Raw genomic sequence first — 54,735 nt, 5'->3', positions numbered from 1 at the left:
GCCTCGCGGCCGAAACCGGGCCGCTCCACCCCATGCAGCAAGCCCTCGTCGAGTGCGACGGCTATCAGTCAGTGCGGCTACTGCACGCCGGGGCAGATCCTGTCGGCCATCGCCTGCGCCCAGGAGGGCCATGCGGGCTCCGAGGACGAGGTCCGCGAATACATGAGCGGTAACCTGTGCCGTTGCGCTGCCTATCCCAACATCGTCAAGGCCGTGCTTCGGGCCAAGCCGCAGATGGAGGCCTGAATGCGTGCCTTCTCCCTTGACCGCGCCGGGGACACCGACGAGGCGTTGAGGCTCGCCTCGGGTCAGCCGCCGGCCGATGCCCAGATCCGGGCCTCGACCCAGTACATCGCGGGCGGGACGACGCTCCTCGACTTCATGAAGCTCGATGTGATGCGGCCCGAGCGGCTCATCGACATCTCGGTCCTGCGGCAGGAGCATGGGCGGATCGAGCCGTACGGGTGAGGCCTCTGGCTCGGCGCTGCGGTGACGATGGTGCAGGCGACCGAGGACGCGGGCATCAGGCGCGACTATCCGATGATCGCCGACGCGCTCTGGTAGGCCGCGAGCCCGCAGTTGCGGAACATGGCGACGCTGGCGGGCAACGTGCTCCAGCGGACGCGGTGCCACTACTTCCGCGACCGGCAGTGCGCCGCCTGCAACAAGCGCGAGACCGGCAGCGGCTGCGCGGTGCTGGAGTGCCGCAACCGCCGGCTCGCCGTGCTGGGGACCAGCGAGCGCTGCATCGCCAACTATTCCGGCGACTTCGCCATCGCGCTGGTGACGCTCAGGGCGGAGGTTACGGTCCGGGGCACCGATGGATCGGAGCGGACCCTGCCCTTCGAGAATCTGCACCGCCCGTCCGGCGACGCGCCGCACATCGAGACCACGCTTGCCCCCGGCGACCTCATCACTGGGTGCCGGCCGGGCCGTGGACCCGCCGCTCGGCCTACGTGAAGGTGCGTGACCGGGCGTCCTATGACTTCGCGCTCGCCTCGGCGGCGGTGGCGCTGGAGATGGACGGCGACAATGTCGTGACAGCGCGCATCGGCCTGGGCGGGCTGCCCGCGAAGCCCTGGCGTTCGCACGAGGCCGAGGGGGCGCTGGCTGGACAGGTCCTCGACGAGGCCCGCGCGCGCGAGGCGGCCGAGGCGGCGCTGGCCGAAGCCGTCACGCATGGGGAGAACGCCTACAAGGTGGAGCTGGGCCGCCGCACGCTGGTTCGCGCCCTCCTGGAGGTGAAGGTCAAAGAGGTCGCGCCATGACCACGCGCATCGGCCAGCCCACCCCCCGCATCGACGGCCGCGCCAAGGTCACGGGCCGCGCGCTCTATCCCTCGGATGAGGACGTCAAGAACCCGACCTCGGCCTTTCTCCTTACCAGCGCCATCGCGAAGGGCCGGATCAAGGGCTTCGACTTGGAGGAGGCCCAGGCTCTGCCCGACGTGCTCGACATCCTCACGCACGAGAACGTGGGCGACGAGGCCAAGGTGCCCGAGCAGCAGTCGGGGGGCGAGACCACGACGACGATGCAGGACGACCGCGTCTGGCACGACGGCCGAATCATCGGGATCGTGCTCGCCGACAGCTACGAGGTCGCCCGCGACGCCGCCTTCCGCGTCCGCGTCCACTTCGAGCGGGAGGTGCATTCGGCCACCTTCGACTGCCCGGGCGTCGACGAGGAGCGGCGCGAGCCCGGCGAGCATGAGGACTACGACGTGGGCGACGTCGCCAGCGCCCTGGCCCGCGCCGAGGTCACGGTGGACGAGCGCTACGAGACGCCCACCAGCACCACAACCCCATCGAGCTCTTCACCACCACCGCCGAGTGGAACGGCGACCAGCTCACCATCTGGAAGCCGAGCCAGTTCGCCCATGGCCTGCCCGGCAACGTCGTGAACCAGATCGGGGTGGACCTGGCCGATGTCCGCGTGATCTCCCGCTTTGTCGGCGGGGCCTTCGGGTCCAAGGGCAACGCGACGGCGCGGACGGCCTGGATCGCGATGGCGGCCCGGCGGCTCGGTCAAGTTGGTGGCCACGCGCGACCAAGGCTTCACCATCGCGACCTACCGGCCCGAGATGCGCCACCATATCCAGCTTGGTGCGTCGCGGGACGGCAAGCTCACGGCGCTGCGGCACGAAGGGTGGGAGCTCACGGGTCGCCCGAGCCAGTACAATGTCTCGGGCACCGAGACGACGACGCGGGTCCATGCGGTCCCGAACATCCAGACGCGGGTCAACCTCGCCAATGCCGACCGCAATACGCCGGGCTTCATGCGGGCGCCGCCCGGCACGCCCTACCTGTTCGCGCTGGAAAGCGCGATGGGCGAGCTGGCCGTGAAGCTCGGGATCGACCCCATCGAGCTGCGGCGGATCAACGACACGCAGACGGACCCTGTGGACGGCACGCCGTCTCCAGCCGCCATCTGGTCGAGTGCCTCGACCAGGGCACCGCACGCTTCGGCTGGGCGGGGCGGCCAGCACAGCCCGGGACGATGCGGGACGGCGATTGGCTGGTCGGCTAGGGCTGCGCGACCGCAGCCTATCCGTCCAACATCGCCTCGACCGCCGCGCGGGTCTCGCTCCGCGCGGACGGGCATGCGACCGTGTCGCTCGCCGGACACGACATCGTGACCGGGGCCTACACCGTGGTCGCCATCACCGCCGCCGACCGGCTGGGTCTGTCGATCCACCGGGTCGAGGTGCGAATGGACGACAGCACGCCGCCCCCGGCCTCGCTCGCGGCGGGGTCGCGCCACACGGCCACCATCACCCATGCCGTGACCTGGGCCTGCAACGCCGTGATCCGTCGCCTTGCCGACGCGGCGGTCGCGAGCAATGGGCCGCTCGCCGGGCAGAAGGCCGAGGCGCTCCGCCTGACCAATGGTCGTCTCGGGGCGCTCTTCGGTCCGAACGAGCCGCTGGAGGATGCTGTCCGCCGCGTCACGGGGGGCGCCGTCGAGATCCACGCCGAGCACGTCCCGGAGGGGCTGCCGCCCGAGAGCGTGGACAAGCTCTACTCCGGCAAGCTCGCCATGCTGCGCGGCCACCAGCGCCAGGACATCCACGCCTACGCCTATGGGGCGCAGTTCGTCGAGGTGCGCGTCCACCGCCTGACCTGCGAGATCCGGGTGCTCCGCATGGCCGGCGCCTTCGCGGCAGGGACCATCGTCAACCCGCTGACCGCGCTCAGCCAGTACATGGGCGGCATGATCTGGGGCCTCGGCGCCGCGCTGGAGGAGAGGACCGAGATCGACCTCGCCCACGCCCGCTATGTCAACGACAACCTGTCCGAGTATCCCGTCCCGGTGAACGCCGACGTGTAAGGTCGAGGTCGTCATGGTCCCCGAGACGGACGATCGGGTGAACCCGCTGGGCATCCAGGGCGTCGGCGAGATCGGCATCGTCGGCATGAACGCCGCCATCGCCAATGCGGTTTGGCACGCCACCAGCCGTCGCATCCGCAGGCTCCCCATCCGCATCGAGGAACTGCTCTGAGCGGGCCGTCGGAACCGATGCGTCCGGGCGGGATTCAAGGGCGACCCAGGCCCCGGACAGCGTCATGCCCCAATATGGAACGAGACCCCTGCCCGTCGTCACCGGCGGCTCGAACGGCATCGGCTATTCGCTGGCCCAGCAGTTCGCCAGCAACGGCTACGACATCCTGATCGCCGCCGAGGACGCCCACCACCTCGAGCAGGCCGCCGCCTGCCTTGCGGCGGGGGGCGCGAAGTTGGAGACCCATGCGGGCGACCTCGCGACCGAGGAAGGCGTGAACAGCCTCTACGGCGCGCTTCGGGGCCGCCCAGTGGACGTGCTTTGCGTCAATGCCGGGGTGGGCCTGGGCAACGCCTTCGTCGAGACCGACCTGCAGCGCGAGCTGCGCATGGTCGACCTGAACGTCCGGGGCGCAGTGCAGCTCATCAAGCTGGTGCTGAAGGGCATGGTGGCGCGCAACGAGGGCAAGCTCCTCTTCACGTCGTCCATCGCCGCGACGATGCCCGACCCCTTCGGGGCGGTCTATGGCGGCACCAAGGTGTTCCTGCGCTGGTTCGGCGAGGCGCCGCGGAACGAGCTCAAGGACACCGACGTCGCCGTCATGGTGCTGATGCCGGGCGTCACCGACACGGGCTTCTTCCACCGCGCCGACATGGACGACACCCGGGCGGGTGCCACGCAGAGCAAGGACGACCCCGACGTGGTGGCCAAGGCGGCCTACGAGGCGCTGATGGCCGACACGCACAAGGTGGTGCCGACGCTCAGGAACAAGGTCATGGCCGGCGTGGCGGACGTGACGCCCGCGCCCCTGGCCGCGCAGATCCACCGGGGGCTCTCGGAGCCCGGGTCCGGCAAGACGTAATCCAGACCCGCGTCAGCCGGCTTGGGTCTCCCCTTGGGGCTTGCCATCCGGATAGAGCCAGCGGCGGAACAGGTGCGTGGCCGCCGGCATGGCGACCCAGGTCATCAGCGGCACGGTGATGAGCGTGCTCACCCCCAACCGCGCCCACTGGGGCCAGTCGTCGACCAGCGGCTTGAGCGCGTAGGACACGGCCAGGAGCACCGGCAGGATCGTGATCCAGGTCACGGCCGCCATGCGCCACTTGGGCGGGGCGCGGCCGCCGGACTGGCCGGGCAGGTCGAACCAGCCCTCGATGCCCTGCGCGAGCCGGACCTCGGCAGGGGCGCCCGTGCGGGCCGCTTTCCTCTCCAGGAGTTGCTGGTGGTGGGGGCCGGCCTGCCAGCGGGTCCAGGCCGCCTCGTCGGTGAAGCGCAGCACCGCGTTGAGCTGCGGCTTGTCGCCCTCGCGCCCGCGCAGGACCACGGAGCCCAGGTGCCCCGGCTCGTCGCGGGCGGTGTCGAGGATGGTCTCCACCTCGCGCTCGAGTGCCTCCTGCTGGCCTTCCGGCACGGCCCGGGTCACCAGGACCGAGATCGAGCGGTCCTGGGGCGTCTCCGGCTCCGGTCGCGAGGGGGATGTTGATCCGTCCATGGCTCCTCCTGGGGCTGGGATCGGCCTGACCTAGGCCCTGCCGCTCGGGAATCGAGCTAGGGAAGAGAGCCGGAATGACCGGGTCCAGCCGCCGTGCCACGGGCTGCCCTTGGCGATGGGAGGGGTGCCGCTTGGGCCACCGGTCTCCGGATCGGGTCTCCGGAGCCGGGCTCCGTCTGGCGCGCGCTCTCGGGCTCGTACCGGTCCATGGCCGCGACGCCAGAGGTGGTGACTCGGACGCGGACGTCCTCGAAGACGGTCACGCCGGCGACTTGGCGTCAAGAGCCGCAGCAGGTTTGAGGGCCGGCCCGGTCGGGGCAGGGTCCGCGCTCCCGCGTCTGGGGCGACCTGGGACTGGGCAGGAGCGCCCGGACGGCGGGAATGGCGAGAGTCCTGACTGCGAGGGGGCCCAGGCGAGGGGACCGGTCTCCCTGACCTAGGCCCGCGTGCTGACCTGGAGCTCAGATGCAAACGAGCCGTTCTGCTGGGATCGCGACGGAAGCGTGGACGCGCCGATCCGCGGACCGGCGCCTGCGGGCTCAGGCGATGAGCTTGTCGATGGTGATGGGCAGGCTGCGATGGCGCTGGCCCGTCGCGTGCCAGATGGCGTTGGCGACGGCGGCAGCGGTGCTGACGATGCCGATCTCGCCCAGGCCCTTGACGCCTAGGGGGGTCACGACCGGGTCGACCTCGTCCACGAAGATCACCTCGATGTCCGCGACGTCGGCATGGGCCGGCACGTGGTATTCGGCGAGGTTGTGGTTCATCCAGCGGCCGAGCCGGAGGTCGGCGAAGGTCTCCTCGTGGAGCGCCATGCCGATCCCCATGACCACGCCGCCCAGGATCTGGCTGCGCGCGGTCTTGGGGTTGATGATCCGTCCCGCCGCGACCGCGTTGACCACCCGCGTGACCCGGACGACGCCCAACTCCTCGTCCACCCGGACCTCGGCGAAGACGGCCGAGTGCGTGGCGCGCGATGTGCGCATCTGGCTGACCGAGCCGCCGAGGCTCGGCCCTGCCGTCTCCTCCGCCACAACCTCGTCGAGACCGGCGGCCTGCATCGCCTGCGTGAAGCCGACCGACTTGGACCGGTCCTCCTTGAGGACGATGCAGCCGTCCCTCAGCTCCACGTCGTCCAGGCCCGCGCGCCCCAGCGGGTCGCCCTCGACCTTGCGCGCGGCCTTGAGGAGTTGCTTCGCCAGGGCGCGGCAGGCGAGGTCCACGGCCGCCCCAACCGAGGCCGCCGCCGTGGAGCCGCCCTCGACCGGTGCCTTGGGCAGGTTGGAGTCTCCGAGCTTCGCGGTGATCCGGGCCGGGTCCATCCCCAGGGCGTCGGCGGCCACGAGGACCATGGTCGTGTAGGTGCCGGTGCCGATGTCGGCGGTGGCCGAGGCCACTTCGAGTCGGCCATCGGAGGTCAAGCGGGCTCGGGCCGAGGTCTTCTGGAAGCCGGCTTCCCACATCCCGGTCGCCATGCCCTGGCCAACGAGGTCGTGCCCGTCCTTCATGGACCGGGGCGCAAAGGGCCGTCCTTCCCAGCCGAAGGCCTCGGCGCCCGCACGGTAGGCCTCGCGCAAGGCCTTGGAGGTGTAGGGCAGGCCGCTCATCGCATCCACCTTGGAGTAGTTGAGGAGGCGAAAGGCGAGGGGGTCGAGCCCGGCCGTCTCGGCCATCTCGTCCATCGCCATCTCGAAGAGGGTCATGCCGGTGGCCGCGCCCGGCGCGCGCATGTCGCCGCTGGTGTAGGTGTCGCGTTGGGCCACCTTGTAGTCGCCGTCGGCATTGGGGCAGGCGTAGGCCATGAGGCCCCAGTTGACGACGTTCTCCTGGTTGTCCTCGAAGCGCGAGGTCGCGGTCACGGCCTCGTTGCGGATGGCCCGAAGCTGTCCCACGTCGTCGGTGGCCAGGCGCACCCGTTGCCAGGCCTCGGGTCGGTGGACATGGGTGAACATCTGCTGGCGCGTCATCACCACGCGCACGGACCGCTCGAGCTTCAGGGCGGCCATGACGGCGACCTGGACCTGCCATTGGGGGCGGAGGCCCGAGCCGAAGCCGCCGCCCACGTATTCGCTGACCACGCGGACCTTGTCGCTGGACAGGCCGAAGACCGAGCAGAGATAGCTCTGGACGTTGGGCGCGCCCTGCGTCTTGTCGTGGACGGTGAGGCTGCCGTCCTGCCCATGGATCACGGTGGTCGCGTGCATCTCCATGGGGTTGTGATGCTCGGTCGCGAGGTGGAACTCGGCGTCGACCTTGAACGGCGCGGCCTCCCAGGCCTCGGCCGCGTCGCCCCGGGCCTTGATCGCTTGATGGCCCGAGCGCTTCTTCGGCGGATCGTAGGCTTCGACGCGGGCCGTGTTGAAGTCCATCTCGTGCGGCTCCTCCTCGCAGCGGACCCGGAGGAGGGAGGCGGCGAAGCGCGCGGCCTCGAAGGTGGTGGCGACCACGACAGCGACGGGCTGGCCCGCGAAGTGGATCGTCGCATCATCGAGAGCGCGAAAAGGATGGCCCGGAGGCGCCGTCTCGTCGCTGAAGTTGCGGTCGCGCCAGGCCGTGCCCGGGCGGTTCTCATGGGTCAGGATCTCGACGACCCCAGGCACGGCGCGGGCGGCGGTCTCGTCGAAGCCGATGATCCTGCCCCGCGCGATGGGCGCCAAGACTGCGACCCCGTGGAGGAGCCCGGCCGCCGGACGTTCGGCGGCGTAGCGGGCCTCGCCCGTGACCTTGGCAACCCCGTCCACGCGCGAGAGCGGCGTGCCGATGCCGGCCCGAATGGGCTCGTGGCGAGTGTCCGGCATGGTCGTCCTCCTCTCAGGCGATACGTTTGTCGGTCTGCGACTGGGGCGTGCCAGCAGCCGCCTGGGCCAGGGCGCGCCCGATGGCCTTGCGGGCCAGCGGGACCTTGAAGTCGTTCCCGCCCTGGCCCTGCGCCCCGTCCAGGAGCAGATCGGCAGCGCGCGAGAAGGCGTCGGCGTCTGCAACCGATCCGCGAAGGGCTTCCTCGGCGTCCCCGCGTCGCCAGGGCTTGTGCGCGACGCCGCCAAGGGCGATGCGGGCCTCTGCGATGCGGCCGCCGTCGAGCCGCAGCGCGACGGCGACGGAGACCAGCGCGAAGGCATAGGACAGGCGGTCACGCAGCTTCAGGTAGGTGTAGTTCGCGGAGAAGTCCTCGAACGGGAGGTCGATGGCGGTCACCAGCTCGCCCGGCCGGAGGGTGTTGTCCTGTTCCGGCTGGTCGCCCGGCAGCCGGTGGTAGTCGGCGAAGGGAATGACCCGCTCGCCCCCCGGGTCCCGTCACCCGCACCTCTGCCTTCAGCGCCGCGAGCGCCACGCACATGTCGGACGGGTGGGTGGCAATGCAGCTCTCGCTCGCGCCCAGGATCGCATGGATGCGGTTCACGCCGCCGATGGCGCCGCAACCCGTGCCGGGCTCGCGCTTGTTGCAGGGGGCCGCCACGTCGTAGAAGTAGTAGCACCGTGTCCGCTGGTTGAGGTTGCCGCCGTTCGTGGCGGCGTTGCGGAGCTGCGGGCTCGCCCCCGCCAGGATCGCCGAGCTGAGCAGCGGATAGCGCCTCCGCACCCGTTCGTCGTAGGCCGTCTCGCTGTTGGTGGCGAGGGCGCCCAGCCGCAGGCCGCCGGCCTCGGTCTCGCTGATCCCGCCCAGGGACAGGCGGTTGATGTCCACGATCCGCAGGGGCCGCGCGACGTTCTCCTTGAGGAGGTCCACAAGGTTCGTGCCGCCGGCGAGGTAGGCGGTCCGTTCGCCCGATCCGTCCTGGAGGGCGGCCTCCAGGTCCTCGGGCCGGTGATAGTCGAAGCGGATCATTCGTCGCCTCCCATGACGTCGAGGATGGCGTCCGCGATGTTGGTGTAGGCGCCGCAGCGGCAGAGATTGCCGCTCATCATCTCGCGGACCTCCTCGCGCGTGGTGGCGTGTCCTTCCGCGAGCAGGCCCACGGCCGAGCAGATCTGGCCTGGCGTGCAGTAGCCGCACTGGAAGGCATCGTGCTCGATGAAGGCGGCTTGGAGCGGGTGGAGCGCGTCGGGCCGGCCCAGGCCCTCGATGGTCGTGACCTCCGCGCCGTCGAGCGTGATGGCGAGCTTGAGGCAGGCGTTGATCCGCTGGCCGTCGATCAGCACGGTGCAGGCGCCGCACTGGCCGTGGTCGCAGCCCTTCTTGGTCCCGGACAGGTCGAGGTGATCGCGCAGGAGGTCGAGGAGCGTGACCCAGGGCTCGACGGACAGGCGTCGCTCCACCCCGTTGACGGTGATCGCGAGGGGGAGCTGCGCGATGGGACGGGCCGCGACCGTGGGGCCAGGATCGTCGGCCATGGAACGGGTGGCCTGGCTCATGTCGGCGCCTCCAGGGCAGGGGTGAGGAGCGGGGCGATCCCGGGCCCGGCCATCGCAGGCCGATCCGGGAGGATCAGGACATCGGCGCGAACCATTCTGTCGTCCGGGCTCTGGCCGTGCTCCATGGTCTCTTCCTTGAGGCGGCGATCCCGGACTGACGGGGCCCCGAGTGAGTTTTCGAAACTGATGCCGCGGATCGAAGGTTCCCAACTCTTGGGCGGGTTGGGAACCGATGCCGCCACTCCCGCCATGGTTCCCCTGGGTCAGGGGCCGGTTCGATGAGGAACTTGGCCGCCAACGGCCCGTTATCTCCCAAGGAGATTCGATATGGCGCTGGGGCGGACTCTCGGAATCCTCGTTCCGGCTCTGATCGTGGTCGGAGCCGCCGGCGCCTATGCCCTGACGTGGCGCTCGTCCTTCGATCCCGTCCCGCGGCCTGACCCGGCCAGCTTCGACGCGGATCTGGTGGCGAGGGGCACTCAACTCGCCGCAGTGGGCAACTGCATCGCCTGTCACACCGTCCCGGGCGGCGATGCCTTTGCCGGCGGGCTGGCCGTGCCCACGCCGTTCGGCACCGTCTACTCGACCAACATCACGCCGGACGAAAAGACCGGGATCGGAACTTGGAGCCTCGCCGCCTTCAGACGTTCGCTGCACGACGGGCTCGATCGCGACGGGCACCACCTCTACCCGGCCTTTCCCTACGACCAGTTCACGCTGCTGTCGGACAATGACGTCGAGGCGCTCTACGCCTATCTGATGACCCGGCGCGCCGTGGAGAACCAGCCGCCCCCGAACGAGCTTCCCTTTCCACTCAACATCCGGGCGACCGTGGCGGGGTGGAAGCTTCTCTTCTTCGACAGTGGCCGCTTCGCTCCCGATCCCGGGAAGAGCGATCAGTGGAACCGGGGGGCCTACCTGGCCGAGGGGCTCGGGCACTGCGGCGGCTGTCATACCCCACGCAACGCCCTGGGCGCGCGCGAGAAGGATGAGGCCTGGAACGGCGGCATGGCCGAGGGCTGGACCGCCTATCCGATCAACGAGAACTCGCCCGCCCCGATCCCCTGGTCGGCGGATGCCCTGGCCTTCTACCTGCGGAATGGCTGGCACCAGGACCACGGCGTCTCGCGCGGGCCGATGGCCGAGGTGACGGGGAACCTGGGGCGGCTTTCGGACGAGGGCGTGGAGGCGATCGCGGTCTACACCGCCTCGCGGATGGGCGCCCCGGAGGTGCCGGACGCGGGTCCGGCCTTGGCCGCCTCGGTCATCGAGGCGCCCGGGGAAGGGCAGACCTCCGATACCCAGACCCAGCCTGAGGACACGGACGAAGCCCAAGGGCAAGCGTCCGGTACTCAGGCGCAATCGGAGGACGCCGGGTTTGCGCGCGGCGCCGAAATCTATGCGGCCGCCTGCGCCTCCTGCCACGAGGGCGACCGGCCGCAGCCCTATGGCGGGCTCGACTTCCACCTCAGCACGGCCGTTAATGCCTCGAACCCGCAGAACATCGTCATCGTCACTTTCTGGGGCCTGCCTCCGGCCGATGGTATGGCCAGCGCGGTCATGCCGGGCTTCGAGGGCGTCCTGTCCGACTTGGACACGATCAACCTCCTGACCTACCTGCGCCGGGAGTTCACCGACAAGCCCGACTGGGAGGGGGTGGGCGAGCTCGTCACCGCCACCCGGACCGGCGAGCATCCCGTGAGCGTCCGCCCCGCCGACATGATCGAGCGGGCGCCCCGCAACCTGGGCGCCAAGGAGGAGCCATGACGACGAGGCTAACGGTCAATGGCGCGGTCGTGGACGCCGAATCCGATCCCGACACGCCTCTCCTCTACGTCCTGCGCGACGAGCTGGGGCTCCACGGCGCCAAGTACGGCTGCGGACTCGGCCAATGCGGGGCCTGCACGGTCATGGTGGACGGCACCGCCGTCCTGTCCTGCCTGATGCCGCTCCTAACCGTGGAAGGGCGCAAGGTCCTGACGGTCGAGGGGCTGGGCACGGCCGACGCGCCGGGTCCCATGCAGGCCGCCTTCATCGCCGAGCAGGCGGCGCAATGCGGCTACTGCATCCCCGGGATGATGATGCGGGCGCAGGCGACGCTCACGGCCAATCCCGGAGCCTCGGAGCAGGAGATCCGGGAGGCGCTTGAGTTCAATCTCTGCCGCTGCGGAACCCACATCCGCATCCTCCGCGCGATCCTCCGCGCCCAGGGTGAGATGCAGCAAGCGGCGGCCTCACGCCCGGTCGGGGAGGACGTGCTATGACCCTGTCCCTGTCGCGGCGCGGATTCCTGGGTGCGGCAGCCGGCGGCCTCGTCGTCGCCTTCTCCCTGGCCGGCCCCCTGCGGGCTCAGGAGCAGGCAGAGGGCCCGGAGTTGCCCGGCGATCTCGCTGACACTCCGAACCTCGACGCCTGGATCCGCATCTCGCCGGAGGGTGACATCACCGTCTTCACCGGCAAGGCCGAGCTGGGACAGGGCATTAAGACCGCCCTGCGGATGGTCGCCGCCGAGGAGCTGTCGGTGGTCCCGGGCGAGATCGAACTCATCACGGCCGACACCGGGCTCACCCCGGACGAGGGCTTCACCGCCGGCAGTCAGTCGATGTCGAACAGCGGCATGGCGATCCGGCACGCCGCCGCGAACGTGCGTGTCCTCCTGCTGGAGGAGGCGGCGCGGCAACTCGGGGTGGAGGCGGCCTCACTGACGGTGGGGACAAGGCTGTGCAGGGCGGTGGCCGGTCGCTGGGCTACGGCGACCTCGCGGCCTCGCTCGACCTCACGGTCCCGGTGCGGATGGAGGTGCCCTATCGCCAGCCGGGCGACTACAGCGTCTTCGGCACCGACGTGCAGCGCGTCGACATTCCGGGCAAGGTCACGGGCGGCGCGGCCTACGTTCAGGACATGCGGCCCGAGGGCATGGTCCATGCCCGCGTCGTCCGACCGCCGAGCCCCCGCGCGACCCTCGCCTCCGTCGATGCGTCGGGCGTCGAGGCCATCGCCGGGTCCTGGGCGTCGTCCAGGACGGGAACTTCCTGGCCGTCGTGGCCGAGCGTGAGTGGCAGGCGATCCGAGCCATGCGCGCCCTCTCCGAGGGGACGCAGTGGACCGAGAGCGAGACCCTTCCCGACCAGGCCAAACTGCCGGACGCGCTCCGCAGCCTGGAGAGCGAGGTGGGCACGGTGTCCGAGGCGGGGCAGCACGGCGTCCCGGAGGGCGACCACAGCCTGCGGATGACCTTCAGCCGGCCCTACATGATGCACGGCTCCATTGGCCCGTCCTGCGCGCTCGCGCACATGGACGGCGACCAGCTGACCGTCTGGACCCACACCCAAGGCGTCTATCCTGACCGCAAGGCCATCGCCGAGATGCTGGGCATGGACGAGGCCAAGGTTCGCGCTGTCCACGTCGAGGGTTCAGGCTGCTACGGCCACAACGGCGCCGATGACGCCGCCGCCGACGCAGCGCTGATCGCGACCAAGTTCCCGGGCCGCCCGGTGCGGGTCCAGTGGATGCGCGAGCAGGAGAACGGCTGGGAGCCCTACGGGCCCGCCATGGTGATGGACATCGCTGGCCGCGTGGACGAGCAGGGGCGCATCAGCCACTGGACCTACGACCTCTGGAGCAACACGCACTCGACCCGGCCCGGCCCGGCGGGGGCTCTGATCGCTGGCCGCCTCATGGCCAAGGCGTTCCAGCCGGAGGAGCCAAAGCTCCAGATCTCGCCGAATGGCAGTGGCGACCGCAACGCCGACCCGTACTACACGATCCCGAACAAGCTCGTGCAGTGGCACTTCCTCAAGGAGATGCCGCTCCGCGTCTCGGCCCTTCGCGCGCTCGGCGCCTACGCCAACGTCTTCGCCCTGGAAAGCTTCATGGACGAGCTGGCGATCCTGGCCGGGACCGATCCCGTGGAGTTCCGCCTGCGTCACCTGGAGGACCCTCGCGCCCGCGACGTGGTCGAGCGGGCCGCCCAGGAGGCGAACTGGTCCTCGGATCCTCTGCCCCCAGGCCGGGGGCGCGGCTTCGCCTTCGCGCGCTATAAGAACCACGCGGCCTACCTCGCACTGGCCCTCACGCTGGAGGTGGAACCCGAGACGGGGCGGGTCCGCGTCCGCAACGTCATCGCCGCCATCGACAGCGGCGAGGCGGTGAGCCTCGACGGCATCCGCAACCAGACCCAGGGCGGCATCATGCAATCGCTGAGCTGGACGCTCTACGAGCAGGTGACCTTCGACCGGACTCGCGTGACCAGCATCGACTGGGCGAGCTACCCGATGCTCCGTTTCACCAGCGTGCCCGACAGCATCGAAGTCCATGTCATGGACCGCCCCGGCGAGCCCTTCCTGGGAACAGGCGAAGCTGCCCAAGGCCCGACCCCGGCGGCTGTGGGGAACGCGATCCGCAACGCCACGGGCGTGCGAATGGTGAACCTGCCGCTGTCGCCCGACCGCCTACAGGCAGCGCTGAATGCCTGAGACCGGCAGGATCGCCTTGCAGGACACCTCGCTGCTCGGGGAGGCGCAGGCTGACGTCGTGGTGGGTCCACCTCTGGGCATCGAGAAACCCGAGGCCGTCCCGACCGCGCCCGACTGGCCGATGGAGGGACTGGCCGAGGACATGCGCCCCCTCATGGCCGACTGCGTGGCCCTGGGCGAGCCCTTCGTGCTGGTCACCCTCCATGCCGCCGAAGGCGGTCCACGCCCTGTTGGCACCCAGATGCTGGTCACCAGGGATCACGCCTGGGGCTTCGTGTCGGGCGGCTGCGTGGAAGGCGATGTGGTGCTCCACGCCAGGGAGGCGCTTCGGGACGGACGTCCCCGCATCCTGACCTATGGGCGGGGCAGTCGGTTCGTGGACATCCGCCTCCCGTGCGGTGGCCGTATCGAACTCCTCCTTGAGCCGATCCGTCCCGGCGACCCAGCCATTGCCGCGCTGCTCGCCGCCTGGCGCGCCCGACGCTCCGTCCGTTATCTGAGCGACGGGCGGCGCCGGCGCAGTGCTCCGCTGGGCGAGGAGGCCGGGCCTGCGTGGCTGGTGAATCGCCTCCATGTTCCCTCGCAGCGGCTTCTTGTGATAGGGGGCGACCCCTTCGCCCTCGCCATCGCGATGGCAGGTTGGCAACAGGGCTGGGACGTGACGATCATCCGTCCGAACGGGCCCAGGACGCCGCCGCCCATCCCCGTCGCCTACCGGCGGGACCACGCTGACGCGGCCCTGGCGGCTCTCGCTCCGGACGAGTGGACCGCCATTGCCGTCGCGACCCATGACGTGGAGCTCGATGCGGCCGCCCTCGTCGCGGCGCTGAGATCGAAGGCCAGCTATGTCGGCGTGCTGGGCTCGCGTCGGCGCCTGGCCGAGCGGCTTGACCGTCTCCGCAAGGCCGGCCTGTCGGAGCCGGAGCTGTCTCGTCTGCGGGGGCCCATCGGGCTCCCCCGTCGCCGGTTGCTCCCCGCGCGACATCGCCGTCGGCGTGGTCGCCGAGATCATCGGCCCTGCGCCCTGATATCATGGCGGGGTATCACGCGCTCCTCCTGGCCGCCGGCGCGGGATCGCGGTTCGGAGGCGGCAAGCTCCTTGCGCCGTGGCGGGGCGAGCCCCTGGTGCGAGCGGCCGCCCGAACGGCCCTCGCCTCGCCGGTCGAGGCCTGCATTGCCGTCACCGGCTGCGATGCGGACGCCGTCGAGGCCGCCTTGAGCGCGCTAGGATCGTCCCGCATGGTCTCTGTTCGCGCGCCAGACTGGCGGGAGGGCTTGGCGGCTTCGCTGCGGGCCGGCGTCAATGCCCTTCCTGGCGGCAGCCGGGGCGTGGTCGTCTTCCTCGGAGACATGCCGCTGGTGCCGCCCAGCGCCGCCGGACTGCTGATCGCTGCCCTGGAGAATGGAGCCATCGGCGCGGAGATGCGCTTCAGCGGGAGGCCCGCGCATCCCGTCGCCTTCGGACGCGCGCTGTTCGATGACCTCCGCTCGCTCAAGGGAGACCGCGGCGGTCGGCACCTGCTGTCTGACCACGACAAGACGGTTCGCGTCGAGACGCTGGACGCAGGAGCGGTTTTCGACATTGATCATGTGGAGGATATGGCGCGACTCGAGCCGTGGCCCTGATTTCGGTCGGCAATTGCACCTGACCTGGTCTTCGGGCGTTCTGCATCGGATGAAGCGCTCAGTCCGGGATGATGCGGTTTGGACGTCCGCCATGTCGGGCCTCCTCGATCATGCGGTTGACCAGCGCCCGCGGAATGGAACTCCATTCTCCGAGCAGCATGCTCGCCGACAAGTGCGTGGATGCCTCGGTCAGACCGATGGAATGGCTCATAGAGTGGATGGCACAAGCTGTCCCCGACCGCCAAAGACTGGGGCTTCCAACCGTTGAGGCGGTGTCGAGTTCAACCGAATCGACACAGGAGGTCGTTCGAAATAACCTTTCCGATCTGGTTGCAGACGGACTAGAAGTCAGCCGGATGCAAGCGCGGCGTCGGCAAACGCCAGGAACCGCCCGGACGCGACCCGAGGCCGGCCTCAGCGCCTCGGACGCCTGCCCGGCGCGGACACCCCAAGCCTCTGAGTTGGCGAGCGACGTTCGCCTCCATCATGGCATGTGCTTGGCCGATCGGCATCCCTCCGGGCCCCTCTTGCGATAGGACTTTCCTAAACGACAATCTTGAGCAGGCGGATTGTCGGGGAATGACCAGAACGCTCCTCCGCTACCACTCCGAAGCCGTGAGCAAGCTGGGACGTCATGGGTCGTAACCGGCCGGGTGGCCGTTTGCGCTCACGGCTTTGGGCTGCACCTGGGCTCCGGGATGCGTCGGCTCCGGCGCGGTGGTGCGTCCGGGGCTCCGGCCTCGGGGCCGTCCTGCGATCCCGGGGGCTGCCGCCCGACGCGCCTCGGGCGAGGGGGATCTGAGTGCTGTCGGATCACTGGGCACCTGGATGGGAGCTGGCGATCGGCTCGGGGACCGGCCGTGGGGTAGGGGGGCGTCCCTTTCGGCGGGGCGGGGCCGGGCGAATGGCGGCGTCGGGGCGAAGGCCATGCCGCCGAGGTCGATCCGGGCCATGGGTCAAGGAAGCCGTTTTCGGATCGCCTCCACGGCGCCATCGTGATCCTTGCCGTCGCCCTCAACGAGCGGCTGAAGCAGGCGCGCCGACCTCGGCAGGCCTGCTCCGGAGGCGGTGCTCCTGGAACGTCGCGCCTTGCGGTGCATGGAGCACCGGGCCCTTTCCCTGTCCAGGGCCGCCCCCCGCCATGCTTGCGCCCGAGGCGCGGACGAGGCTCAGCGGCCAGTGCTGCTGGCTCAAGGCCCTGGGCCGGACCGTCGCCTTCGACACCCACTGTCGCCCGCGCCGCTTTCGCGATGATGGGGGACGCGACCACCACCGCGCCAGGGCCGGGTCCAGAGATGGGTTCGGTCGGCCTTCGACGCGCGACGGCGCTCAGAACCCTTCATGCCGACGCATCTGGGCCAACAGGCGCTTCATCCGGACGAGGCGTTCGTTATGCGCCTTCCCAAGTCGTCGCGCGACCAGGGTCGAGAGTATGTCGGCCACGACCAGCGCGGCGATCCGGCTCGTCGTGGGCGTGAACACGTCGGTATTGTCGAGCGTCTCCACGTTGATGACCACGTCGGCGTAGTTGAGGAGGGCCGACTCCATGGATCCGGTCACGGCGATGACCTTGGCCCCCTGCTCCCGCGCGAGGCGGGCCAGCTCCACGACGGTGCGGGTGGCCCCGGTGTTGGAGATCGCCACCGCGACCCCGCCGGGCCGCATCATGGAGGCCGCCATGATCTGCTGGTGGCTGTCCATGGTGGCGCTGCACGGAATGCCGAAGAGCGGGAACTTCTGCTGGAGGTCCTGCGCGACGATGGCCGAGGCGCCGAAGCCGAAGAACTCGAGGTGGTCCGCCCCGAGGATGAGGTCCACCGCGGCGTTCACGGCGACCATGTCCAGCCGGTGCCTCGCCCAGTCGAGCGAAGTCATCGTGTAGTCGAAGATCTTGGAGGCCACCTCCTCGGGGGAGTCCTCCTCGGCGATGGCCGAGTGGGTCGCGGACGTCCCCAGGGCGAGGCTCTGGGCCAGCCGGATCTTGAAGTCCTGGTAGCCGTCGCAGCGGATGGCCGTGCAGAAGCGGATCACCGTGGGCTGGCTCACGCCGGCCATCTCGGCCGTCTCGGATATGGTGGAGCCGAGGACCCGCTGCGGGTCCGCGAGCACGACCTCGGCCACCCGACGCTCGGACTTGCGCAGGTCGGCCTGCACCGCGCGGATGACCTCCAGCACGTTGCGGGCGCCGGCCAGATCGAGTTCGCCGACGTTCATCGCCCGTCCTCCTCCAGCCGATAGATGACGCCGGTTCGGGCCGGCGCAAGCCGGATGTCGGTCGTGCGGGCCGCCACGGCCTCGACCTCCGCCCTCGGGACGGTGTTGAAGTCGAAGAGGTCGAAGTGATGCGCCACGACTGCGGGAATGCCGGCCCGGCGCGCCAAGCCCAGCGCCTCCGCCACGGTCAGGTTCCCGGGGACGCCATTGGCCCGGCGCTCCGCGTCGCGACCGTTGACCGGCAGGAGGGCGAGGTCGGCGCCGAGCGCGCGCACCTCCTCGACCTGCCCCTCGAAGGGGATCGTGTCGCCGGAATGGAACAGGGTCGCCCCCCCGCAGCGGATCGCGAGGCCCAGGAAGCGGTGGCGTCCCTGGTCGTCCGTCTCCAGCGATTCGTGCGCGGCCCGCGTGGCGGCGACGATCAGGTCCGGATTCAGGTGCAGAGTCCCTCCCGCGTCGATGGACCGCAGGCGGCCGGGCGCGATCCCGGAGCGGGCAAGGGCCGTCTCGGCCACTGACGCGGGGGCGACCAGCACCGCATCCGGGTTCGCGGCGAGGAGAGCGGGCAGGGTCCCGGGGTCGAGGTGGTCCGTGTGCGCATGGGTCGCCAGCACCGCCGTGACATGGGCGATGCCGCCGGGGGCGACGGGGGCCGGCATCATGCGGCGGTGTGGGAACCGGGTGCCGCGATACTTCTCGGCCAGGCTGTCGGAGAGATAGGGGTCGATGACCACTCGGTGCCCGCCTCCGTCGATCACGAACCCCGCCTGCCCGAGCCAGACGAGGCTCGGGGCCCGCCCCGGCGGCTCGGCGAGGTGGGCCGCCAGAGGACCGGGCAGCGGCGCCTCAGCCAGGCGCATGGGCGGGGGCGCGAAGCGCCAGGAGGAGGTTCTCCACCGCCGCCTCGGTGGCACGGGTGACGCTGCCCTCGGTCAGCGCGCCGATGTGGCTGGTCGCCAGGACGCGTGGGTGGGCGGCTAGCGGATCGCCAGCGGGCGGCTCGGTCGCGAACACGTCGGTCGCGTAGGCCTCGATCCGGCCGCCGTCCAGCGCGGCGAGGAGACCCGGCGCGTCCACGAAGCCGGCGCGGGCCGTGTTCACGACGATGGCGCCCCGGGGCAGCCGCGCCAGGACCCGCGCGACGCGCCGCCCGATGGCGCCCAGGCCCACGATCCCCACGGTCGTCCCCTCGACCTCGCGGCCCACGAGGCGCGGCCAGCCGCCCGCGCGGATGCCTGTCGAGGTCTCGGGGATGTGGCGGCAGGCCGAGAGGATCAGGCCGACCGTCAGCTCCGCGATGCCGGTGGCGTTCGCTCCCATGGCGCGGGCGACCCGGATGCCGCGCGCCCGGAGGGCCGATGCCGGAAGGTTGTCCGCCCCGCTGCCGTTGCGGCTGATGATCCTGAGCCGGTCGGCTGCGGCGACGACGGACTCGCTCACGGGTTCCACCCCCGCGAGCCACCCTACGCAGCCGGGGACGAGGCGGAGGAGCTCCGCTTCCGTGGGGGTCGCGCCGGGGGTTGAGAAGACCAGATCGAACCCGGCGTCGCGCAGGCGGTCCAGCGCGGGCGGCGGGGACGAGGTCAGGGAGCGCGGCGTGACGAGGATCCTGTCCATGGCGGTCACGGCGCCTTGGCCGCTGCGTTCGCGATGCGCGTCAGCTCCGCGATGCTCTCGGCCCCGGTGTCGATGGCGACGCCGAAGACCTCGGCGATGACCTGGGTCCAGCCGTGGATGAAGTAGGTCCAGCCATCCTCGACCTGGAGGCCCTGGTCGGCCGCCTGCGCCCGGGCCTGCCGCAGGAAGACGAGATCGCCCCGGTAGTTCAGGTCCCAGGCCACGCCGCCCTCGGGGAACCGCCCGGCGTCCGTCAGCGGCGAGCCCGGCGCGTCCTTGCCCAGTCCCGTCGCGTTGATGACCAGGGACCCGGGACGCAGCCCCTCAAGCACCCGGTCGTTCGCCTCCGGCTCGGGCGCGAGGACGTAGCCGACCGGGATGTCGCTGCCGATCCGCTCGTGGATGTGCCGGATCTCGTCCAGCCGGGGCTGCGAGCGGTTCGTCACAAGGATGCGTGAGGGCCGGTCCCGGCGCGCCTGCATCAGGTGCCAGGTCAGGGCGATGGTCGATCCTCCGGCCCCCATGGACAGCACCTCGCCGCCGGTCCGCGCGAAGTGATCGGGCGCGAGGAAGCCGTCGATGGCCAGCCCCGAGCTGATCGGGTCCTTGGCGTGGCAGGCCAGCCTGCCGCCCCGCTTGAAGAGGCAGGAGGTCTCGCCCATCAGGTCGGCGAAGTGGTCGACCTCGTCGAACATGTCCCGGCATGCATGGAAGAGGTCGATCTTGTGGGTGGTGACGAGCGCGCCCTGGGACATGGGATCGTCCCGGATGAAGGCCACGGCCTCGCGGTAGGCGGCCGGGTCCGAATGGGGGGCGAAGTCGATGCCCCGGATCGCGGCGTCGCCCAGCCCAAGGGCCTCGGCCCAGGCCGGAAAGACCTTCATGATGCTGCTCTTGGACGTCGTCACGCCGATGAAGTGCAGCGTGGGACGGTCGCAGGGGACGTAGGTCATGAGCGGAGCTCCCTGGCGCGGGCGAGGGCGACGCGGTCTACGGACTCGCGCCCGGCTTCGACCCGGCCGTGGCGGAGGCCGCCGGCCCCAAGGAGGAGCTCGGGCCTGCGGTCCCGCAGCCGGGCCAGCACCTCGGCCGCGGCTGCGGTCCGGAACGTGATCTCGGCGGTGGGGAGGCCGCCCTCCAGCAGGGCGTCGGCCAGCGGCACCTCATGGTCGACGCTCTCGATGGCGATGACCGGGACGACCGCGATCCCGGCCAGGGCATCGAAGGGCGCGCTCATGCCGCGCCTCCCAGGATGGCCGCGATCTCGGAGGCCGAGCGGGGCTGCCAGGCCGGATTCTCGACCTGCTTCCAGCCCCCTTGCCCGTCGTCGAGGATGCGGACCCGCATCCCGCCGGAACGCTCGATGATGCCGTAGTCCTGCCCGGAATCAGCTGGATAGGCGAACATCATCACGAGGTCGGTCGGGCCGAGGTTGACGCTGCGATGGATCCAGAAGGGCGGCACGTAGCAGATGCTCTGCGGGCCGATCCCGAGGATGCGGACCTCGCCGTCCGGGCTCTCCATCTGCATCAGCCCATGCCCCGCCTGGCCGTAATAGATCTCGGGACGGTCTCCCCGGGCATGGATGTGACCCCGGGTCAGGAAGTATTCGTCGCCCACCTTGCCGGGCTCCATGCGCGTGACGCCGAGGATGAGGTCGCTGACGCGGGAGCCGGGGGTGTAGGACGTCACCTCGTAGGCCACCTCCTGGCCCCTCTCCTCGAGCAGGCGCCCGAAGGCGGCCGAATCGGCATAGAGCCCGCGGAGGTCGGAGAATCGCTTCTGGTAATGGCCGTCCGCGTTGCCCAGGAGACCAGCGCCCACCGACACCTGGCAGAGTCGGGGTTCCTGAAGGGTCATGTGATCCTCACCTGACATTTTTGTAGTATTACTACATATAGCTGCCGGTATGCCCCAAGAGCAGGCCCTCCATCAAGGACCATTATGGCGACATGGTCGGACGGATGACTGCAATCAGAGTTGACGGGTAGATTTCCTGTATTTAGCCTACAAAGATGTCGGCCGGCAACGAACCGGCCGTCGCTCCCATGGCGGGGCGCGGGGAGGTGTGTTGGTGGGCCGAGGGGACGTTGATGCACCCGGAGCGCGGTGCCTTTGCCCGATCCCGGTCGCCGGGCGGTTCGGGAGCCGGGGAACGATTTCCTCGGTTCGGGACGCCCGCCGCGGTGGCGGACGGGCATGATGGACTGCACCGTCGCCCTCGATGTCGGCACGGGATCGACCCGCGCGGCCGCGATGTCCCCTGACGGCCGTGTGCTGACGGTTGCCGCACGTGCCTACGATCAGATCGTGCCCGCCTACGGCTGGTCCGAGCAACGTCCGGCCGACTGGTGGGCCGCCGCCTGCGGTGCTCTCCGTGACGTGACCGCCGAGGCCCGCGCGAAGGGCTGGCGCATCCAGGCGGTCGCCGCCTGCGGGCAGATGCACGGCACCGTGCTCGTGGATGCGGAGGGGCGCCCAACGCGCGAGGCCGTTCCGCTCTGGAACGACAAGCGCACGCTCGACTACGTGCGCCGTTTCGAATCCGAGGAGAGCCTCGACGACTGGCTCTCCATGACGGCCAATCCGCCCACGCCGGCCTGGCCCGCCTTCAAGCTGCAGTGGCTCCGCGACCACGACCCCGAGGCCTGGGAACGGACGACCCACGTCCTGATGCCCAAGGATTACGTGAACCTCTGCCTGACCGGCGAGCGGGCCATGGACTGGACCGACGCGGCCTGCTCCTTCCTGATGGACGCCGCGACGGGTCGGTGGTCCGCCAGGATGCTCGACCGGCTGGGGCTCGATGGCTCCAAGCTCCCGCCGATCCGCCTGCCGACTGAGATCCTGGGGTCCGTCACCGCGGGCGCGGCACGGGCCACGGGCCTTCCTCGGGGCACGCCGGTGCTCGTGGGCGGGGCGGACTACCCGGTGGCGCTGCTGGGCTCGGGCGTGTGCCGGCCCGGCATGGCGTCCGAGGTGGCGGGGACCTCCTGCATCGTGACGCTGATCGCGGAGCGGCCGATCCTCGACCCCGAGATAAGCAATGTCGGCACGCCCGAGGGCAACTGGGGGGCCTTCGTCCTCCTGGAGTCCGGCGGCGACGCGGCCCGTTGGGCGCGCCGGGCCTTCCACGCCAACGACCTCGACTATGCCGAGATCGTGGCGCTGGCCGAATCCGCTCCGCCGGGGTCCGACGCGCTCTTCTTCCTGCCCTACCTGACGGGCGAGAGGCTCGGCGCGCATCGCAACAGCCGGGCGCAGTTCTTCGGCCTCGCGGCCGGGCATGGCCTGTCCCACCTTCACCGGGCGGTGCTGGAGGGCGTGGGCTTCGCCGTGAACCGGCACCTGCGCGTCATGGAGGAGGCGACCGGCACCCGGCCCGAGGCGCTGGTCGCCAGCGGCGGCGGCGCCAAGGCCGACCTGTGGCTCCGCATCAAGGCCGCGATCTACGGCCGTCCCATCCTCATCCCGGAGGAGCCGGAATGCGGCCTCGTCGGCTGCGCGACGCTCTGCGAGGTGACGCTGGGGCGGGCCCGGGACCTGCCCGAGGCCGCCGCCCGCACCGTGCGCCACGCCCGCGAGGTCCGGCCCGACCCGGCCTGGGCCGACCGCTACGCCGACATGCAGCCCGTCTTCGACAGGATCCACCAGCATTCCCAGGACCTCTACGACGACCTCGATCGCCTGGCTGGGGGACCGCGATGACGCCTTGGCCCCTGAGCCCCGGACATCGTTGCGGCCGCGTTCGCGGGGCTTCGGCGTGAGAGTGGTCGGCATGACCTGGACCGGATGGCCTTGGCGCTTGAACGGGCGACGTCGCTGGCGCATCGTCGACCGGGGGGAGATCGCATGACAGCCGCAGCCGCGCGTCGTGACCGGATCAAGCACGCCTTCCTGTGGCCGGCGTTCCTCCTGGTCCTGCTGATCTCACTGTTCCCGCTGATCTACGCGCTCACCGTCAGCTTCCAGACGATGCGCATCGTGCCTCCGACGCCGCCGCGCTTCGTAGGGGTCCAGAACTACGCCGAGATCCTGCAGTCGGCCCGCTTCTGGGGCTCGATGTGGACCACGGCCGTCATCACCGTCCTGTCGGTGATCCTCCAGTACGTCCTGGGGTTCGCGCTGGCGCTGGCGCTGCACCACAACGTGCCGGGGTCGTCGCTGTACCGCGTGACCTTCCTCCTGCCGATGTTCCTCGCCCCCGTGGGCGTGGCGCTGATCGCGCGGATGATCTTTCACCCCTACCTGGGTCCGGTGAACGACCTCATGCGCGCGATCGGGGTCGGCAACGTGCCCTTCCTGACCGAGCCCAACCTTGCGATGGCGGTGCTCATCATCGTCGAGGTCTGGCAGTGGACGCCCTTCGTCACGCTGCTGATGCTCGCCGGGCTCCAGAGCCTGCCACAGGAAGTGTTCGAGGCCGCGCGGGTGGACAACATCTCGGCCTGGCGCCGCTTCCGCGACATCACGTTCCCGATGCTGCTGCCGATCTCGGTCGCCGTGGTGTTCATCCGGCTGATCGAGGGGTTCAAGGTCATCGACACGGTCTTCGTGCTGACCGGCGGCGGGCCCGGCATCTCGACCGAGACGCTGACGCTCTTCGCCTACAACGAGGGCTTCAAGAAGTTCAACATCGGGATGACCTCTGCGCTGAGCTTCACCTTCCTCGTGGTCGTCGTCGTGTTCGGGACGATCTACCTCGCGCTCGCGCAGCGCCTCACCCGGAGATACGCGTGATGGAGGGGCGGGGCTATCGCCGCACGGGGCTCGTCCTGGCGCTCCTGTGGTTCTTCCTCTCGATCTTTCCGCTCTATTTCGTGCTGGTCACGGCCTTCAAGCCGCCCCTCGCAGTGAGCCAGGGGCCGACCTATATCCCCTGGGTGGACTTCCAGCCGACGCTCCAGGCCTTCCGCGACGCCTTCGCGGGCCTCCGGGGCGACTTCTGGGCGCCGATCGTCAGCTCGGTGCTCGTGTCGATCACCGCGACCGCGCTCGCCGTGCTCCTCGGCGCCATGGCCGCCTATGCCCTGGTGCGGTTCGAGTTCCGAATCCGCCTCCTGGCAGGCGTGATCTTCGCGATCATCGCGATCGGGGGCTTCCTGCTTCTGCACGGCCTCTGGGGAATGCGGGTGCCCTATGCGCTGGGGATCGTGCTGGTCGTGGCGCTCGTCGTCTCGGTGCTGGCCAACCGGCTGCCGCTCCCGGGGCCGGTGATGGGCAACGACGACGTCACGTTCTGGTTCGTCTCGCAGCGCATCTTCCCGCCCATCGTCTCGGCCTTCGCGCTCTACTTGCTCTACACCGAGGTCAACAAGCTCGGGTTGCGGCTCACCGACAGCTTCCCGGGCCTCGTGCTGGCCTACACCGCCTTCGGGCTGCCCTTCGCGGTCTGGCTCATGCGCGATTTCCTGGCGACGGTGCCGGTCGAGGTCGAGGAGGCCGCCCTCGTCGACAACATCGGGCGCTTCCGCATCTTCTTCGGGGTCGTGCTGCCGATGGCCCGGCCGGGCCTCGTGGCGACCTCGATGATCGTGCTCGCCTTCATCTGGAACGAGTTCCTGTTCGCGCTGCTCCTGACCTCGGGCAAATGGCAGACCCTTCCGATCCTGCTGGCCGGCCAGAACTCGAGCCGGGGGGACGAATGGTGGGCCATCGCGGTCGCGGCCCTGTTCTCCATCGCGCCCATGGTCGTGGTGGCGACGATCCTCGGCCGCATGATGCGGTCGGGGCTTCTTACCGGTTCGATAAAATAAACAAGGGAGGACGAACATGACGAGACTTCACCTGTCCACGGCCTTGGCCGTGGCCATCGCTGGGCCCGCGCTCGCCTGCGAGCCCGATTTCACCGGCGTGACGCTGACCGTGTCCACGCAGAACGGCCCGGCCATCGCCTCGGCGCTCGCCTCCGCCGCCGAGAGCTGGGAGGCCCGGACCTGCGGCACCGTCAACGTCGTGGAGTTCCCCTTCGGCGAGCTCTATCCCAAGTTCCTGACGGCCATGTCGCAGCAGACCGGCGACTTCGACGTGATCGGCTTCGTGCCGGCCTGGCTGCCCGACTTCGCGCCCTTCCTCAGCACGATGCCGGCCGAGCTCCAGGCCGGCTCCGACTGGGAGGACATCCACCCCGTCTACCGCGAGCGGCTGATGACCTGGAACGGGGAGATCAAGTCGGCCACGATGGATGGCGACATGCACCTCCTCAACCTGCGTGCCGACCTCCTCGACAACCCCGAGGAGCAGGCCGCCTTCCAGGAGAAGTACGGCTACCCCCTCGCCGCGCCCGAGACCTGGCAGCAGTATCTCGACCAGGCCGAGTTCTTCACACGGCCCGACCAGAACCTCTACGGCACCGCCGAGGCCTACAAGCGCGGCGGCCAGCAGTTCTGGTACTTCTTCAGCCACGCGGCGGCCTACACCAACAACCCGAACTATCCGGGCTCCATGTTCTTCGACCCCGAGACGATGGATGCCCAGATCAACAACCCGGGCTGGCTGCGCGCCCTGGAGGAGTACAAGAAGGCCCTCGACTTCAACCCGCCCGGCGCGCTCAACAACGGCTCGGGTGACGTGCGTCCGCTCTATGCGGGCGGCACGGTGGCGATGAACGTCGACTGGGCGGATTCGGGCGTGCTGCGCGCGACCGAGGGCGGCGACGCGGCCGAGAACACCGTCCGCACGGCGATGCTGCCCGGCTCGACCGAGATCTGGAACGCCAAGACCCAGGCCTGGGACACCTTCCCCGAGGTGGTCCACTCGCCCTTCCTGGCCTTCGGCGGCTGGCAGCTCGGCGTTCCCGCCGACAGCGCGAACCAGGAGGCGGCCTGGGACTTCGTCAAGGAGGTGACCAGCCCCGCGGTCTCGGGCAAGGCCATCGTCACGGCGAACTCGGGCGTGAACCCCTACCGCTTCTCCCACTACGAGAACCTCGACGCCTGGTCGTCGATCTTCACGCCGGAGGAGGCCCAGAGCTACCTCGGGGCCCAGCGCGCCTCGCTCGACGCCCCGAACGTGGCACTCGACCTCCGGCTGCCCGGGTTCTTCAGCTACACTGAGGTGCTCGAGATCGAGCTGTCCAAGGCCCTCGCGGGCGAGGAGGAGCCGCAGGCGGCGCTCGACAACATCGCGGCGGAGTGGAACCGGCTGACCGACGAGTTCGGCCGGGACACCCAGCTCGCCGCCTATCGCGCCTCGGTCGGCCTGCCGCCGCTCGAGAACTGACCTGAACCGCCTCCGGGCCGGCCCATCCGGCCCGGAGGTCCTGAACGGAGACCTTCATGGCGCACGTGGAGATGAGGCAGGTCACCAAGTCCTTCGGGACGGCGACCGTCATCCCGCCTCTCGACCTCGACATCGCCAAGGGCGAGTTCCTCGTCCTCGTCGGCCCGTCGGGCTGCGGCAAGACGACGACGCTGCGGATGCTCGCGGGGCTCGAGGCGGTGAGCTCGGGCCGCGTCTCGATCGACGGCCGCGACGTCACGCACGCCGCGCCGGGCGAGCGCGACATCGCCATGGTGTTCCAGAACTACGCGCTCTACCCCCACATGAGCGTGCGCGAGAACATCAGCTACGCCATGCGGGTCCACGGCACCGACAAGGCGGTGATCGCCGAACGGGTGGGCGAGGCCTCGCGCCTCCTGGGCCTCGATCCCTACCTCGACCGCAAGCCCCGGAACCTGTCGGGCGGGCAGCGCCAGCGGGTCGCCATCGGGCGCGCCCTCGTGCGCCATCCGCAGGTCTTCCTCTTCGACGAGCCGCTGTCGAACCTCGACGCCAAGCTCCGCGTCGAGATGCGGACCGAGATCAAGCTCCTCCAGCGCCGGCTCGGCACCACGGCCGTCTACGTGACCCACGACCAGGTCGAGGCCATGACCATGGCCGACCGCGTGGTGGTCATGCGGGCGGGGGTCATCGAGCAGGCCGCCGACCCGATCACGCTCTATGAGCGGCCTGCGAACCGCTTCGTCGCGAACTTCATCGGCTCGCCCGCGATGAACTTCCTGCCGGCCCGGGTCGAAGGCGGCGCGGTCCGTGTCGGGGGGCAGGTCCTGCCCCTCCCGCCGGAGGAGGCGACCCGCCTGGGGCCGAGGGGACAGGTCCTTTTCGGCATCCGGCCCGAGCACATGCGCCCCTCGGGACACCAGGCGTCGCTCACCCTCGAGCCGCAGGCCATCGAGCCCCTGGGCCCGCACACGCTGGTCCTGGGCCATGTCGGCGGCGAGCGGGTCACCGCTCAGGTGGACCCCCGCTTCCCCGTGCGCGCCGGCGAGCCCTGCGTCGTGCCGGTGGACATGACGCAGGCCCATTTCTTCGACCCCGTGACGGAAGGGCGCCTCTAGGTCCGTCACGCCCCATCGACAGGCAAGGATAGCACCATGCAAGGCTTTGGCGTCCACACCTCGATGTGGACCATGAACTGGGACCGGGCGGGCGCGGAGCGGACGATTCCGGCGGCGAGCGCCTACGGGATGGACTTCATCGAGATCGCGCTCCTCAACGCCCCCGCCGTGGACGCGCCGCATACCCGCGCGCTGCTGGAGAAGCACGGGATGCGCGCCGTCTGCTCGCTCGGCCTGCCCGAGCGCAACTGGGCCAGCGTCAACCCGGAGGGCGCCATCGAGCATCTCAGGCAGGCGCTGGAGGTGACCGCCGCCTTGGGCGCCGAGGCGCTCTCGGGCGTGACCTACGGCGGGATCGGCCAGCGCACCGGCGTGCCGCCCACCGCTGGGGAGTACGACAACATCGCGCGTGCGCTGGAGGCGGCGGCGCGCTACGCCAGGGAGCTCGGGATCGCCTTCGGCATCGAGCCGGTGAACCGCTACGAGAACCACCTCGTCAACACGGCCGCGCAGGCCAAGTGGATGATCGAGAAGGTAGGGGCCGACAACATCTTCATCCACCTCGACACCTACCACATGAACATCGAGGAGAAGGGCGTCGGCAACGGCATCCTGGATGCGCGCGAGCACCTCCGCTACATCCACCTGAGCGAGTCCGACCGCGGCACGCCGGGCGAGGGGACCTGCGACTGGGACGAAGTCTTCGCCACACTCGCCGCCATCGGCTTCAAGGGCGGCCTCGCGATGGAGAGCTTCATCAACATGCCGCCCGAGATCGGCTACGGCCTCGCCGTCTGGCGCCCCGTGGCCGAGAGCTTCGAGGAGGTCATGGACAGGGGCCTGCCCTTCCTGCGCAACAAGGCTAAGCAGTACAGGTTGGTCTGACTGCATGGGGTGCGGGTCACCAGGGGTGGAGCCAACGTCCTTCGGCCACCAGCTAGAGCGGTCGAATGATCCGCGCCCTCGCGGGCGCGCCTCGCGGCGTTCGGGTCACCGGGCGCGGTCCTCCAAATCGATTCGGCCCGTCGCCGCGACGATCTGATGCGGGAGGGCGCGATCGGGGCCTAGGGGCGTCGTTCAGGCGAATCGGCTCGAAGCGGACAGCGCTCGCCCGGGCTGCCATCAGTCCGGCAGCGTGAGAGTCCCTGCCGCTTCTGGCAGGCCGTGGCGACGGGGCGACCTCTCGTCGGGTGGTGGCCGCGGCCTTGTCGAATGGCCGGCCCGAGCGGGTGCGTGGCCTGTTCCCGCACAGTGACGGACGTGACCTCCAGCGCGGGGGCGGCACGAGCGAGCACCTCTTCCTCGGGCAGAGGGAGACTGGGCCCGCATCCATATGTCGCGCCGGAGCGCGTGCCAGTCGTTGGCGAGGGCTCTTTCAGGCCGCGAGGCGCTGAAGGCTCGACCCCACCACCATCGCCAGCCCGCTCCAGGGAACGCTGCGGGCCTGATTGAGATAGGGTCCGAGGTCCAGTCGGGACACGAAGAGCTGCGCCGAGGCCAAGCTGGCGCAGGCCAAGGCCGTCGCCGCGTGAAGCCTGGAGGGATTGCCGTGGATCATCCGTGCCCGCTTCATCTGCCAGGGCCTGTCGCTGCTCGTCATCGGGGCCGCTTCGGCCTTGTGTCGCCCGTATGCCAGGGACCCGAGGGCGGCCACATTCGGAACGCCGTGGAGAGCGATTGCCTCAGAAGATGCGGCCGTCGAGCAACAGCCCCAAGAGCATCGGCAGCGCGACGGCCACGGCCGGAATGAGGCCATCCCAAAGGTGCCGCTCCCTTCGGAGCGGCATACGGTTCTTCGTCGAGGTCATCCTGCGCCTTCCCGCCTTGCTCCCCGCAGGATGCCTGCGGGGGACAGGGCCTCAACGGACCAGGAGCCTGAGTCCGTCGCGCGTCGGAGCGGCGATGTCACGGGTTCGGGGAAAAGGCGTGGTCCCCGGCCGGTCAGTCGCCGAGGCGCAGGTTGACGGCCGAGGTCTTGCCGGTGCGGCCCTGCTCGAGGTCGTAGCTGACGACCGTGCCTTCGGGCAGGTCGCGGAGACCCGCGCGCTCCACGGCGGAGATGTGGACGAAGACGTCCTCGCTGCCGTCCTCGGGCTGGATGAAGCCGAAGCCCTTGGCGGAGTTGAACCACTTGACCGTGCCCCGGCCGCTGCCCCCGGCCGAGCGGGCGCCCGAGGTACGGGGGGCGGAGGAGCGCTGGAAGCCGCCTTGGCCGCGGGAGCCGTCGTCCCACGACCGCGAGCCCGACCGGCCCGAGGACGCCCCGCCGGATCCCGTCACCCGCAGGTCGGTTGCCGCGAGCTTCCCGGAGCGGCGATCCTCCTCGACATCGAAGGTGACCTGATCCCCGTCGTTGAGCGACCGGATGCCCGACCGTTCCAGGGCCGAGGCATGGACGAAGACGTCCGGGCTGCCATCCTCGGGCGAGATGAAACCAAAGCCTTTGCTCGAGTTGAAGAACTTGACCGTGCCGCGCGCCATATTGAGTCTCCAGGAATCACCCGCCGCCATTAGCACAAGGGCGACGCAGGACAAGTCAGGTCGGCGGCTCGGCCGCACGGCATGCGATTCTCCGCCCTCGTGGACGAGTCCCCGGCCTCGCCACGTCCTTCTGGCCCCAGGATGCCGGCGCCGGCTCGAGTCGCGCCGTGGCGGCTTCGGGCGATGGCAATGAAGCGCTTGGCGTGGCGGAAGCTGGTGTCGGGGAGGCCCGTCGCGGTGGCGCGCGCCGCTCGGACGACGGTGCGCGGTTCCTGATCGGGGCCGTGCCGGCCTGCCTCGCCGGCGCCGCGCTCGGTCTCGCGACGGCGCGGCTCCGGCGGCGCGGACGACCCCTCATCCCGGTCCTCTCCACCGGCAACTGGGCGAACGTCCTGACCTCGGCCACCATCGGCGACCGATCGGCCTGCTCCGCCGCATGCCTCGGCTCCATCCCCGAGCTGATCCCCGGGGGCTAGCGAGCCGCCGGAAACAGCAGGTCGAAGGCGAGATCCGTGGCGCCGCGAACGGCGGCTCGGTCGTGGTCCTGGGTCGCCACGATCCGGATCTGGGACGAGATGGGGGGCGGGGTCTTCTGGGCGAGGGTCTCCCGGATGCCGGTGATCACGTGGTCCCCGATCTCCGCGATGTGCCCGCCGACGGCGATCAGCTCGGGCGCCGCGCCCACGACCAGGCCCACGATCGCCTCGCCGATGTGCCGGCCGGCCTGTCGCAGGGCCATGATCGCGTCGATGTCGCCCGACTGCACGAGACGCTTGAGGTCCGCGACCGTGTTGACGGGACGGGCGGGCGTGGAGATCGCGCGCATCAGGGCCGGGTTCGCCGCGACCAGGGCCAGGCATCCCCGGTTGCCGCAACTGCAGGGCCTGTCCTTCGCGGCCTCGACCGGGATGTGCCCGACCTCCCCGGCCCAGCCCGACAGGCCTCGGTGCAGCCGGCCTGACAGGACGAGTCCCGCCCCGATCCCGGTCTGGACCAGGAGGAAGAGCAGGGAGTCCACGTCGAGGTGCTCGTGACGGGCGCCCAACGCCATGAGGTTGGCGTCGTTCTCGACCGCCACTGCCATCCCGAACCGCTCCGCGAGGTCGGCCGGCAGGACTCCGACCTTGGACCACGGCACGGTCCGCCGCCGGCCCGAGACCGGGCCCGGCACGCCCACGACCATGGCCCGGATCCGGCGCCGGTCGAGACCGGGCCGCGTGGCCATCGCGTCGAGCAACTGGGCGAGCTGATCCACGGCCCTCTCCGGCTCGAGATCGGCGCCCAAGTCGTGCCGCTCGGCCGCGACGAGGTCTCCGGCAAGGGTGCAGACCGCCGCGTCGATCCCCTCGGCGTCGAAGCGCGCCAGGAAGACCAGGGCGGCCGCGGAGTTGAGGGCGTAGCGGACGAAGGGACGCCCCCGGTCGCCACGGCCGTCGCCGGTCTCGACGACCCAGCCCTCGTCCATGAGGCGGCCCACCTTGGCTGCCACCGTGTTCCGGGACCAGCCGGTCTCCTGGGCCAGCTCGCCCCGACTCTTCGGCTGCCGCTGCAGCGCCCGTGCCAGGAGCACGTCCGCCTCGTCGAGGGAGGACGGCGGCCGGAGGGCCCTGACGTTCGCTCCGCCCGATCCCATCGCCGACTCTCCATTGTAAGTGTCAATACTGACATAATTAACGTCATTGTTGGCAGAGTAAAGTCACTTCCTGATCCTTAGGCCCCAGTGAAGCGGCTCGCAGACGCCGCCACGTCGAAGGCCAATCGGGAGGAGCCCCTCGTGCCGACCATCACCGCATTTGGAAGACTGACCTGCAGCGCCACCGTCCTGGCCTGCTCGCGGGCGCAGCCGCTGCCCAGGACAGCAGCGACCCCCTCTATCAGGCAGCCGTCGCAGAGGCGCAGCGCATCGCCGAAGGCAAGGACCTCTCGGGCTACGCCGAGATGATCGGCCAGAACAGCGGCGTCGAGGGCCAGACCCTTGAGCAGGTCTATGCCGCCTTCGAGGAAGGCGCCGGCGTCGAGGTCCGCTACACCGGCACGCCCGACCAGACCGCCATCGTCCAGTCGCGCATCCAGGCCGGCAACCCGCCCGACGTGGCGGACCTCCAGCTCGGCATGGCGCAGGACTTCGCGGAGCAGGGCCTCCTCGACGACCTGTCGGCGGCCTTCGGCGACGAGCTGACGGCGAACTTCAGCGAGATGCTGCTCGGCACCGCGACCCATGACGGCAAGGTCATCGGCGTCTACCAGGGCATGAATCCCTTCATGGTCTGGTACAACCCGAAGTCCTACACCGGACCCGAGGCGCCGCAGGACTGGAAGGCCCTCGCCGACTGGACGGGCCAGGAGGCCGCCGCCGGCCGCACCGCCTGGTGCGCCGCGCAGGGCGCCGGCGCCTCGAGCGGCTTCCCGGGCGCGCAGATGATCGAGAACATTTTCCTCAAGAAGTACGGCCCCGACCTCTACCGCCAGTGGGGCGCGGGCGAGCTGCCCTGGACGAGCGACCAGGTTCGCGACGCCTTCGAGGAGTTCGGCCGGGTCATTGCCGCCGATGGGCACGTCCAGGGCGGCGCCATCGGGGCGATCTCGACGCCGATCTCGACGGGCTACAACGGCCTGACCTCGGATCCCGCCGGGTGCTCGCTGGTGATGTGGGGCGCCTGGGTGCCGGGGCTGATCGGCGACACCGCGAAGTCCGGCGAGAACATCGACTTCTTCCGCGTGCCGGCCGCAACCCCGGAGGACTACGGCTACGAGCTCTTCCAGTCGGCGCTCGCCGTGGGCTTCACCGACCGGCCCGAGACCAAGGCATTCCTGGAGTTCATGGCCTCGACGCCCGCGCAGACCTACTTCGCCTCGCTCAACCGCTGGCCGGTCGCCAACAAGAACGTGCCCGTGGACACCTATCCGAGCCCGCTCCTCCAGAAGATCGCGACCGAGTTCCTCGGGAGCGGCGACGTGCAGTTCGCGGCCGGGCCGAACCTGATGGCCTCGGCGGCGACCGGCACCGCCTTCTACCGGGGCGTCGTCGGCTACATGCAGGACCCGTCGAGCCTCAACCGGGTGCTCGAGACCATCCAGGCCACGGTCCAGTGAGGCGACCGGCCGCATCCGGAGGGCGCGCATGATGGATATGCTGGGCCTCGTCCCCATCCTCATCGTCGCGGGCGCGATCGGCATCCCGATCCTCGTCTACGCGGTCCTCGGGCTGGGGGGAGGGCATCCTCGCGATGCTCCCCCTCGGCCTGGGCCGGACGGCGCGCCCCTGGGTGTGGCTGCTGCTGCCCATCCTCCTCGTCGTCCTGATCCTGATCTATCCGGTAATCGCCACCTTCGCGACCTCGCTGAAGGACGCCCGCGCCGAGGCCTGGGTCGGGTCCGAGAACTACAGGTGGGCCTTCTCGGGCGCGATGCTCGACGTCGTCGGCAACAACGTCCTGTGGCTGATCGCCTTCCCTCTCATCACCCTCGTCCTCGCGCTCTTCACCGCGACGCTCTTCGACAAGGTCCGCTACGAGCCGCTGGCCATCATGGTCGTGATCCTGCCGACGGCGATCTCCTTCACCGAGGGCTCGGTCATCTGGACGCAGATGTACTCCTTCCAGCCGGCAGGCTCGCCGCAGATCGGCACGCTCAACGCGGTGCTGGGCCTCTTCGGCGTGGGTCCGGTGCCGTGGCTGATCCAGCCGGTCGTCAACAACCTGGCGCTCATCTTCATCGCCGTCTGGCTGCAGCTCGGCATCGCCACGCTGATCCTGTCCTCGGCGATCAAGAACGTGGGCGCGGAGATGATCGAGGCCGCGCGCCTCGACGGGGCGGGCGAGTGGCGGATCTTCCGCTCGATGATCCTGCCCAACATCCTGCCCTCGGTGCTGGTGGTGCTGACGACCATGATCATCGTGGCGCTCAAGGTCTTCGACATCGTCTACGTCATGACCAACGGGAACTTCGGCACCGACGTGATCGCGAATCGGCTCTATTACGAGCTCTTCGCCGTGAGCAACCTGGGCCACGCGAGCGCGATCGCCGTGATCCTGCTCTTCTCGGCGCTGCCCATCGCGCTCGTCAACATCTTCCAGTTCCGCGCGGAGGCCCGGCCGTGAGCGAGACGATCCCCCAGGGCGTCCCCGCGCCCCGCCCCGTCGCCTTCGCGAGGACGGTGCCCAGCAGCGGTGGCCGGACCGGGGCGCTGCGCTGGCTGGTCCATGCCGTCGTCGCCTTCATCGTGCTCTGGTTCCTGCCGATCCTGGCGCTGCTCCTGTCCTCGCTCCGGCCGCAGGCCGACACGGCGACCTCGGGGTGGTGGATGGCGCTGGTGCGACCGAGCTACACGGCCGAGAACTACTTGCTGGCGCTCGACCAGCTCCGCATTGCGGGGAGCCTCGGCACCTCGCTCGCCATCGCGATCCCGACGACGGTGCTGGTGGTCCTGCTGTCGGTCATCGGCGCCTATGCGCTGGTGCGGATGAACTTCGCCGGGCGCACGGCGCTGTCGCTCCTCCTGGTCGCGCTCCTCGTCACGCCGCCGCAGATCACGCTGGTGCCGCTCCTGCGGCTCTACAACCTGATGGGTCTATCGGGCACGATCCCAGGGATCTGGCTCTACCAGGTCGGCTTCACGCTCCCCTTCGGGGTGTTCCTGCTGCGCGGCTTCATCGCCTTGATCCCGCAGGAGCTCTTCGAGCGCGCCCACCTCGACGGTGCCTCGGAGCTTCGCACCTTCCGGTCCATCGTGCTGCCGCTGTCCCGTCCCATCATGGCGTCGCTCGGCATCATGGCCTTCCTCTGGTCCTGGAACGACCTGCTGATCCCGCTCCTCTTCATGGGCGGCTCGTCGATGTCGCTGCCCATCACCGTGAACCTCGCCGGTATGGTGGCCCAGACCACGCAGGGGCAGGGGCCCCTGATGGCTGCCACCTTCCTGTCGGTCGCGATCCCGCTCGTCCTTGTCATCTCGCTCCAGCGCTACTTCGTGCGGGGCATCCTCGGCGGCGCGGTCAAGGGATGACCCGCGCCCTCCCTCCCTCAGCGATAGGAGCCACCCCATGACGGCAGTGGCCATCCGCGACGTCCGCAAGGCCTATGGCAACACCCCGGTCATCACGGCGTGAGCCTCGACATCCCGGACGGGCAGTTCGTGGTCCTCGTCGGCCCCTCGGGCTGCGGCAAGTCCACGCTGCTGCGCATGATCGCGGGGCTCGAGGGGATCACCGGCGGCACGATCCGCATCGGCGAGCGGGTGGTGAACAACCTGCCCCCGTCGGAGCGGGACATCGCCATGGTGTTCCAGAACTACGCGCTCTACCCGCACAAGACGGTGGCCGCGAACATGGGCTTCGCGCTGCGCATGGCCAGGATGCCGCGCGAGGAGATCGCCAACCGGGTCGCCCGCGCCGCCGACATCCTCGGGCTCAAGCCCTACCTCGACCGCTACCCCCGCGCGCTTTCGGGCGGGCAGCGGCAGCGGGTCGCCATGGGCCGCGCCATCGTGCGGAACCCCAAGGTCTTCCTCTTCGACGAGCCGCTCTCGAACCTCGACGCCAAGCTGCGCGTGCAGATGCGGACCGAGATCCGGTCGCTCCACCTGCGCCTCAAGACCACGACCGTCTACGTCACCCACGACCAGATCGAGGCCATGACCATGGCCGACCGCATCGTCGTCATGCGCGACGGCCACATCGCCCAGGCGGGCGCGCCGCTCGACCTCTACGACCGGCCGGCGAACACCTTCGTCGCGGGCTTCATCGGCTCGCCCTCGATGAACTTCCTGCCCGGACGCATCGAGGTCCGGGCCTCGGGCCCCGTCTTCGTCGCCGACGGCGGGATCGAGCTGCCGCTGCGCCCCGGCGGTCCCGTGCCGCAGGGCCGCCGCGTGACCTACGGCCTCCGGCCCGAGCACCTCGTGCTCGGCGGCGAGGGCAGCCTGCCGGCCCAGGTCCGCCTCGTCGAGCCGACCGGCTCGGAGACGATGGCCGTCATGAAGCTGGGCAGGAGCGACGTCGTGGGCGTCTTCCGCGAGCGGGTCTCGGTGCGCGACGGCGAGACGATCCTGGTGCGGCCCGATCCGGCGCACGTCCACCTCTTCGACCCCGAGAGCGGGGCGAGGCTGACCTGATCACGGCCGGTCCGACCGATCCAAGTTCCTGCGGCAGCACCGGCCGCCGCATCCCCCGTCTCACGGAGCAGACCCATGATTCCGAACGATGACCTCTCCTTCCAGATGTTCTCCTCGCGCACGGTCGAGACCCTCGACGAGCACCTCCGGCTGCTGTCCGAGCTCGGCTACACCGACGTCCAGCCCTTCTTCTTTGGCGCGCCCGAGGACATGGCGGCGCTCGACGACTACGTGGCGCTCCTGAAGCGGTACGGCTTGACCTCGAAGTCCGGCCACTTCACGCTGGACGTGTTCGAGCAGTCCCCCGACCTCGTGGCCGACATCGCGCGCAAGTTCGGGATGTGGCTCGTCGTCTGCCCCTGGATCAATCCTGAGGACCGGCCCGGCACCGCCGAGGGCTGGCAGGCGCTCGGTGCCCGGATGGCCCGGCTGACCGAGGAGATGAGGGCGCGCGGCCTGACCTTCGCCTATCACAACCACGAGTTCGAGATGGTGCCGCTGCCGGATGACAGCTATCCCATCGACCACCACCTGGGCGATACCGTGCCCTTCGAGCCCGACCTCGCCTGGATGGTGGTGGGCAAGGCCGATCCGCTGGTCTGGCTGAGGAAATACGCAGGCCGCGTCCCGGCGGTCCACGTCAAGGACCTCGCCCCCGAGGGGACGGCGCTGGACGAGAAGGGCTTCGCCGACCTCGGTCATGGGACGCTGGACTGGCAGGCGCTCTGGGACGCCTCGGTGGCCGCTGCGTCGCAACTGATGATCGTGGAGCACGACCAGCCCGCCGACTGGCGCCGGTTCGCCCGCCGCTCGGTCGAGACGATGAAGGCCATCGGCCGGAAGACGGCGGCCTGAGGCCGCTCTGGCTGCCGTTCGGAACAAGGACAGAATGATGACGGGTATCGTCCACGACGCGGTGATCGTCGGGTCCGGCGCCGCCGGGAGCTTCGCCGCCGAGGATCTGACCGACCAGGGACTCTCGGTGCTGCTCCTGGAGGCGGGGCCAGAGATCGGGCCGCAGCACTTCGACCCGTCGAGGAAGCCGAAGAAGCCCCGGCCGATCCACATCGCCGAACGGGCCGCGGCCACGCTCGGGGGCCAGCCGGTGCAATCACGCGCGGCGTTCTTTCGGGGCGTGCTGAGCCACCTCTACGTCAATGATCGCGACAATCCCTACACCACGCCTCGGGACGCGCCCTTCGTCTGGATCCGGGGCCGTCAGGCCGGCGGACGGACCCACACCTTCGGCCGGGTGCTGCTGCGCTGGACCGACGACAACTTCAAGTCCAAGACCCGCACCGGGCGCGGGGTGGACTGGCCCATCTCCTACGAGGAGCTCGCGCCATTCTACGACGAGGTCGAGTCCTATCTCGGCCTCTACGGCAACGCGGACGGCGTCGAGTCGCTGCCCGACGGCGTCACCAAAGCACCAGCCAAGCTCACGCCGGCCGAGCGGCACTTCAAGGCCTCCGTCGAGGACCGCTGGCCCGAGCGTCACGTGATCGCCTGGCGCTCGGTCGCCCCCGAGCCCAGCCGCGTCATGCGGCCCCTGCGCGCTGCGAAGGAGAGCGGGCGGCTGACCATCCGTTACGACACCTTCGCCCGGCGGGTGCTGACCGAAGGGCGCCGCGCCACCGGCGTCGAGGTCGTCGACCGGATCAGCGGGGCCACATCGGTCGTGCGCGCGGACCGCGTGATCCTCTGCGCCTCCCCCATCGAGAGCGTGCGGCTCCTGCTGAATTCGGCCTCGGCCGACCATCCGGGGGGCCTGGGCAACTCCTCGGGCCAGCTCGGGCGCTACTTCATGGACCAGCTTCCCATGCTGGCCATGGGCATCTATCCCCCGGTCACGGGACACGCCGGCGACCACAGCCAGCCCCCCGATCCGTTCTACGACGCGCAGGGCGGCATCTTCGTCCCCCGCTTCGACGCCCAGGACGATCCCTCTCAGCTCCTGTTCTTCGGCTTCGGCCAGATGCAGCCCCACGCGGAGAACCGCATCACGCTCGACCCCCGAAAGACCGACCGCTGGGGCATCCCGGTGCCGCACATCGCCTGCCGGATGCGGCCGGAGGACGAGGCGCTCCTCGTCCGGCAGGAGGAGGCCTTCCTCGATACCGTCAACGGCGCCGGCGGCAAGGTCGAGTTCCTGGGCAGCCCGCGCGGCATCCGCGAATGGGGCCGTGGCGCCTATCCCGAGGCGGACCCGCTCTCGCGGTTCCTGTTCCGTCGGTTCTTCGGTCGGGTCATGGTCATGGGCGCGGCGATCCACGAGACGGGTGGGGCGCGCATGGGCGACGATCCGGCGGCCTCGGTCCTGAACCGCTGGGGCCAGTGCTGGAACGCTCCGAACCTCTATGTCACGGACGCCAGCGCCTTCGCGGGCAGCGGCGTGTCGGGCACGACGCTCAGCGTGATGGCCCAGACCGTTCGGGCCTGCCGCCATCTGGCGCTACGCCGAACGCAGGCCGGCGCAGGAGAAGCTCTGGTCGCGGCGATGACCGGACGAGCGGGCAGCCAGGGCGGCTGACCGGGCGAAGGCGATGCCGGAGAGGCGCGGCGAGGACCCGCTCGCCAGGCCCAAGCGCTCGCCTTCCGCCGGCAGATGCGTGTCGCGGGTGCGAGCCCGGGGCTGCAGGGAAGGAGCGGCCGAGCCGGGACCTCGGCCGTGGTAGCCTGGCCCACCTGCCAGCTCGACGAAGGCCACTGTCCCTCCGGCGGACCGGATCGTCCAGGGGTCCCGGGAGGTCTCGGCTCCTAGCAGGCATCAGGGCGTGCTGGGCGGCGTCAGCCGGGCCCGAGGAAGCTCGGACCCGCCTGCACGAGCATCTCGGCCCGCCTCCTGGGTGACGGGTGGCTCGCCACCGTGGCTGCACTGCCCAACTCGAGGCGGCATCGCACCCGTGGCGCCCGTCGGCTTGAGCACCCACCCCTGCCTCGCCCAATAGCGCCCGGACGATCATTCGGGGCGGCCCCTGGCGCCTACCTGAACAAGGACAGGGCGATGGCCACGAAGCCCAGCAGGAACATGGACAGGGCGGCGTGGAACAGGCCCGTGGCGATCCGCCTCCAGCGCATGTCGCCCTCGTGGTCCGACGACGCATGGGCCACCACCGCATGATAGGCGGCCCCCCAGGTGGCGACCCCGGTCGTCACCCCCAGGGCCCAGATGAACAGGGCGCAGGCCAGGGCGGCCCCCGGCACGACGTCGAGGTTGGCGGCCTGGCTCAGGCCGGCGATCAGGGCGCCGGAGTTGATCGTCACGACGGCCGTGACCCCCGCGCTGGCGTAGAACCGGATGAGTTCGAGCTGGTAGGGCTCGGCCACGATGCCGGGCTCGGGAAAGGTGGGACGCGCGGGACGAGGCGAGGGCGATCCGGGCAGCGAGGGGCCTCCGGGAAGAAGCATCGCAAGGGGCTTGAATGCGAGAGCCAGCACGAGGGACACTCCAGGAAGGGGAACGGCGCGGCCGATCTACCGTCGGGACCTGGCCCGCGCTTGAACGAAACGGCTGATCTCGGGCGGTCTCGACCGACCTGCCGAGGGGCCGCGACGAGATGCGGGCAGACAGGAACCCCCGCCAGCTCGGGGCGCAGGTCGATCCCGCAGGCGTCGGTCCGTTCGGCAACACGGGATGCCTCGCGATCTCACCTCGGCCGAGGTCGAGTTCCGCGGCCTGGACCGAAGGCGAGCCGTCCACTCGGGAGCCTCCGAGGTCGGAGGGACCCCATGCTCGGACACTCCCGGAGGCCGGGGGCGGGCCGGCCCACGGCCTCGGCCGTCCAGCAGAGCCCGTCGGGGCAACTCCGCCGGAAGGAGCCTCCTGACGTCGCGCCTCGCATCGCGGGGGATGGCCTGCTGGTCACGCCGCCATCCGGAGCATCCTGGCCTGGGCCACGAAGGGGGCGAGGCCCTGTTCGATCATCGATACGATCTCGGCGCGGGCGGTCTCGGGCGAGCCACCGGGGAAGGGCGGCTCGGGGTCGTACTCGGAGACGAGGAGGACGGCCTCGGCGTCGAGCATCCCCCGCACCTCGGCCACGAGCGAGGCGCCGAGGTCGAGCCCGGCCGAGACCCCGGCTCCGGTGACGACGTTGCCGTCCCGGACCACGCGGCCGTGGGTGGGGATGGCCTCGAACTGGCTCAGGAGGTCGCGCACGATCCAGTGCGAGGTGGCCTTCCTGCCCCTGAGCAGCCCGGCGGCGCCGAGAACCAGGGACCCCGTGCAGACGGAGGTCACGTAGCGGGCGCGCGAGCCGCGGTCGCGGAGGAACTCGATGGTGGCGGGATCGCGGGCGGCTGCGAGCGTCCCCATGGTGCCGCCCGGCACGAAGAGGAGGGCGAGGTCCTCGGGGCAGGTGCCGAAGGTCGCCGTGGGCTGGATCGCGAGGCCGAGGTCGCTGGGCACCGGGCTCAGGTCCGCCCCGATGGTGACGAGGTCCACCTGCGCGCCCGACATCGAGGCCAGGAAGTGATGGGGCCCGACGAGGTCGAGCGCGGTCATGCCGGGGTAGACCAGCATGGCGATACGGTCGACGGTACCGTCCGGGGCGGAGGCGGCCGGCGTGGCGAGCCGCTCCTCGGCGCGAACGGGGCCGGGGACCGTGGGAGCGAGGGCGAGCCCGGCGAGGGCGGCGAGGGCGATGCGGCGGTTTAGTTGCATGGCGTGGCTCCTGTCGAGGACGGGGTGCATCTACGCGCCGCCCAGGGGCCCGAGCTTGAACGAAGCTGCTATTGTCGGCGCGACCTGAGCCACATGGTGTCCGCCGGAATGCCGAACATGCGCAGGAACGTGCGGCTGAAGTGCGCGGAGTCCGAGAAGCCCGCCTGGTGCGCGGCCTCGGTCAGGGTGTCGCCGGCGGCCCGGCGCTGCACGGCCCGCATCAGCCGCCGCCAGAGCACGTAGGTGCGGAACGGGAGCCCCGTCTGCTCGACGAAGAGGTGACTGAAGCGGCCTTCCGAGAGGCAGGCGACGGAGGCCGCCGCCGCGACGGTGACCCCGCCGTCGGCCTGCCCGAGCCAGTCGACCACCCTCTGGATGCGCGGGTCCAGCTCCGCCTCGCCCTGCTGCGGCCCGAGCAGCCGCCCGAGGATCCGGGCGCCGATCTCCTGGACCTCGTGCTCGTTGGGGGGCGGGCCCTGCCACATCGGCTCGAGCTCGGCCACGATATCGGGCCTCGGCGGCAGGCGGGCGGCGGCGCGGTCCCCGAGGAGGCGCCTCAGCCCGGCCCCGGCGCGGCTCTCCGGCTCCACGAAGAGCAGCGCGACCCGGCCCTCGGGCTCGATCGCATGGGGGTGGTCCGGGGCGATCAGCACCACGGGGCCCTCGAGGAGCCCGTCCCCGGTGCGGATGTTCGCGGTGCCGCCGGCGGCCAGCGTGAGCTGGAAGGCGTGGTGGGCGTGCATCCGGTTCGACCGCGGGCCCTGCGGCGGCAGGATGTCGAAGACCCAGAGGCTCCCGCCCTGCCAGAGGACGATCCGATCGTCGCTCGACACCTTCCGCGTCATCCGCCTGCTCCTCGATTCCAGATGCGGGACGCCGACGTCCCTGGGAGGCCGGGTGGCAGATTAGCCGTTTCGTTCAAGCGCGCCACCGCCGAGGTCCGTAGACGGCGGCCTCGTTGCCGACCTTTTCCTTCCGGAGATCCTGCCATGACATTCCCGACCTCCCGCCGCGCCCTCCTGCTCGGCCTTCCCGCCCTCCTCCTCGCCGCCGGCACCGCCGGGGCGGCCTGGATGATGCGCGTCCCCTCCGACCTCGACCTCTCGCGCGAGAAGGCGACCGAGGCCGGTCTCTATATGGCTGCCGTCGCGCCCGTCGAGGAGCCCGTGACCGTCGGGCCGATGCACGCCTGGACCGTGACCCTGACCGATCGGGACGGCGCGCCCCTGGATGGCGCCCGGATCACGGTCGATGGCGGGATGCCCCAGCACGGCCATGGCCTGCCCACCTCGCCGGCGGTGACGCAGGACCTGGGCGGGGGGCGCTACCTGATCGAGGGCATGAAGTTCAACATGCCGGGGTGGTGGGAGCTGGACCTCAGCATCGAGGGTCCGGCCGGGACCGACTCCGTCACCTTCGACCTCGTGCTCTGAGGGCGGATGATGCGCCGCCTCCCTGTCCTTCTCGCGACGGTCCTGGTCCTGGGCGCCGCCGGCGGCGGGCTTCATGTCGCCGTGCAGCCCGGCTGGTCCGAGGTGGAGCTGGCGCAGGTCCGCTCCCTCTCGCTCGAGGCCCTTCCGCCGCTGCCGGCGGACCCCTCGAACCGCGTGGCCGACGATCCCCGCGCGGCCGAGCTGGGCCGGGCCCTGTTCTTCGACACCCGCCTGAGCGCCAACGGCGAGGTCGCCTGCGCGACCTGCCATCTCCCCGACCGGCAGTTCCAGGACGACCTCCCGCTCGGCCATGGCATAGGCCAGACCGGGCGGCGCACCATGCCCATCGCCGGCATGGCCTATGCCCCCTTCCTGTTCTGGGACGGGCGCAAGGACAGCCTCTGGTCGCAGGCGCTGGGGCCGCTCGAGAGCGCCGTCGAGCACGGCGGCGACCGCACCCAGTACGCCCACCTCGTCGCCGAGCGCTATGCGACGGAGTACGAGGCCGTGTTCGGCCCGCTGCCCGACCTGACGATGCTTCCTCCGCACGCCGGTCCTGTCGCCGACCCGGTCGTCGCCGCCGCATGGGAGGCCCTGCCCGAGGACCGGCGCGAGGCGGTCACGACGGTCTTCGCCGACATGGGCAAGGCCATCGCCGCCTACGAGCGGACGATCCTGCCATCCGAGACGCGCTTCGACGCCTGGGTCGCCTCCGACGCCTTCCCCAAGGCGGGCCTCCTCTCCGAGGACGAGATCGCCGGGCTGCGCCTCTTCCTCGGCGAGGGCGAGTGCGTCAACTGCCACAATGGGCCGCTCCTGACCGACAACCACTTCCACAACACCGGCGTGCCGGCCGCTCCGGGCCTGCCCGAGGACCAGGGCCGCGCAGCAGGCGCGCGCCTCGTGCGGGAGGATCCCTTCAACTGCCTCGGGCCCTTCAGCGACGCCCGGCCGGAGCAATGCGGAGAGCTGCGCTTCTTGGCTCCCGACGGCGAGGACCTCGTCCGCGCCTTCAAGCCGCCGTCCCTTCGCGGCGTCGCGTCTCGGGCTCCTTATATGCACGCGGGTCAGATCGGCACGCTGGACGAGGTCCTCGCCCACTACGCCAGTGCGCCAGCGGCCCCGGAGGGTCACACCGAGCTCCGGCCCAAGGCCCTCAGCGCGGAGGAGAGGGCCCAGATCATCGCCTTCCTCGGCACGCTCGAGCCCCTGACACCTGACGTGAAGCGACTGGCCGAGGCGCCATCCCGGTCCGCTGCCCTGCGGGAGCGCTCCCTGGACTGAGGTGTCCCGGGCCAGGCCGGCCCGGACTAGAGGAAGGTCTTCGATGTCGTCCCACGAGCCCAAGAATGGAGAAGTCATGACTACCGGAACCCTTGCCCCATGCGCGTCGCTGCGAGGTCCCGCCCGTCTGCTGCTCGGCGGACAGCTTCTTCATGTCGCTGTCACCCAGTTCCATGCCGGCGGCGACGCCAACGACCATCACGCCATCTTCGAGGCCTATGCCCGGGACAGGATATGGGCGGCCGTGCACCTGGGCCAGTTCGCGGCGACGGCGATCCTGCTTGCCGGCCTGATGAGCTTGTCTCTCGCTCTCGACGACCGGGATGCAACCAAAGGGCGGGTCGGCCGGCTGGGGGCCGCTTCGGCGGTGGCGGCGCTGGCCCTCTACGGCGTGCTGCAGGCGGTGGACGGGGTCGCTCTCAAGCAGGCCGTCAGCGCCTGGGCCAGCGCCCCGGAGGCCGAGAAGGCGGCCCGCTTTGCCGTCGCCGAGTCCGTCCGCTGGCTCGAATGGGGTTTGCGGAGCTACCAGGATGTCGCGATGGGCCTATCCCTGCTCCTGCTCTCGCTGGCGGCGCTGCGGGCGGGCCGGCTGCCGCAGCCGGTCGCCGGCCTGATGGGCCTCTCCGGTGCCAGCTACCTAGCGCAGGGCTGGGTGGCCGGCACGGAAGGCTTCTCGCCGGCCCAGTCGGTGGCGATCGTGCTGGGCTGGGTCCTGAGCCTGTCGTGGATGATCTGGCTGGTCGCCGCCACCTGGCGCCTGCCGGCCTCGGGCGCTCTCGGGGCGACGCAGGTCGATCCGGTCAAGGGCGGACGTTCGGAAGGTGGGTTCGCCGAGGCCGGCTGACCGGGCGACCAAGGGCCACGCCGGACGGTGCCGGCGACCCGTCAGCCGGCCGGCGGCGAAACGGGTCGGGCGCCGAGCGCGAGCGAGACCGCCTCGGCGGCCTCGACGACCCGGGCGGCGAGCGCGGGGATCGCGTCCGGCCGGACCCGGCTCACGGGGCCGGAGACGGAGAGCCCCGCCACCGTCTCCCCATAGGCGTTGCGGATGCCGGCGGCGACGCAGCGCATCCCTTCGGTCCGCTCCTCGTTGTCCACAGCGTAGCCCCGGGCCCGCACCTCGGCGAGGGCAGCGGAAAGCTCGCCTGAGTCGGTCAAGGTCCGATCCGTGTAGCCCTGCAGCGGCCGGGCAAGCAGGCGCCTGACCTGATCGGGCGCCGCATGGGCCAAAAGAACCTTGCCGATCCCCGAGGCATGGAGCGGCGACTTCGTGCCCGGCGGGAAGAAGGCGCGGATCGCGGCATGGGTCTCGACCTGGCTCACGAACAGCACCGCGCCGTCGCTCTCCACGCCGAGGTTGGCCGTCTCGCCCGTGGCCTCCATGAGGCTGCGCAGCACCGGGCGCGCCCGCTCGATCAGGCCGGTGCGGCGCAGGAAGGCCGAGCCGATCAGGAAGGCCCCGGCGCCGACGTGCCAGACCTGCTGGGCCTCGTCGAACTCGACCATCCGGTGGGCCTGCATGGTGACGAGGATGCGGTAGACCGTCGCCGGCGCCTCGTCGAGCGCCCGCGCCAGCTCCGACAGCGTCGTCGCCTCGAGCCGCGCGAGCTCGCCCAGCACCTCGAGCGAGCGGTCGAGCGACTTGATGACGTTCTGGTCGGTCTTGTCGTCGAAGGCACGGGGCCGCCCGCGCGGCCGCCGCTCGGCGCCATTCTTCAGGTTTCCTGTCAAGTCTTTCGCGGCGACCATGAAAAAATTCCCCACCCTATGAAAAAAGAAAGTTGCATAAGGTCAGGGTCTTGTCGAGGGGATGGCAAAACGAAAAACCGTTTCGAAAAACTGGAGCGGCAGGCGCGGTCGGGTTACCCAAGGAAGACCCGACAAAGGGAGGACGTCGTGAGCGCACAGAACCCGGTCTTCATCCCCGGCCCGACCAACATGCCGGAGGCCCTTCGCAAGGCCTGCGACATGCCCACCATCGACCACCGCTCGGCCGTGTTCGGCGAGATCCTGGCCCCGTGCCTCGCCGGCGTGCGCCGCGTGCTGAAAAGCGAGCGGGCGCAGGTCTTCCTCTTCCCGTCCACCGGCACCGGCGGCTGGGAGACGGCGATCAGCAACACGCTCAGCCCCGGCGACAAGGTGCTCGCCGCCCGGCACGGGATGTTCTCGCATCGCTGGATCGACCTTTGCCAGCGCCACGGCCTGAGCGTGCAGGTCGTCGAGGCGCCCTGGGGCGCGGGCCTGCCCGCCGACCGCTACGCCGAGATCCTCGCCGCCGACACCGCCCACGAGATCAAGGCCGTCCTCGCCACCCACAACGAGACGGCCACCGGCGTCCGCTCCGACATCGCCGCCGTGCGTCGCACGCTGGACGCGGCGGGGCACCCGGCGCTCCTCCTCGTCGACGGGGTGAGTTCCATCGCGTCCATGGACTTCCGCATGGACCAGTGGGGCGTGGACGTGGCCGTCACCGGCTCGCAGAAGGGCTTCATGCTGCCCGCCGGCCTCGCCATCGTCGCCTTCAGCGACAAGGCCTGGCGCGCGACCGAGACGGCGAAGCTCCCTCGTACCTTCTTCGACGTGCGCGACATGGGCCAGAGCTACGCCCGCAACGGCTTCCCCTACACGCCGCCCGTGGGGCTGATGAACGGCCTCAGGCTCTCGACCGAGATGCTGCTCAAGGAGGGGCTGGAGAACGTCTTTGCCCGCCACCGCCGCATCGCCGACGGGGTGCGCGCAGCGGTCGCCGCCTGGGAGATGCCGCTCTGCGCCGAGGGGCCGGAGCTCTGGTCCGACACGGTCAGCGCGATCCGCACGCCCGAGGGTTTCGATGCGACGAAGATCGTGACCCACGCAGCGGCGAAATACGGCGTCGCCTTCGGCGTGGGTCTGGGCGAGGTCGCGGGCAAGGTGTTCCGCATCGGGCATCTGGGCAGCCTGACCGACGTGATGATGCTCTCCGGCCTCGCGACGGCCGAGATGGCGATGGCCGACCTCGGGCTTCCGGTCCGGCTCGGCTCGGGCGTCGCGGCGGCGCAGGAGGTCTACCGCGCCAGCGAGGCGAAACTCGAGAAGGCGGCGGCGTGATGAAGGACATGATCGACCTGACGGTCCCCACCTGGGACAACGTGCTGGAGGCGCACGAGCGCATCCGGCCCCACATCCACCGCACGCCGGTGCTCACGTCGAGCGTCCTGAACCGCCTCACCGGCGCCGAGCTCTTCTTCAAGTGCGAGAACTTCCAGAAGGCCGGCGCCTTCAAGGTGCGCGGCGCCTCGAATGCGGTCTTCGGCCTCTCGGACGCCGAGGCCGCGCGCGGGGTCGCCACCCATTCGAGCGGCAACCACGCCCTCTCGCTCTCCTACGCCGCCGGGCGGCGGGGCATCCCGTGCCATGTCGTGATGCCCCGCACCGCGCCGCAGGCCAAGAAGGACGCCGTTCGCGGCTACGGCGGGGTCATCACCGAATGCGAGCCCTCGACCTCCTCGCGCGAGGAGGTCTTCGCCAAGGTCCAGTCCGAGACCGGCGCCGACTTCGTGCATCCCTACAACGACCCCCGCGTGATCGCCGGGCAGGCCACCTGCTCCCGCGAGCTCCTGGAGCAGGTCGAAGGCCTCGATGCCATCGTCGCCCCGATCGGCGGCGGCGGCATGGTCTCGGGCACCTGCCTCACGCTCTCCAGCATCGCCCCGAACGTGAAGGTCTACGCCGCTGAGCCCGAGCAGGCCGACGACGCCGCCCGCAGCTTCCGCGCCGGCCACATCATCGCCGACGATGCGCCCAGCACGGTGGCGGACGGGCTCAAGGTCCCGCTCAAGGACCTCACCTGGCACTTCGTGAGCCGCCACGTCACCGACATCCTCACCGCGAGCGAGCAGGAGATCGTGGACGCCATGCGCCTGACCTGGGCGCGCCTGAAGATCGTGATGGAGCCGTCCTCGGCCGTCCCGCTCGCCACCATCCTCAAGAACCCCGAACTGTTCCGTGGCCAGCGGGTCGGCGTCGTCGTCACCGGCGGCAACGTCGACCTCGACAGGCTGCCCTGGCTCTAAGGAGTGTCCCCGATGAACGACATGAGCAAGATCGACACGCTGGAGGTGGGCTTCGACGTGCCCGCCAAGGTCGGCATGAACGAGGCCGACATCCAGACGCCCTGCCTGATCCTCGACCTCGACGCGCTAGAGCGGAACATCCGCAAGATGGGCGACTACGCCCGCGCTCACGGGATGCGCCACCGCGCTCACGGCAAGATGCACAAGTCAGTGGACGTGATGAAGCTCCAGGAGAGCCTCGGCGGCGCGGTAGGCGTGTGCTGCCAGAAGGTCTCCGAGGCCGAGGTCTTCGCGCGCGGCGGCATCAGGGATATCCTGGTCTCCAACCAGGTCCGCGACCCCGCCAAGATCGACCGCCTCGCCCGGCTGCCGAATTACGGCTGCCGCGTCATCGTCTGCGTGGACGACGTGGCAAACGTGGCCGACCTCTCGGCCGCCGCGCGGAAGCACGGCGCGACCATCGAGTGCCTCGTGGAGATCGACTGCGGCGCCGGCCGCTGCGGCGTCACCACGACCCCCGCCGTCGTCGAGATCGCCAAGGCCATCGCCGCCGCCCCGAACCTCAAGTTCACCGGCATCCAGGCCTACCAGGGCGCCATGCAGCACCTTGACTCTTTCGAGGCCCGGAAGGCGAAGCTCGACGCCGCCATCGCGCAGGTGAAGGACGCCGTCGAGGCGCTCAAGGCCGAGGGGCTCGACCCCGAGCTCGTCTCGGGCGGCGGCACCGGCAGCTACTACTTCGAGAGCAACTCGGGCGTCTACAACGAGCTCCAGTGCGGCTCCTACGCCTTCATGGATGCCGACTACGGCCGCATCCACGACAAGGACGGCCAGCGCATCGACCAGGGCGAATGGGAGAACGCTCTCTTCATCCTGACGAGCGTGATGAGCCACGCCAAGCCCGACAAGGCGATCTGCGACGCGGGCCTCAAGGCGCAGTCGGTCGATAGCGGGCTGCCCTTCGTCTATGGCCGCGACGACGTGAGATACGTCAAGTGTTCGGACGAGCACGGCGTGATCGAGGACCCGAACGGCGCGCTCAAGGTCAACGACAAGCTCCGCCTCGTCCCTGGCCACTGCGACCCGACCTGCAACGTCCACGACTGGTATGTCGGCGTCCGCAACGGAAAGGTCGAGGCCCTCTGGCCCGTCTCCGCGCGCGGCAAGGCCTACTGAGCCCACCGGGGGGCCGGGGCAGCCCGGCTCCCCTTTCGAAAGGAAAAGGACCCCATGATCGTCGTTCCCGAACGGATCATCGCCGGGCTGATGACGCGGGCGGACGCCTTCGCCGCCATCGAGGCGGTCTTCGCCGCCATGGCGCGCGGAGAGGCCCGCAACTTCCCCGTGGTGCGCGAGGCCATCGGCCACGCCGACGCGCTCTACGGCTTCAAGTCGGGCTTCGACCGGGCGCATCTCGACCTCGGGCTCAAGTCCGGGGGCTACTGGCCCGGCAACGCCGCCAAGGGGCTCACCAACCACCAGTCCACCGTGGTCCTCTTCGACGCCGACACGGGGCGCTGCCGGGCGCTGGTCGGGGGGAACCTCCTCACCGCGCTCCGCACCGCCGCCGCCGCCGCCGTCTCGGTCGCGCATCTCGCGCGCAAGGACTCCCGCGTGCTCGGCATCGTCGGCGCCGGCCATCAGGCCGCCTTCCAGCTCCGCGCCGTGGCCGAGCAGCGCCCCTTCGAGCGGGTCGTCGCCTGGAACCGCTCGCCCGAGAAGCTCAAGGGCCTCGCCTGCGCGGCCGAGGAGATGGGCCTCCCCTTCGAGAGCGTGTCGCTCGACCGGCTGGGCGCCGAGGCCGACGTGATCGTCACCATCACCTCCAGTTTCGACGCGATCCTCGGGGACGCGCAGGTCCGCCCCGGCACGCACCTTGCCTGCATGGGCACCGACACGCGTGACAAGAAGGAGGTCGATCCCACCCTCGTCGCCCGTGCCTCGGTCTTCACCGACGAGGTCGCGCAGGCCGTGACCATCGGCGAATGCCAGCACGCCGTGGCCCTGGGCCTCAAGGGCGAGGCCGACATCGTGCCGCTGGGCGCCGTCATCAACGGCGACCATCCCGGCCGCGCCTCGGAGGAGGAGGTCACGCTCTTCGACGGGACCGGAGTGGGCCTCCAGGACCTCGCTGTCGCCTCCCGGGTGGTGGACCTCGCCGTGCAGAAGGGCTTGGCTACGCAGGTCGAGTTCTGAAGGAGGCAAGACGATGCGGGTCGCCATCAACGGGTTCGGCAGGATCGGTCGCTCGATCCTGCGTGCCCTTGCCACGACGCGAGGCGGGGAGGGGGTCGAGGTCGCCCTCCTCAACGACCTCGCGCCCTTGGAGACCTGCGCCTACCTCTTCGAATACGACAGCACCTTCGGCCCCTTCCCGGGCCGCGTCGAGATGCGCCCCGGCGCCCTGGCCTTGAACGGGGCGGCAATCCCGTTCCACCACGCGCCGGACCTCTCGGCGCTCGACCTCTCGGGCATCGACGTGGTGCTCGAATGCACCGGCTGGGCGAACACGCGGGACGTGGCGGAACGGGGCCTCCGGGCCGGAGCCGAGGCCGTCCTGATCTCCGGCCCGTCAGTGGCGGCGGACGTCACGGTCGTGACCGGCGCCAACGACGCGGCGCTCACCGATCAGGCCATCGTCTCCAACGCCTCCTGCACGACCAACGCCGTGGCGCCGCTCCTGAAGCTCCTCGACGACCTGTGGGGCGTCGAGTCCGCCCACATGACCACGATCCACTGCTACACCGGCAGCCAGCCCACGGTGGACGCCCCGCGCGAGGACCTCGCCCGCAGCCGCGCCGCCGCGCTGTCTATGGTGCCCACCACCACCAGCGCCACGAAGCTCGTGGAGCACATCCTGCCCCATCTCAAGGGCCGCACCACCGGCGCCGCCGTGCGGGTGCCGACCGCCAGCGTCTCGGCCGTGGACCTGACGGCGCGGCTCGCCCGGCGGCCGGAGGACTTCACCGAGAGGCTCCGCGCCGCCTGCGCCGCCTCGCCCGTGCTGGGCTGGACCGACCGGCCGCTGGTCTCCTCGGACCTGCGCGCCCGGCCCGAGTCGCTGGTCCTCGCGGGGCCGGAGACGCTGTGCGGCCCCGAGATGACCCGCCTCTTCGGCTGGTACGACAACGAATGGGGCTTCGCGAACCGAATAATCGACGTGGCCCGGAGAATGGCGCGTCGCGACTGGGAGGAGAACACGAATGTCGCTTGAGGACACCCGCCTGGGCTCGGGCCCGCCGCTTTTGGGCACCGCCGACCTATATGCCTCGGGGTCGCAGGACGGACCCGGAGGCCCCATGGCTCGGCTGTTCAGGTTGCAGGAGAAGGGGACCACGGCCCGCACCGAGGTCATCGCCGGGGCCACCACCTTCCTGACGATGGCCTACATCATGTTCGTCAACCCGGACATCCTGTCCACGACCGGCATGGACCGCGACGCCGTGTTCGTGGCGACCTGCCTCGCCGCCGCGCTGGGCTCGGCGATCATGGGGCTCTGGGCCAACTGGCCCATCGGCATGGCCCCGGGCATGGGCCTCAACGCCTTCTTCGCCTTCACCGTCGTCGGCACGATGGGCTACTCCTGGCAGGAAGCGCTGGGCGCTGTCTTCATCTCGGGCCTCGTCTTCCTGTTCCTGTCGTTGACCGGCATCCGCCGCTGGCTCATCGCGGGCATCCCCCACTCCATGCGCAGCGCCATCGCCGCGGGCATCGGCCTGTTCCTGGCGATCATCGCGCTGAAGTCCTCGGGCCTCGTGGTGGCCAGCCCCGCGACGCTGGTCACGCTGGGGGACCTCACCTCGACCGGGGTGTTGCTGACCGTAGGGGGCTTCTTCATCATCGCGGCGCTGGACGCCCGGAAGGTCCCGGGCGCGATCCTGATCGGCATCCTCGCCATCACCGGCGCCTCGATCGCGCTGGGCGTCAGCCAGTTCGGCGGAGTGGTCTCGCCCCCGCCCTCGATCCTGCCGACCTTCCTGCAGCTCGACGTGGGCGGCGCGCTCGGCGCCGGCATCCTGCACGTCGTGCTCGTGATGGTGCTGGTCGAGGTCTTCGACGCCACCGGCACGCTGATCGGCGTGGCCAAGCGCGCGGGCCTCTTGGTCGAGGGGCCCGCCCACAAGAGCAAGGGCCTGAGCCGGGCGCTGATGGCCGACTCCACGGCGATCCTTGCGGGCTCGATGCTCGGCACCTCCTCCACGACCGCCTATGTCGAGAGCGCCTCCGGCGTGCAGGCCGGCGGTCGCACTGGGCTCACCGCGCTCACCGTGGCGACGCTGTTCCTGCTCTCGACCTTCCTGTCGCCGCTGGCCGGGTCGGTGCCGGTCTACGCCACGGCACCCGCGCTCCTCTACGTCGCGACGCTCATGCTGCGCGAGCTGTCCGAGGTGAGCTGGGAGGACGTGACCGAATCCGCCCCCGCCGTGCTGACCGCCGTGGCGATGCCCTTCACCTACTCCATCGCCAACGGCCTCGCCTTCGGCTTCGTCAGCTACGCCCTCATCAAGCTGCTGACCGGCCGCGCGCGCGAGGTCCATGCCGCGACCTGGATCGTCGCCGCGCTCTTCGTGGCCCGCTTCGTGATCTTCCCGAACGGCTGATCCCCCGGGAACGCCAAAAGGAACGGGCGGCGCCGGACACGGTGCCGCCCGTTGCCCGTTCTCAAAACGCCGACCGCAGCTCGCGCGCGGCGAAGTCCACGAAGAGCCTCACCTTGGGGTCCTGCACCGGCCGGTGCGGCATCAGCGCCCCGAACTGCGCCGTGACCGGCGGCGTCCCGGGCAGCAGCTCGACCAGCCGCCCCTCCGCCAGGGCCTCGGCCACCTCGTAGCGCGGGCGGTTGGCGATGCCCGCCCCGTCCAGCGCCCAGGCGGTCAGCACGTCCCCGTCGTCCGCGTCGAAGTCTCCGGCGACCAGCATCCGGCGCGGACCCTCGGGCGTCTCCAGCACCCAGTAATACTCCGGCGAGCGGGGAAAGCGCAGCAGCAGGCAGTTGTGCTCCCTCAGGTCGTCCGGGCTGCGCGGCGTCCCCCGCTCCGCGAGATAGGAGGGCGCCGCCACCAGCACGCGCGGGCTGTCCGCGATCTTGCGCCAGACCAGCGCGGAATCGGCGGGCTGGCCCAGGAAGAAGGCGACGTCGATGCCGTCCTCGACGATGTTCACGTTGCGGTCGGTCAGGCGCAGCCGCACCTGCACCTCCGGGTTCGCCTTGCAGAAGCGTGGCACCAGCGGCGCGACCAGCCGCCGCCCCAGCCCCAGCGGCGCCACGACCCGGATCACCCCCTGCGGCGTGCCCGAGTAGCTCGCCACCACCGCCTCCGTCTCCTCCAGCGCCGAGATCACCCGGCGGGCGTTCTCGTAGAGCACCTGCCCGATCTCGGTCGGCGTCAGCGTGCGCGTGGTGCGGTTGAGGAGCCGCGCGCCGAACTTCGCCTCCAGCTCCTTGATACGATTCGACGCGCCCGCCGGCGTCAGCCGCAGGTCGCGCCCGCCGGCCGTGATCGACCCCAGCTCCACGACCCGGACGAAGAGCCGGAGGCTGTCGAGATACGACATGGGCCAGGCCCCCACTTTATCGGAACGGTGTAAAGTGTTGCCCGTGATGAGTGATTTATGCAACAGCCGAACGCCGCCATGGTGCCCCCGATGCACACGGAGGCGGCATGACCCACGACATTCGCTTTCTCTTGAACGGCGCCGAGGTGCGGCTCCCCGAGGCTGGGCCGGGCGACACCCTGCTCGACTTCCTGCGCCTGAACCGGGGCCTCACCGGCACCAAGGAGGGCTGCGCCGAGGGCGACTGCGGCGCCTGCACGGTCCTGATCGGACGGCTCCACGGAGGCGCGCTCCGCTACGAGCCGGTCAATGCCTGCATCCGCTTCCTCGCCTCCTGCCACGCCTGCCACGTCGTCACCATCGAGCACCTGCGCGCGCCCGAGGGCGGGCTGCACGCCATCCAGCGGGCCATGGTCGCCCACCACGGCAGCCAGTGCGGCTTCTGCACGCCCGGCATCGTCATGGCGCTCTACGGCCTCTGGATGACGAGCCCGGCCCCGAGCGCGGTCGAGGTCGAGACCGCTCTGCAAGGCAATCTCTGCCGCTGTACCGGCTACGAGCCCATCATCCGCGCCGCGCTCGCCGCCTGCCGCGAGGGCGGGCAGGCCCATGACGCCCTGACCCGCGAGCGCGAGGCGGTCGCGGCCATGCTCGCTACTCTCGCTGGCGAACGCGTCGACGTGCGCCGGGGCGAGGAGAGGGCGATCCTGCCCGCCGACGTGGACGACCTCGCCGCCGCGCTGCTGGAGAACCCCAGGGCCACCCTCGTCGCCGGGGCGACCGACGTGGGGCTCTGGGTGACGAAGCACCTGCGCCCGATCTCGCCCGCCGTCTTCATCGGCCACTTGATGAAGGGGATCGAGGTCGGAGCGGACGATGTCCGCATCGGCGCTGGCGTCACCTATTCCGAATTCGCTCCGACCCTCGCGGAGCACCTCCCCGAGGCGCGGGACTACCTCCTCCGCATCGGCAACTGGCAGGTCCGCAACGCCGGCACCATCAGCGGCAACATCGCCAACGGCTCGCCCATCGGAGAGATGCCGCCCCTCCTGATCGCCCTCGGCGCCCGGATCGTCCTGCGCCGGGGCGATGCCCGCCGCGAGCTGGCCCTGGAGGACTTCTTCCTCGACTACGGCAAGCAGGACCGCGCCCCCGGCGAGTTCCTCGAGACCGTCGTCATCCCGCGCCAGCGAGGCGCCCGGATCGCCGCCTACAAGGTCTCTAAGCGCCGCGACGCCGACATCTCCGCCGTCGCCGCCGGCTTCCGGATCGTGGAGGAGGGCGGGGTCATCATCGAGGCGCGGCTCGCCTTCGGCGGCATGGCCGGCACCCCCCGCCGCGCCCCCCCCGCCGAGGCCGCCCTCCGGGGCCGCCCCTTCTCGCGCGAGGCGTTCGAGGCCGCCGCCCGCGCCGTGCGCGGCGACTTCACCCCGCTCACCGACTGGCGGGCCAGCGCCGACTACCGCCAGGCCATCGCCGCGAACCTCCTCCGCCGCTTCTGGCTGGAGCAGTCCGGGGCCGACCTGCCCCTCCGCCTGA

Annotated in this window: 55 protein-coding genes and 5 pseudogenes (1 of these 60 only partly in view); 39 read left to right on the top strand and 21 right to left on the bottom strand. The window is 70.5% G+C overall.

The genetic code is table 11. The annotated features are described in order from the left end of the window. The 10 genes and pseudogenes from RUMESO_RS24115 to RUMESO_RS09850 form a co-directional block, all read left to right on the top strand. On the top strand, positions 1-173 hold the end of the coding sequence (locus RUMESO_RS24115) for a (2Fe-2S)-binding protein (RefSeq protein ID WP_342670758.1). Its footprint begins 223 nt before the window's first position; only the last 173 of its 396 coding nucleotides appear in the window; its start codon lies beyond the left edge, outside the window; it ends in the stop codon at positions 171-173. Beyond that, positions 109-246: a 2Fe-2S iron-sulfur cluster-binding protein gene (locus RUMESO_RS28145; RefSeq protein WP_342670757.1), complete on the top strand. Its 138-nt coding sequence runs from the start codon at positions 109-111 to the stop codon at positions 244-246. The genes RUMESO_RS24115 and RUMESO_RS28145 overlap by 65 nt, the downstream gene beginning before the upstream one ends. Next, positions 247-468 carry an FAD binding domain-containing protein gene (locus tag RUMESO_RS28140; RefSeq protein WP_211262845.1) on the top strand — a complete coding sequence of 74 codons (222 nt, stop codon included), beginning with the start codon at positions 247-249 and terminating at the stop codon, positions 466-468. A gap of 111 nt (positions 469-579) precedes the next feature. After that, on the top strand, positions 580-960 hold the full coding sequence (locus RUMESO_RS28135) for an FAD binding domain-containing protein (protein ID WP_425414893.1): 381 nt from the start codon (positions 580-582) through the stop codon (positions 958-960). Further along, complete coding sequence (locus RUMESO_RS26315) at positions 957-1,268, top strand: FAD binding domain-containing protein (RefSeq protein WP_211262843.1); 312 nt, start codon at positions 957-959, stop codon at positions 1,266-1,268. The genes RUMESO_RS28135 and RUMESO_RS26315 overlap by 4 nt, the downstream gene beginning before the upstream one ends. Further along, positions 1,265-1,900 carry a xanthine dehydrogenase family protein molybdopterin-binding subunit gene (locus RUMESO_RS26310; RefSeq protein ID WP_211262842.1) on the top strand — a complete coding sequence of 212 codons (636 nt, stop codon included), beginning with the start codon at positions 1,265-1,267 and terminating at the stop codon, positions 1,898-1,900. Before RUMESO_RS26315 ends, RUMESO_RS26310 begins: the two co-directional genes overlap by 4 nt. After that, positions 1,804-2,635: pseudogene (locus RUMESO_RS26300) on the top strand (molybdopterin cofactor-binding domain-containing protein). Before RUMESO_RS26310 ends, RUMESO_RS26300 begins: the two are co-directional and overlap by 97 nt. Beyond that, complete coding sequence (locus tag RUMESO_RS26295) at positions 2,557-3,327, top strand: molybdopterin cofactor-binding domain-containing protein (protein WP_211262848.1); 771 nt, start codon at positions 2,557-2,559, stop codon at positions 3,325-3,327. Before RUMESO_RS26300 ends, RUMESO_RS26295 begins: the two are co-directional and overlap by 79 nt. 13 nt (positions 3,328-3,340) lie before the next feature. Then, entirely contained in the window at positions 3,341-3,499 is a 159-nt protein-coding gene (locus tag RUMESO_RS26290; protein ID WP_211262840.1) for a hypothetical protein, read from the top strand. Between the two features lie 64 nt (positions 3,500-3,563). After that, complete coding sequence (locus tag RUMESO_RS09850; RefSeq protein WP_037279964.1) at positions 3,564-4,361, top strand: SDR family NAD(P)-dependent oxidoreductase; 798 nt, start codon at positions 3,564-3,566, stop codon at positions 4,359-4,361. Between the two features lie 12 nt (positions 4,362-4,373). Here RUMESO_RS09850 and RUMESO_RS09845 read toward each other — a convergent pair whose 3' ends face one another. From RUMESO_RS09845 to RUMESO_RS09830, 5 genes are all read right to left on the bottom strand, one after another. Further along, positions 4,374-4,991 carry an antibiotic biosynthesis monooxygenase gene (locus tag RUMESO_RS09845; RefSeq protein ID WP_051521192.1) on the bottom strand — a complete coding sequence of 206 codons (618 nt, stop codon included), beginning with the start codon at positions 4,989-4,991 and terminating at the stop codon, positions 4,374-4,376. 539 nt (positions 4,992-5,530) lie between these two features. After that, on the bottom strand, positions 5,531-7,789 hold the full coding sequence (locus tag RUMESO_RS09840; protein ID WP_037279963.1) for a xanthine dehydrogenase family protein molybdopterin-binding subunit: 2,259 nt from the start codon (positions 7,787-7,789) through the stop codon (positions 5,531-5,533). A gap of 13 nt (positions 7,790-7,802) precedes the next feature. Next, positions 7,803-8,186, bottom strand: a complete 384-nt coding sequence (locus RUMESO_RS27100; RefSeq protein WP_245639218.1) for an FAD binding domain-containing protein — start codon at positions 8,184-8,186, stop codon at positions 7,803-7,805. After that, entirely contained in the window at positions 8,122-8,817 is a 696-nt protein-coding gene (locus tag RUMESO_RS09835; RefSeq protein ID WP_245639217.1) for an FAD binding domain-containing protein, read from the bottom strand. Before RUMESO_RS09835 ends, RUMESO_RS27100 begins: the two co-directional genes overlap by 65 nt. Continuing rightward, positions 8,814-9,344: a (2Fe-2S)-binding protein gene (locus RUMESO_RS09830; RefSeq protein WP_211262839.1), complete on the bottom strand. Its 531-nt coding sequence runs from the start codon at positions 9,342-9,344 to the stop codon at positions 8,814-8,816. The genes RUMESO_RS09835 and RUMESO_RS09830 overlap by 4 nt, the downstream gene beginning before the upstream one ends. Before the next feature lie 327 nt (positions 9,345-9,671). Here RUMESO_RS09830 and RUMESO_RS09825 point away from each other — a divergent pair, with 327 nt between their 5' ends. The 6 genes and pseudogenes from RUMESO_RS09825 to RUMESO_RS09805 all read left to right on the top strand — a co-directional run bounded on the left by RUMESO_RS09825 (position 9,672) and on the right by RUMESO_RS09805 (position 15,445). Next, complete coding sequence (locus tag RUMESO_RS09825; protein WP_037279962.1) at positions 9,672-11,111, top strand: cytochrome c; 1,440 nt, start codon at positions 9,672-9,674, stop codon at positions 11,109-11,111. Beyond that, the gene (locus tag RUMESO_RS09820) at positions 11,108-11,608 is read left to right on the top strand and encodes a (2Fe-2S)-binding protein (protein WP_037279961.1); all 501 of its coding nucleotides are present in this window, start codon (positions 11,108-11,110) and stop codon (positions 11,606-11,608) included. Before RUMESO_RS09825 ends, RUMESO_RS09820 begins: the two co-directional genes overlap by 4 nt. Continuing rightward, a complete protein-coding gene (locus RUMESO_RS28495; RefSeq protein ID WP_211262838.1) occupies positions 11,605-12,399 on the top strand; it encodes a molybdopterin cofactor-binding domain-containing protein in 795 nt (264 codons plus the stop codon). Before RUMESO_RS09820 ends, RUMESO_RS28495 begins: the two co-directional genes overlap by 4 nt. 19 nt (positions 12,400-12,418) lie before the next feature. Further along, positions 12,419-13,819 (top strand): xanthine dehydrogenase family protein molybdopterin-binding subunit, encoded by a 1,401-nt coding sequence (locus RUMESO_RS26280; protein WP_211262837.1) that lies wholly within the window; start codon positions 12,419-12,421, stop codon positions 13,817-13,819. Next, positions 13,812-14,768 (top strand): annotated as a pseudogene (locus RUMESO_RS27090) (XdhC family protein); the annotation flags it as partial. The gene RUMESO_RS26280 and the pseudogene RUMESO_RS27090, both read left to right, overlap by 8 nt. 83 nt (positions 14,769-14,851) lie before the next feature. After that, positions 14,852-15,445 (top strand): nucleotidyltransferase family protein, encoded by a 594-nt coding sequence (locus RUMESO_RS09805; protein ID WP_037279960.1) that lies wholly within the window; start codon positions 14,852-14,854, stop codon positions 15,443-15,445. Positions 15,446-16,774: 1,329 nt separating this feature from the next. Here the strand turns inward: RUMESO_RS09805 and RUMESO_RS09800 are convergent. The 6 genes from RUMESO_RS09800 to RUMESO_RS09775 are packed head-to-tail and all read right to left on the bottom strand — an operon-like array spanning position 16,775 to position 21,136. Next, positions 16,775-17,659, bottom strand: a complete 885-nt coding sequence (locus RUMESO_RS09800; RefSeq protein ID WP_037279959.1) for an SIS domain-containing protein — start codon at positions 17,657-17,659, stop codon at positions 16,775-16,777. Continuing rightward, the gene (locus tag RUMESO_RS09795) at positions 17,656-18,519 is read right to left on the bottom strand and encodes an MBL fold metallo-hydrolase (RefSeq protein ID WP_037279958.1); all 864 of its coding nucleotides are present in this window, start codon (positions 18,517-18,519) and stop codon (positions 17,656-17,658) included. The genes RUMESO_RS09800 and RUMESO_RS09795 overlap by 4 nt, the downstream gene beginning before the upstream one ends. After that, positions 18,506-19,276 carry an NAD(P)-dependent oxidoreductase gene (locus RUMESO_RS09790; protein ID WP_037279957.1) on the bottom strand — a complete coding sequence of 257 codons (771 nt, stop codon included), beginning with the start codon at positions 19,274-19,276 and terminating at the stop codon, positions 18,506-18,508. The genes RUMESO_RS09795 and RUMESO_RS09790 overlap by 14 nt, the downstream gene beginning before the upstream one ends. A gap of 5 nt (positions 19,277-19,281) precedes the next feature. Then, positions 19,282-20,229, bottom strand: coding sequence for a shikimate dehydrogenase family protein (locus RUMESO_RS09785; RefSeq protein ID WP_037279956.1), 948 nt, complete (start codon positions 20,227-20,229; stop codon positions 19,282-19,284). Continuing rightward, the gene (locus RUMESO_RS09780; RefSeq protein WP_082483586.1) at positions 20,226-20,513 is read right to left on the bottom strand and encodes a beta/alpha barrel domain-containing protein; all 288 of its coding nucleotides are present in this window, start codon (positions 20,511-20,513) and stop codon (positions 20,226-20,228) included. The genes RUMESO_RS09785 and RUMESO_RS09780 overlap by 4 nt, the downstream gene beginning before the upstream one ends. Further along, positions 20,510-21,136 carry a glucose-6-phosphate isomerase gene (locus RUMESO_RS09775; RefSeq protein WP_037279955.1) on the bottom strand — a complete coding sequence of 209 codons (627 nt, stop codon included), beginning with the start codon at positions 21,134-21,136 and terminating at the stop codon, positions 20,510-20,512. Before RUMESO_RS09775 ends, RUMESO_RS09780 begins: the two co-directional genes overlap by 4 nt. A gap of 339 nt (positions 21,137-21,475) precedes the next feature. Between RUMESO_RS09775 and RUMESO_RS09770 the strand changes: the two genes are divergently transcribed. The 6 genes from RUMESO_RS09770 (at position 21,476) to RUMESO_RS09745 (ending at position 28,500) form a co-directional block, all read left to right on the top strand. Next, positions 21,476-22,984 carry a xylulokinase gene (locus RUMESO_RS09770; protein ID WP_037279954.1) on the top strand — a complete coding sequence of 503 codons (1,509 nt, stop codon included), beginning with the start codon at positions 21,476-21,478 and terminating at the stop codon, positions 22,982-22,984. Positions 22,985-23,128: 144 nt separating this feature from the next. Then, positions 23,129-24,016: a carbohydrate ABC transporter permease gene (locus RUMESO_RS09765; RefSeq protein WP_037279953.1), complete on the top strand. Its 888-nt coding sequence runs from the start codon at positions 23,129-23,131 to the stop codon at positions 24,014-24,016. Next, positions 24,016-25,032: a carbohydrate ABC transporter permease gene (locus tag RUMESO_RS09760; protein WP_037279952.1), complete on the top strand. Its 1,017-nt coding sequence runs from the start codon at positions 24,016-24,018 to the stop codon at positions 25,030-25,032. The genes RUMESO_RS09765 and RUMESO_RS09760 overlap by 1 nt, the downstream gene beginning before the upstream one ends. Before the next feature lie 16 nt (positions 25,033-25,048). Continuing rightward, complete coding sequence (locus tag RUMESO_RS09755) at positions 25,049-26,497, top strand: extracellular solute-binding protein (protein ID WP_037279951.1); 1,449 nt, start codon at positions 25,049-25,051, stop codon at positions 26,495-26,497. Between the two features lie 56 nt (positions 26,498-26,553). Further along, positions 26,554-27,615 (top strand): ABC transporter ATP-binding protein, encoded by a 1,062-nt coding sequence (locus tag RUMESO_RS09750; protein ID WP_037279950.1) that lies wholly within the window; start codon positions 26,554-26,556, stop codon positions 27,613-27,615. A gap of 36 nt (positions 27,616-27,651) precedes the next feature. Next, positions 27,652-28,500, top strand: a complete 849-nt coding sequence (locus RUMESO_RS09745) for a sugar phosphate isomerase/epimerase family protein (protein WP_037279949.1) — start codon at positions 27,652-27,654, stop codon at positions 28,498-28,500. Between the two features lie 490 nt (positions 28,501-28,990). On the opposite strand, the gene RUMESO_RS09740 is transcribed toward RUMESO_RS09745, so the two are convergent. From RUMESO_RS09740 to RUMESO_RS26270, 4 genes and pseudogenes are all read right to left on the bottom strand, one after another. Then, positions 28,991-29,215, bottom strand: a complete 225-nt coding sequence (locus RUMESO_RS09740; protein WP_037279948.1) for a hypothetical protein — start codon at positions 29,213-29,215, stop codon at positions 28,991-28,993. An 82-nt stretch (positions 29,216-29,297) separates the two neighbouring features. Beyond that, positions 29,298-29,423 carry a hypothetical protein gene (locus tag RUMESO_RS27790; protein WP_281177552.1) on the bottom strand — a complete coding sequence of 42 codons (126 nt, stop codon included), beginning with the start codon at positions 29,421-29,423 and terminating at the stop codon, positions 29,298-29,300. A gap of 133 nt (positions 29,424-29,556) precedes the next feature. Further along, positions 29,557-29,757, bottom strand: a pseudogene (locus tag RUMESO_RS27085) (cold-shock protein); the annotation flags it as partial. Between the two features lie 141 nt (positions 29,758-29,898). Then, positions 29,899-30,096, bottom strand: a pseudogene (locus RUMESO_RS26270) (cold-shock protein); the annotation flags it as partial. Between the two features lie 203 nt (positions 30,097-30,299). On the opposite strand from RUMESO_RS26270, the gene RUMESO_RS09730 reads away from it, so the two are divergent. Further along, entirely contained in the window at positions 30,300-30,572 is a 273-nt protein-coding gene (locus RUMESO_RS09730) for a hypothetical protein (protein ID WP_156362838.1), read from the top strand. Here the strand turns inward: RUMESO_RS09730 and RUMESO_RS09725 are convergent. Further along, the gene (locus RUMESO_RS09725) at positions 30,569-31,729 is read right to left on the bottom strand and encodes an ROK family transcriptional regulator (protein ID WP_037279946.1); all 1,161 of its coding nucleotides are present in this window, start codon (positions 31,727-31,729) and stop codon (positions 30,569-30,571) included. The genes RUMESO_RS09730 and RUMESO_RS09725 overlap by 4 nt on opposite strands. A 305-nt stretch (positions 31,730-32,034) precedes the next feature. Here RUMESO_RS09725 and RUMESO_RS09720 point away from each other — a divergent pair, with 305 nt between their 5' ends. From RUMESO_RS09720 to RUMESO_RS09695, 6 genes and pseudogenes are all read left to right on the top strand, one after another. Beyond that, positions 32,035-33,189 (top strand): ABC transporter substrate-binding protein, encoded by a 1,155-nt coding sequence (locus RUMESO_RS09720; RefSeq protein WP_037279944.1) that lies wholly within the window; start codon positions 32,035-32,037, stop codon positions 33,187-33,189. A gap of 134 nt (positions 33,190-33,323) precedes the next feature. Then, positions 33,324-34,196 carry a carbohydrate ABC transporter permease gene (locus RUMESO_RS09715; protein WP_037279943.1) on the top strand — a complete coding sequence of 291 codons (873 nt, stop codon included), beginning with the start codon at positions 33,324-33,326 and terminating at the stop codon, positions 34,194-34,196. After that, on the top strand, positions 34,193-35,101 hold the full coding sequence (locus RUMESO_RS09710; RefSeq protein ID WP_051521190.1) for a carbohydrate ABC transporter permease: 909 nt from the start codon (positions 34,193-34,195) through the stop codon (positions 35,099-35,101). Before RUMESO_RS09715 ends, RUMESO_RS09710 begins: the two co-directional genes overlap by 4 nt. A gap of 37 nt (positions 35,102-35,138) precedes the next feature. After that, positions 35,139-36,208 (top strand): annotated as a pseudogene (locus RUMESO_RS09705) (ABC transporter ATP-binding protein). 75 nt (positions 36,209-36,283) lie between these two features. Further along, the gene (locus tag RUMESO_RS09700; protein WP_037279942.1) at positions 36,284-37,063 is read left to right on the top strand and encodes a sugar phosphate isomerase/epimerase family protein; all 780 of its coding nucleotides are present in this window, start codon (positions 36,284-36,286) and stop codon (positions 37,061-37,063) included. A gap of 37 nt (positions 37,064-37,100) precedes the next feature. Continuing rightward, on the top strand, positions 37,101-38,738 hold the full coding sequence (locus RUMESO_RS09695) for a GMC oxidoreductase (RefSeq protein WP_082483568.1): 1,638 nt from the start codon (positions 37,101-37,103) through the stop codon (positions 38,736-38,738). Positions 38,739-39,190: 452 nt separating this feature from the next. Here the strand turns inward: RUMESO_RS09695 and RUMESO_RS09690 are convergent, their stop codons facing one another. The 3 genes from RUMESO_RS09690 to RUMESO_RS26265 form a co-directional block, all read right to left on the bottom strand. Next, positions 39,191-39,646, bottom strand: a complete 456-nt coding sequence (locus tag RUMESO_RS09690) for a hypothetical protein (RefSeq protein ID WP_037279941.1) — start codon at positions 39,644-39,646, stop codon at positions 39,191-39,193. A 424-nt stretch (positions 39,647-40,070) separates the two neighbouring features. Continuing rightward, positions 40,071-40,871 carry a DJ-1/PfpI family protein gene (locus RUMESO_RS09685; protein ID WP_051521189.1) on the bottom strand — a complete coding sequence of 267 codons (801 nt, stop codon included), beginning with the start codon at positions 40,869-40,871 and terminating at the stop codon, positions 40,071-40,073. Positions 40,872-40,939: 68 nt separating this feature from the next. After that, entirely contained in the window at positions 40,940-41,716 is a 777-nt protein-coding gene (locus tag RUMESO_RS26265; RefSeq protein WP_037279940.1) for an AraC family transcriptional regulator, read from the bottom strand. 144 nt (positions 41,717-41,860) lie between these two features. Between RUMESO_RS26265 and RUMESO_RS25705 the strand changes: the two genes are divergently transcribed. From RUMESO_RS25705 to RUMESO_RS09665, 3 genes are all read left to right on the top strand, one after another. Continuing rightward, positions 41,861-42,304, top strand: a complete 444-nt coding sequence (locus RUMESO_RS25705; RefSeq protein ID WP_037279939.1) for a FixH family protein — start codon at positions 41,861-41,863, stop codon at positions 42,302-42,304. A gap of 9 nt (positions 42,305-42,313) precedes the next feature. Next, a complete protein-coding gene (locus RUMESO_RS09670) occupies positions 42,314-43,588 on the top strand; it encodes a cytochrome-c peroxidase (RefSeq protein WP_082483628.1) in 1,275 nt (424 codons plus the stop codon). A gap of 76 nt (positions 43,589-43,664) precedes the next feature. Beyond that, positions 43,665-44,432: a DUF4386 family protein gene (locus RUMESO_RS09665; protein WP_211262835.1), complete on the top strand. Its 768-nt coding sequence runs from the start codon at positions 43,665-43,667 to the stop codon at positions 44,430-44,432. Between the two features lie 41 nt (positions 44,433-44,473). Here RUMESO_RS09665 and bhcR read toward each other — a convergent pair whose 3' ends face one another. Beyond that, the gene (bhcR, locus tag RUMESO_RS09660) at positions 44,474-45,337 is read right to left on the bottom strand and encodes an HTH-type transcriptional regulator BhcR (protein WP_051521188.1); all 864 of its coding nucleotides are present in this window, start codon (positions 45,335-45,337) and stop codon (positions 44,474-44,476) included. A 147-nt stretch (positions 45,338-45,484) separates the two neighbouring features. On the opposite strand from bhcR, the gene bhcA reads away from it, so the two are divergent. The 6 genes from bhcA to RUMESO_RS09630 are packed head-to-tail and all read left to right on the top strand — an operon-like array spanning position 45,485 to position 52,241. Then, positions 45,485-46,675 (top strand): L-aspartate--glyoxylate aminotransferase BhcA, encoded by a 1,191-nt coding sequence (gene bhcA / locus RUMESO_RS09655; RefSeq protein ID WP_037279938.1) that lies wholly within the window; start codon positions 45,485-45,487, stop codon positions 46,673-46,675. After that, positions 46,675-47,640, top strand: a complete 966-nt coding sequence (gene bhcB, locus RUMESO_RS09650) for a beta-hydroxyaspartate dehydratase BhcB (RefSeq protein WP_156362836.1) — start codon at positions 46,675-46,677, stop codon at positions 47,638-47,640. Before bhcA ends, bhcB begins: the two co-directional genes overlap by 1 nt. Positions 47,641-47,652: 12 nt before the next feature. Continuing rightward, the gene (bhcC, locus tag RUMESO_RS09645) at positions 47,653-48,816 is read left to right on the top strand and encodes a 3-hydroxy-D-aspartate aldolase BhcC (protein WP_037279937.1); all 1,164 of its coding nucleotides are present in this window, start codon (positions 47,653-47,655) and stop codon (positions 48,814-48,816) included. Between the two features lie 54 nt (positions 48,817-48,870). Continuing rightward, complete coding sequence (gene bhcD, locus RUMESO_RS09640) at positions 48,871-49,836, top strand: iminosuccinate reductase BhcD (protein WP_037279936.1); 966 nt, start codon at positions 48,871-48,873, stop codon at positions 49,834-49,836. 13 nt (positions 49,837-49,849) lie between these two features. Continuing rightward, positions 49,850-50,854 carry a type I glyceraldehyde-3-phosphate dehydrogenase gene (locus tag RUMESO_RS09635; RefSeq protein ID WP_037279935.1) on the top strand — a complete coding sequence of 335 codons (1,005 nt, stop codon included), beginning with the start codon at positions 49,850-49,852 and terminating at the stop codon, positions 50,852-50,854. Further along, positions 50,844-52,241, top strand: a complete 1,398-nt coding sequence (locus tag RUMESO_RS09630) for an NCS2 family permease (RefSeq protein WP_245639215.1) — start codon at positions 50,844-50,846, stop codon at positions 52,239-52,241. Before RUMESO_RS09635 ends, RUMESO_RS09630 begins: the two co-directional genes overlap by 11 nt. Before the next feature lie 61 nt (positions 52,242-52,302). Here the strand turns inward: RUMESO_RS09630 and RUMESO_RS09625 are convergent, their stop codons facing one another. Beyond that, positions 52,303-53,196 (bottom strand): LysR family transcriptional regulator, encoded by an 894-nt coding sequence (locus RUMESO_RS09625; RefSeq protein WP_037279934.1) that lies wholly within the window; start codon positions 53,194-53,196, stop codon positions 52,303-52,305. Positions 53,197-53,303: 107 nt separating this feature from the next. On the opposite strand from RUMESO_RS09625, the gene xdhA reads away from it, so the two are divergent. Then, a partial coding sequence (gene xdhA / locus RUMESO_RS09620; protein WP_037279933.1) for a xanthine dehydrogenase small subunit occupies positions 53,304-54,735 on the top strand: 1,432 nt, incomplete at its 3' end.

Origin of the sequence: Rubellimicrobium mesophilum DSM 19309 (genome assembly GCF_000600335.2) — a bacterium.
In the GTDB taxonomy this organism is placed as follows: Bacteria; Pseudomonadota; Alphaproteobacteria; order Rhodobacterales; family Rhodobacteraceae; genus Rubellimicrobium; species Rubellimicrobium mesophilum.
Note: the sequence above shows the minus strand (reverse complement) of the source record. Positions and strands in the feature narration are given on the sequence as shown.

Coding starts and splice junctions, on each gene's coding strand:
- RUMESO_RS09835 (WP_245639217.1), bottom strand. CDS start 8,817: ATGATCCGCTTCGACTATCACCGGCCCGAGGACCTGGAGGCCGCCCTC.
- RUMESO_RS09825 (WP_037279962.1), top strand. CDS start 9,672: ATGGCGCTGGGGCGGACTCTCGGAATCCTCGTTCCGGCTCTGATCGTG.
- RUMESO_RS09755 (WP_037279951.1), top strand. CDS start 25,049: ATGACGAGACTTCACCTGTCCACGGCCTTGGCCGTGGCCATCGCTGGG.
- RUMESO_RS09635 (WP_037279935.1), top strand. CDS start 49,850: ATGCGGGTCGCCATCAACGGGTTCGGCAGGATCGGTCGCTCGATCCTG.
- RUMESO_RS25705 (WP_037279939.1), top strand. CDS start 41,861: ATGACATTCCCGACCTCCCGCCGCGCCCTCCTGCTCGGCCTTCCCGCC.
- RUMESO_RS09720 (WP_037279944.1), top strand. CDS start 32,035: ATGATCGGCCAGAACAGCGGCGTCGAGGGCCAGACCCTTGAGCAGGTC.
- RUMESO_RS09830 (WP_211262839.1), bottom strand. CDS start 9,344: ATGAGCCAGGCCACCCGTTCCATGGCCGACGATCCTGGCCCCACGGTC.
- RUMESO_RS28140 (WP_211262845.1), top strand. CDS start 247: ATGCGTGCCTTCTCCCTTGACCGCGCCGGGGACACCGACGAGGCGTTG.
- RUMESO_RS09630 (WP_245639215.1), top strand. CDS start 50,844: ATGTCGCTTGAGGACACCCGCCTGGGCTCGGGCCCGCCGCTTTTGGGC.
- RUMESO_RS09780 (WP_082483586.1), bottom strand. CDS start 20,513: ATGAGCGCGCCCTTCGATGCCCTGGCCGGGATCGCGGTCGTCCCGGTC.
- bhcR (WP_051521188.1), bottom strand. CDS start 45,337: ATGGTCGCCGCGAAAGACTTGACAGGAAACCTGAAGAATGGCGCCGAG.
- RUMESO_RS09850 (WP_037279964.1), top strand. CDS start 3,564: ATGCCCCAATATGGAACGAGACCCCTGCCCGTCGTCACCGGCGGCTCG.
- RUMESO_RS09760 (WP_037279952.1), top strand. CDS start 24,016: ATGGAGGGGCGGGGCTATCGCCGCACGGGGCTCGTCCTGGCGCTCCTG.
- RUMESO_RS26265 (WP_037279940.1), bottom strand. CDS start 41,716: ATGACGCGGAAGGTGTCGAGCGACGATCGGATCGTCCTCTGGCAGGGC.
- RUMESO_RS09805 (WP_037279960.1), top strand. CDS start 14,852: ATGGCGGGGTATCACGCGCTCCTCCTGGCCGCCGGCGCGGGATCGCGG.
- RUMESO_RS09685 (WP_051521189.1), bottom strand. CDS start 40,871: ATGCAACTAAACCGCCGCATCGCCCTCGCCGCCCTCGCCGGGCTCGCC.
- RUMESO_RS09740 (WP_037279948.1), bottom strand. CDS start 29,215: ATGACGAGCAGCGACAGGCCCTGGCAGATGAAGCGGGCACGGATGATC.
- RUMESO_RS09670 (WP_082483628.1), top strand. CDS start 42,314: ATGCGCCGCCTCCCTGTCCTTCTCGCGACGGTCCTGGTCCTGGGCGCC.
- RUMESO_RS09775 (WP_037279955.1), bottom strand. CDS start 21,136: ATGACCCTTCAGGAACCCCGACTCTGCCAGGTGTCGGTGGGCGCTGGT.
- RUMESO_RS26310 (WP_211262842.1), top strand. CDS start 1,265: ATGACCACGCGCATCGGCCAGCCCACCCCCCGCATCGACGGCCGCGCC.
- RUMESO_RS09625 (WP_037279934.1), bottom strand. CDS start 53,196: ATGTCGTATCTCGACAGCCTCCGGCTCTTCGTCCGGGTCGTGGAGCTG.
- RUMESO_RS09820 (WP_037279961.1), top strand. CDS start 11,108: ATGACGACGAGGCTAACGGTCAATGGCGCGGTCGTGGACGCCGAATCC.
- RUMESO_RS27790 (WP_281177552.1), bottom strand. CDS start 29,423: ATGACCTCGACGAAGAACCGTATGCCGCTCCGAAGGGAGCGGCACCTT.
- RUMESO_RS09795 (WP_037279958.1), bottom strand. CDS start 18,519: ATGCGCCTGGCTGAGGCGCCGCTGCCCGGTCCTCTGGCGGCCCACCTC.
- bhcB (WP_156362836.1), top strand. CDS start 46,675: ATGAAGGACATGATCGACCTGACGGTCCCCACCTGGGACAACGTGCTG.
- RUMESO_RS09695 (WP_082483568.1), top strand. CDS start 37,101: ATGACGGGTATCGTCCACGACGCGGTGATCGTCGGGTCCGGCGCCGCC.
- RUMESO_RS09765 (WP_037279953.1), top strand. CDS start 23,129: ATGACAGCCGCAGCCGCGCGTCGTGACCGGATCAAGCACGCCTTCCTG.
- RUMESO_RS09745 (WP_037279949.1), top strand. CDS start 27,652: ATGCAAGGCTTTGGCGTCCACACCTCGATGTGGACCATGAACTGGGAC.
- RUMESO_RS09665 (WP_211262835.1), top strand. CDS start 43,665: ATGACTACCGGAACCCTTGCCCCATGCGCGTCGCTGCGAGGTCCCGCC.
- RUMESO_RS09785 (WP_037279956.1), bottom strand. CDS start 20,229: ATGACCTACGTCCCCTGCGACCGTCCCACGCTGCACTTCATCGGCGTG.
- RUMESO_RS09790 (WP_037279957.1), bottom strand. CDS start 19,276: ATGGACAGGATCCTCGTCACGCCGCGCTCCCTGACCTCGTCCCCGCCG.
- RUMESO_RS09715 (WP_037279943.1), top strand. CDS start 33,324: ATGCTCCCCCTCGGCCTGGGCCGGACGGCGCGCCCCTGGGTGTGGCTG.
- RUMESO_RS09845 (WP_051521192.1), bottom strand. CDS start 4,991: ATGGACGGATCAACATCCCCCTCGCGACCGGAGCCGGAGACGCCCCAG.
- RUMESO_RS26280 (WP_211262837.1), top strand. CDS start 12,419: ATGCGCGCCCTCTCCGAGGGGACGCAGTGGACCGAGAGCGAGACCCTT.
- RUMESO_RS26290 (WP_211262840.1), top strand. CDS start 3,341: ATGGTCCCCGAGACGGACGATCGGGTGAACCCGCTGGGCATCCAGGGC.
- RUMESO_RS28495 (WP_211262838.1), top strand. CDS start 11,605: ATGACCCTGTCCCTGTCGCGGCGCGGATTCCTGGGTGCGGCAGCCGGC.
- RUMESO_RS09725 (WP_037279946.1), bottom strand. CDS start 31,729: ATGGGATCGGGCGGAGCGAACGTCAGGGCCCTCCGGCCGCCGTCCTCC.
- bhcD (WP_037279936.1), top strand. CDS start 48,871: ATGATCGTCGTTCCCGAACGGATCATCGCCGGGCTGATGACGCGGGCG.
- RUMESO_RS09770 (WP_037279954.1), top strand. CDS start 21,476: ATGATGGACTGCACCGTCGCCCTCGATGTCGGCACGGGATCGACCCGC.
- RUMESO_RS09840 (WP_037279963.1), bottom strand. CDS start 7,789: ATGCCGGACACTCGCCACGAGCCCATTCGGGCCGGCATCGGCACGCCG.
- RUMESO_RS09700 (WP_037279942.1), top strand. CDS start 36,284: ATGATTCCGAACGATGACCTCTCCTTCCAGATGTTCTCCTCGCGCACG.
- RUMESO_RS09800 (WP_037279959.1), bottom strand. CDS start 17,659: ATGAACGTCGGCGAACTCGATCTGGCCGGCGCCCGCAACGTGCTGGAG.
- RUMESO_RS09750 (WP_037279950.1), top strand. CDS start 26,554: ATGGCGCACGTGGAGATGAGGCAGGTCACCAAGTCCTTCGGGACGGCG.
- bhcC (WP_037279937.1), top strand. CDS start 47,653: ATGAACGACATGAGCAAGATCGACACGCTGGAGGTGGGCTTCGACGTG.